Genomic DNA, 56,441 nt, shown 5'->3' on the forward strand with positions numbered 1-56,441 from the left:
CGGCGGGAGACGTTGCCGAGGTAATGCGACAGCAGGCAACGGGATCGAACATCCATTGCGGCACCTCCAGCAAGCCCGCCGTGTCGAACGGCTCTCGCCCACAGCGCAGCACTGACTCGGCGTTCTTCCTCTCTATCGTGGTGAAAATCCATACCGTGTGCCCGTACCACGGGTGCCAGCGGTAGAGAACCTCCTTTGATTCGCCGATATGGGCGTTGTGTTGACGGCTTGTATGCCGCGGTCGGCGTGCATTCGGGTCTTCCGGCACGGTGCGCGCACAATTTACCCTCCGCGCTCGCGGCGATGAAAGGCGGCAAGCACCCCCGAAACGCACGGCGCGTGCAAGGCGATACAGACTTGTCACCGAGACGGCCCATGATCGTCTTTCATGGTGACGCGGATGCCACCGTGCACGTAGCGAATGCCACGCGGCTCGTGCAGAGGTTCGACGCACGGCCGGACGCCGGCAGCGAACGGCGTCGGGTCGACGCGGGCCGACGCGCCTGTACCGTCTCGCGGCTGGTTTCCGACGACGGTATCGACGCCGAGTTGTGGACCATTCATGGCGCAGGGCACGCTTGGGCAGGCGGCAATGCACGAGGCAGTTATACGGACGCTACCGGTCCGGATGCGAGTGCCGAAATGCTGCGCTTCTTTCTTGATCATCCGCAACGACAATAGTGCAGGCCTCTCTTGTGGTTACTATGATTGCGACGGAGTGGCGTCCGCTGTGCATGTAGAGCAAGTCCGCTTGCTCAATTGCATAAAGGCTGCCCGATGAATCACTTCCGGGGCGAATCCTCGGCGGCAGGTCGGCGAAGCCGGATTTGCGCCGCAATCAACGTACGGCAGGTTGCCATTCAATTGGAGACATCCACGCGTGTTCGTCCATCGTCAACAACGGTCGCGTGTCGCCGATCGCGGCCTTGCGAAGTTCGAGCGATGTGTGCCCATTGCATGAGGCAGTCATCGGCCAGAAAGGGACATTCGACGCGACGGGCTGTATCGTCGACAATGCATGCGACCTGAGGAGGGGACTACATGTTTGCAAAAACTAGAAAACCGAGATTGCCTGCGGCGTCAGTGGTTTCAAAATACGCCCGTCTTGTCGTCGTAACTGTAACTGCCATTTTTTTCATGTTACAGGCGCTCGCGGGACACGCGGCCGACTCAGGCGTCCACAAAGGTGACACGCGTCAGATCAACTCGCAAGTCAATCGCCTCATCGCCGTGCTGAAGGACGAGTATGCGGAGGAGGCGCCACACGACAGGCAGGTGCAGTTCATTGACGTATCGAATTTCGGCAAGATCGCGATTGCAGCCTTCATCATCGAAGGGTTCGGTGGCGGGAACAACGTTCACCAATTCATGGCGGTCTTCGGGCCGCCAGACGGCCCCGGCCCAAAATCCTTGTTGCCGTACTATGCACTGTCAGCGCTTACTGAAATTGGCGACGAATGCGCTGTGGACGTTCGTAGTGTTCGCGCTTCCGCCATTCGGCGGGACGGTTCATTGGCATTGACGTTGCCTACATTTTTGACGTCGACCACCGGCTCGTGCGAAGGCAAGACGCGGTCGTATATTCTGCGGACGAACGAAGCCCGCCTACAACGACTCGAACTGCGGTAGTCGGTCTCGCGCGAACGCTTCTACATAGCGCCGTCCCCAATGTCCGCTCTCGACGATTTTGACCGGCGGAAACGGGTCGGGAAGACTCATTCCACATCGGTGAGAGCGACCATTCGCCGACGCCGGCTTGCGAGCGGCGTCTGGCCGAAGCTCCCAGACGCCCCTGGCCCAGCCGCATTAGTACATCGCAAAGCACACCCCGTCAGCCACGCTCCAACCGCCTGCGCACCGTCCCCACCAACCTGTCAAACGGCAACGTACTGGCAGCCAGCGCACTGACCTCCGAAAAATTCTCCCTCACGATATCTGCCGACACCTGCCCCGGCGGCGCCTCGACCAACACCCGCGCGCCCATTTCCTGGATCACGGTGAGCGCATCGAACCAGCGCACGGTGTAACGCATATTGGTCGCAAGATCTTCGCGAATCGCATCGGCCGTATATAACGGGCGTCCACCGCGATTGCCGATATAAACACCGCGCGGTCTTTCAAAATGCAACGCGCGCGAGTACGCCAGCAGTTCGTCGCTCGCATGCGCGAGCAATTCGCAATGCGAGGGCACGCTGACCGCGAGCCGCGTGGCCTTGCGCGCGCCGGCCGCGAGCGCGCGTTCGATGAACGCGTCGAGCGCATCGTCCGCGCCGGCCATCACGATCTGGCGCGGTGCATTGACGTTGCCGATATACACGCGTTGCCGTTGCTCTGCGGCCTGCTGTGCAACCAGCGTTTGCGCCTGCTGCTCGCTCAAGCCGGAGACGGCCGCGAGACCGTAGCCCGCCGGATAAGCGGTTTCCATCAGCTCGGCGCGTCGCCGCACCATCTTCAACGCGTCACGAAACGCCACCGCGCCGCAACTGACCGCTGCCGCATACGTGCCGATCGACAGCCCCGCGCTGATTTGCGCCACCAATCCTTCATCGGCCAGCGCGCGCAGGATCGCGACGCCCGCGATGGTCAAGCCCAGTTGCACCGCGACCGTCGAATCGAAAGCGTCGGATGAGTCGAGCGTCAGCACGTTGATGCCGAGCGTGTCGGAGGCTTCAGCGAGCGTGTGCTGCACCGCGCGATGCTGCGGCAGTCGATGCAGAAAGCCTTCGCTCTGCGCACCCTGGCCGGGGAACAGAAGCGCGAGCATCAGGCGGTGCCATCGTGAACAACAGCAGCCCACGGATCGGCGATCAAGCGGGGGCCGCTCGCATCGCGGGCAAGCACGCGCGCCTTGCCCGCGGCCCATTCCGCGAGCGCCACGCCACCCGCGGGCGTCTCGAGCTGCACATCGATGCGAATGCCGATACGCGCCGCGAGCGTTTGCAGCTGCTCCAGCAAAGCGCTCGCGACATTCAGCGCCAGCGGTTGCGGCACGCGGATCAACAGATCGAGGTCGCTCGTTTCGTTGACAGTCGGCACGTGCGTCGCCAGTTCAAAGCCGGTGCTGCCAATCGGTCCCCAAGCGAATCCACCAAGCGGACCGCCCGAATAACGTTGCAACGAAAGCAGTGCAACGAAAGAGGGCAAAGCGTCACGTCCGGCATCGGCTGGCGTCTGCGCGAGGGATTCCGGCGCCACGGCACTGACGATATCGTCCGCATGAACCCACGTGCCGTAGCGTTGCGCTCGCTGCGCACCGCGTACGCCGATCGCGACGAAACCATCAGCGGCGAGCGCGCGTCGGACGACCGCATACGGCGCGCGTTCGAACGCGTCGCGAACCCACGCCGGTTCGGCATCGAGCGAATCAAGCCGCCGCAAGCGCAGCAGATCATGCGGCCGCCACCGCGCGTCGCACGACGTGGCGTGCGCAGTGGGGAAGGGCGCAACCGCACACGCGCGCATCACACGGCATCCCACTGTTCGGCAAGACGCCGTCGCACCTCGATCGACGCCGCGCGATTCTGCCGCGCCGCCGCCGATTCCAGCCGATGCGCGAGCGTACGATCCCCGTCGCGCGCGCTGCGAATCTGCTCGACCAGCACCGCGCGCACGCGCTCGATCTGCGCCGCGTCGGGCGCATCCGCGTCGATGCCTTCGATCAGCTGGTCGAGCAGCCCCAGCTTCGCAAATGACGCCATCGAATACGACATCGGCACGATCATCTCGCCGAGTTCGTCGAGCGCTTCGACCGTACGGCGCGTGACGCGCGCGGCCGCTTCCTTGCCCATCGCGTGGACCATCGTGCCGGGCGCGTCGAGCGCGACGATGCGATTCGCCTGATAGCCGTGCGCGAGGAACGCCCCCGACATCGCCGGACCGACGATTAGCGCGATCACCGGATGGCCGGCCTCGCGTGCGCTCGCGTATGCGTCGACGGCGGCCGCGCACGCGAGGTGAATGCCGAGCATTTCCTCGCGATAGCCATACGCCTGGCTCTTCACGTCGACGATCGCGACGATCGGGCGGCGCCTGCTAGCGCTGTTATCCGCATCGATCGCTTCGCGCACCGCACGCGCGAGTTGCCAGCCTTGTTCGAGCCCGACCACGTTGGTGGTCGCGCGTGGAAAGCGGTTCGCGGCATCGGGCACGACCGTAATGAAGCGCGCGGTGTCGCCGCCGAGCGGCGCATCGCCGCTCCAGACGGGCGCCGCGCTCGACGGTTCGCCTGCCAGTGCGTTGAACCAGCGCGCGCCGCGCGTGAGTGCCGTGTCGTTCATGTCTGCTCCTGGTTCGATGCATCGCGGCGCTGCGGGTTGTACACATCGCGTAGCGTTTGCGGCGTGACGTTCGCCGGATCGATGCGCGCGAGCCGCTGCAGGAACGTGTCGACCTGCTCGCTGCGATGCATGGCCGGCACGCCCTGCGCGAACGCGGCATGCACGGCGGCACGCACCGCGTCGGCATCGTCGTCGACGAGCATGTCGGCGAGCGCGCTCGCGACGCGCTGCTCGCCGCCGATCAATTGCCACACCCGGCGACGATCGCTCGCATCGAGCTCTTCGATGCCAGCTTCCTGCTCGATCACTTCGGGTCCGTTCATGCCGAGCCGCCCCTGCTTCGTCACGATCAGATACGAGCACAACGCGGCCGCGAGCGACATGCCGCCAAAGCAGCCGACCATGCCCGCGATCACGCCGACCACCGGCACGTGCCGTCGCAGCGCGACGATCGCCGCCTGAATCTCGGCGATGACGGCGAGCCCCAGATTCGCTTCCTGCAGGCGCACACCGCCGGTCTCGAACAGCACGACGGGGCGCACCAGCTTGCCACGCTCGCAGTCGCGCAGCGCCATCTCGAGCGCCGCGGCGATCTTGCTGCCCGACACTTCGCCGATGCTGCCGCCCTGGAATGCCGATTCGATCGCAGCGACCACGGCCGGTTCGCCGTCGATCGTGCCGCGCGCGATCACGCAGCCGTCGTCGGCCTGGCAGACGATGCCCTGCAAGGGCAGCCACGGCGACTCGATGCGATCGAACGGTCCGAGCAGTTCGCGGAAGCTGCCCGCATCGAGCAGCCGGCGGGCGCGCTCGCGCGCGGGCAGTTCGATGAGGCTCTCGCGCAGCAGCGGCGCGCTGTGAACGCTGGCGCTCGTGCTCATACGCTGTCTCCTTCCTCGGCCGCTTCGACCGCTTCGGCGAGCCGCAACGCGACCACGCCCGGCGTCGCGCCGAAGTCGTTGATCTCGATGTGCGCGGCGCCGTCATAGCGCGTGAAGAAACGGTCGAGCACGCTCTTCCAGATGTGGCTATAGCCGTCGACGCTGGTGCGCACGACCACATGCGCGGCGAGCGCTGGGCCGCTTGCATCGGCAGCGGCGGGCGAGAGCAACACTTCCAGGTCGCCCGAGCCGACCACGCCGACGTGCGCGCGGGTCGTGACGGCGCGTTGCGCCGGATAGTCGAAGGTCAGATGTTCCATCAGGCTCAGCTCCGGCTGGCGTCGCGATGCGCCGGCATGTCGAGAAAGAGGGTGGCGGCAAGCAGATCGGCCGCGCCGCCAGGCGATGCGTTCAGCGACAGCAGTTCGCGTTCGAGCGCGTCGAGCGCGACGCGGCCCGCGGGTGTCGAACTGCCGCCGGCGTCGAGCACGCGCCGCGCGCCGCGCTGCCCCGCCTGCAAGCCGGCGAGTCCCGCGCGATGCAGCAGGCAGGTATCGTCGAGCGTGCTCATGATCGCGAGCAGCGCATCGATGCGCGCGGTGTTTTCGTCGAGGCCGCGTGCGCGTGCGCCATGCAACGCGGGCAGACCGACGTCGAGCGCGTGCGGAAAGCCGTCCTGCGCTTCGCGCCGCGCGCCGCCGACCTGATAGCGTTGACGCGCCCGCTCGCCGTGGCTATCGGACGCAGCGGCGAAGCGGTCCGGGAAGCAGGCGATCTGCGCGGCCAACGTGCAGACGCGCGGAGCATCGAGGTGGTTGGGATCGCCAGGTCTGTGCGCACGCATGGACGAACTCGACGATGTTTCGAGCGCCACGCCTGCAACGAGCAAGCCGATGATCCAGATCGCGCCGCGATGCGCATTGCTACCGCCGGTCGCATGCATCATGTCCTGTTCGCCCGCGCGGCCGATCTGCGCGAGTTCGGCGCGCAGCAGCGCCGAGGGTTCGCCGCGGCGGCGCGCCGTGCGCGCGAGTGCCGCGAACGTCGGTTCGAGCGCGTGCGCGGAGCGCCGCATGATCGCGAGATCGAGGTCGCGATGCGCGCCGCTGCCGCGCCGGTCGACGAGCGCGGGCTTCGGCGTGAGCTCTGCCTCGTCGATCAGCGCGGTGGTCGCTTCGCGCGCGAGTTGCGCGTCGGAAAACGGCGCGGCCGGCGACCTGCCACATGCATCGCGCAGGACCGAAGCATGCGGCGCGTCCAACCGTTCAGGAAGAGCAGCAGCGGACGCCATCGTCACCAGCTCCGGAAGCGCGCGGGCGGCGCGTACAGTCCGCCCGACCACGTGACCAGATCGTCGATGCTGCGCGCCGCGAGCAGCGAACGCTTCGCGTCGCCGCGCCGGATGCCGAGATCTTCCGGGTACGCGACGATGCCGCGCCGCCGCAATTCCGAGGTTTTCCCGGGCTTCGCGCGCAGGCCGATCGGCGTGACACCGGCCACCGCCGCGACCGCCGCGCGCCGCTCGTCGATGCCCTCGGCCTTGTGCAGATGCGCGATGCCCTCTTCGGTGACCACATGGCTCACGTCGTCGCCGTAGATCATCACCGGCGCGATCGGCATGCCGCTTTGTGCGCCGACGGCGACCGCGTCGAGTTCATCGACGAAGGTCGGCTCGCCGCCTTTCTTGTACGTTTCCGCGAGTTGCACGACGAGCTTCTGACCGCGCGACACCGCACCGTCGCCCTTCAACAGCTTCAGCCACGCCTCGCTCGAATGACGCCGGCCGCGCGGATCGTGGCCCATGTTCGGCGCGCCGCCAAAACCCGCGAGGCGTCCGCGCGTGACCGTCGACGAATTCGCGTCCGCGTCGATCTGCAGCGTCGAGCCGATGAACAGATCGACGCCGTATTGCCCGGCCAACTGACACAGCACGCGGTTCGAGCGCAGGCTGCCGTCGTTGCCGGTGAAGAACACATCGGGGCGCGCCTCGATATACGCCTCCATGCCGACCTCGCTGCCGAAACAATGGATGCTGTCGACCCAGCCCGATTCGATCGCGGGGATCATCGTCGGATGCGGATTGAGAGTCCAGTTGCGGCAAATTTTGCCTTTGAGGCCGAGCGATTCGCCGTAGGTGGGCAGCAGCAGTTCGATCGCCGCGGTATCGAAGCCAATGCCGTGATTCAGTGACGTGACGCCATACGGCGCGTAGATGCCGCGAATCACCATCATCGCGGTCAGCACCTGCAAGTCGCCGATATGGCGCGGATCGCGCGTGAACAGCGGCTCGACCGCGAACGGCCGGTCCGCCTGCACGACCACGTCGACCCACGAACCCGGAATGTCGACGCGCGGCAGTTCGTCGACGATCTCGTTGACCTGCACGATCACGATGCCGTGACGGAACGCGGCGGCCTCGGCGATCGTCGGCGTGTCCTCGGTATTCGGGCCGGTGTACAGATTGCCGTGCCGGTCGGCCTTATCCGCGCACAGCAGGGCAACGTGCGGCGTCAGGTCGACGAACATCCGCGCATACAGTTCGACATACGTATAGATCGCGCCGATTTCGAGTTGGCCGTCTTCGAGCAGTTGCGCGACGCGCAGACTCTGCGGCCCCGCGAACGAGAAATCGACCTTGTGCGCGATGCCGCGCTCGAACAGCGTCAGATGCTCAGGACGGCTAATGCTCGAAATCAGTAGATGCACGTCGTGCAGCTTGTGAGGATCAACGTTGGCGAGCGAGCGCGACAGGAAGTCGGCCTGTTTCTGGTTGTCGCCTTCGAGCGCGACGCGCTCGCCGGGCTGAATCAAGGTTTGGAGGGCATCGACGATGCGGTGTGCGGGTAGCACGCCGTTTTCGAGCCACGGCGCGATGGCCGCGAGGCGGCGCTTCTTTTCGTCGCGACGGGTCGTCCACGAGCGGGCGGTGGACAGCGAGGCGGCGGCTTCGGCGGGATGGTTCATCGGCTCGGTCATCGGCTGGGTCAGCTCCCGGTGGTGACGCGCGGGCGTCGGCCGCGCGGCTTCGGTTGATGCGCAAGCGCGGCTTCTTCGCGCGCGCGCTCGGTCAGAAAACGGTGCAGCAGCTCGCCGGTGCCGAGCAGATGCGCGACGACCAGCGACTGCGCTGCCGCGATATCGCGGCGCTCGACCGCTTCGAGCAGCGCCGCGTGCTCGCTGTCGGACTCGCCCTTGTACGACGGCAAGCCGAACTTCAGGCGCAGATAGCGTTCGCCGCGCCGGTGCAGCAACCCGATCATGTCCTCGAGCTGCGGCCGGCCGGCGGGCGCATAGAGACACATATGAAACGCGGCATTGCGCGCGACGTAGCGCGATGGGTCCTCTTCGCGCTCGGCGGCGCGGCACAAGTCCGCGGCTTCGCGCAGCGTCGCGGCGGTGTGATGCGGAATCGCAAGGCCGAGCGCGAGACTTTCGAGCGCCGAGCGGATCTCGTAGATCTCGCGCGCTTCGTTGGCGGACAGCGGCGCGACGGTCGCGCCTTTATGGACCGCCGCGCGCGCCCAGCCCTCGCTTTCGAGCTGGCGCAGCGCCTCGCGCACGGGGATCGCACTGACAGAGAAATGCCGGGCGATCGCATCCTGGCGCAACGGGGCGCCAGGCGCGAGCGTGCCGTCGACGATCGCCGCGCGCAGCGCCTCCGCAATCATGTGCGAAGTACTTTCGCGCGGCGCGGCGGCCGGAAGAAACGAACCGGATATCGCGGCGTCCAGGGGAAAACCTTCGGTTGCATCGGTCATAGTATCAAATATTATATATGAAAAGACGCGCATTTCAGCGGGGGCAAACCCGGAAGACTTGAACCAGATTCCCCCGGCAATGTGCCCCCGCCGTCCTCTGATTGAGTTGTACGAGGACATCGCCGATCAAGCAACTTCGGCAAGCCACCCCAAGCGCGCCCGTCCTTTTTTTCGTTACGTTCAACTATCGTAGGCCGGAGGAGCATGATGAATACAGTAACCGACCGACGAGCGGTCGCGCGTCAGCGCACGCCGCTCAATCGTTCGCAGATCGCAGGGTTCTGGGGCGCGTGGGCCGGCTGGACGCTCGACGGCATGGACTCGTTTATCTACGCGCTGGTGCTCACGCCCGCGCTGACCGAGCTGTTGCCGCGGTCGGGCTTCGCGGCGACGCCGTCGAACGTCGGCCTCGCGGGCTCGATCCTGTTCGCGCTGTTTCTGGTCGGTTGGGGGCTGTCGTTCATCTGGGGACCGCTCGCCGATCGCTTCGGCCGCACCAAGGTGCTGGCGGCCACGATCTTCACCTTCGCGATATTCACCGGGCTCGCCGCGACCTCGACCAATGTGTGGCAGCTCGGTATTTATCGCTTCATCGCGGGCGTCGGCATCGGTGGCGAATGGGCGCTGGCGGGTACTTACGTCGCCGAGGCGTGGCCCGAGGATCGTCGTAAGATGGGCGCCGGTTATCTGCAGACCGGCTACTACGCGGGCTTCTTTCTCGCGGCTGCGCTCAATTACACGGTCGGCGTGCATTTCGGCTGGCGCGCGATGTTCCTGACCGGCGCTGTGCCGGTCGTCGTCGCGATTCTGATTCTGCTGCGCGTGAAGGAGCCGGAGAAGTGGCAGAAGGCCGACGCAAAGACGGTGCGCGCGAAGCCGCTGCGCGAGATCCTCGGACCGGCCTACCGGCGTCGCACGTGGGTCGCGTGCATTCTGCTGACGATCGCGATCATCGGACTGTGGGCGGGCGCTGTCTATGAACCGTCCGCGGTGATCCAGCTCGCCACGCGCGCCGGCATGTCGAAGGGCGATTCGATTCGCACCGCGTCGCTCGCAACCGGCCTGCTGTCGATCGGCACGATCCTCGGTTGTCTCGCGCTGCCTCCACTGGCAGAGCGCATCGGCCGCAAGATGACGCTCGCGGTGTACTTCGTGGGGATGGCGGTGTCGATCGCGGCGAGCTTCGGCTGGGCGTTCTATCTGCCGAACGGGCTCGCGCCGTTCATCGCGTGGCTGTTCGTGCTCGGCTTTTTCGGCGGCAACTTCGCGTTGTTCAGCCTGTGGCTGCCCGAGCAGTTCGAAACCCGCGTACGCGCGACCGCGTTTGCGTTCTGCACGTCGTTTGGGCGATTCGTCGGCGCGGGCGTCAACTTTCTGCTCGGCGCGGCGGTGCTGCATATGCAGACGCTGGGCGTGCCGGTCGCGTTGACCGCGCTCGTGTTCGTCCTCGGCCTGTTCGTGATTCCGTTCGCGCCGGAGACGCGCGGCGAGACTTTGCCGCAGTGACAGAGCGCATTAAAAGCCGGTGAGGGCGGCGCGCTTTACTTCGCGTGACTGCGCGCCCGCCCGCCCGGATTCAGCAGCGTGAGCAACGGCCAGCCGAGGTTGACGCCGAGGCTCGCGGCGACGATCAGCGCCATGCCCGCGAGTTGCGACAGCGACAGCGCACGGCCATACACGAGCGCATCCACGACGATGGCGGTCAGCGGATAAACGAACAGCAGCACCGCGATCACGGGCGTGCTGAGCTTGGGCAGCGCGCCGTAAATCAGCACGTACGACAATCCCGTGTGCAGCACGCCCATGCCGATCAGCCAGAACCACTGCATCGGACCAATATGCGTGAGCGTCAAAGGCGCGACCAGCGGCGCGATCAGCGGCAGGCAGATCACGCCGACGGCGCATTGCGTGAGCGTCAGCAGATGCGGGCGCAATTCGCCGAGGCTCTTCGCGATCAGCGTGACGCTCGCATACATCAGCGAGCCGAGCAGCGCTTCGCTCAAGCCGATCAGATAGCTGCTGTGGCCTTGCAGATTGCCGGCCGCGATCACGCCCGACGCGAGCACGAGCCCGGCGAACGCCGTCGCGATCCAGCCGAGCCGGTCCGCGCCGAGCCGCTCGTTGAACAGCGCCGCGCCGATCAGCACGACCCAGAACGGCTGGACATGAAACACGACGGTCGCGACCGCGATGCTGGTGCGATGAATCGCATCGAAAAAGCCGACCCATTGCGTGACCATCAGAACGCCGGAGATCAGCGCGAGCACGACCGTGCGGCGCGTGAAATGCGCGCGCATGAACAAGCCCTTCCACGCGCAATACGCGGCGAGCGACACAAAGCCGAACAGGCAGCGGAAGAACACGAGCGTCAGTGCATCGAGCCGTGCCTCTTCGACGAAAACGCCGATCGTGCCCATCAGCAATCCGCCGCTCGCCAGCGTGATCGCGCCTTGCTGACGTGAGGTGAGGGACATGCGAAACGACTCCGTAAGACGATGCATGCGAGTATTGCGCCGCTTGCAGACTGATCACAAACGAATTAAATTGAGCAATTCCATAAGCCACCTTGATAAGTCGTGAATCCTGAATTCGACGTCGATCTGCTGCGCAGCTTCGTCGCGGTCGCGGAGGCGGGCAGCTTCACGAAGGCGGCGGCGAGCGTGCATCGCTCGCAGGCGGCGGTCAGCATGCAGATCAAGCGCCTCGAAACGATGCTCGGCACGACGCTGTTCGCACGCAACACGCGCAACCTGGCGCTGACGCGGCCCGGCAATACGCTGCTCGAATACGCGCGACGGGCGCTCGCGTTGCAGGAGGAGGCGTGGTCGGCGATCGTGCGGCCCGAGGTGACCGGGCGCGTGGTGCTCGGCGCGCCGGACGACTACGTGTCGTCGTTGCTGTCGCCGGTGTTGCGGCGTTTCGCGACCCTGTATCCGCGCGTCGAGATCGAGATCGTCTGCGCGCAGAGCACGGCGCTCGCGCCGATGCTCGCCGACAACAAGATCGACCTCGCATTCGTCACGCGCGACCGCAGGTTGCGCGGCGAATTCGTGCGCAGCGAACCGATGGTGTGGGTGGGCGCGTCGGTCGACACGCCGGTGCTGAAGGCGTCGCCGTTGCCGGTGGGCTTGTACGAGCCGGGCTGCGTTGCGCGCCAGCACACGCTGGCCGCGTTGGATGGCGCGCGCATCCGTTATCGCGCGGCGTTCAGCAGCGCGAGCCTGATGGGACTGGTCGCGACCGTGGATGCGGGATTGTCGGTGATTGCGCTGACGCGTTGCAGCGTGCCGCCGCGACTCGCGATTCTCGGCGACGCGCAAGGTCTGCCGAAAATCGCGCCGCTCGAAATCGTGGTCGCGCGCAGCGCGAAATCGGATCGGCCCACCTGCGATTATCTGGCGCAGCAGATGATGCAGGATCTGTCGTTGCGGTAGCTGCGAATGGCTGCCTCAGCCTTTTATGCACGCGAATAGGCGGTGACTTCTCCTTCGACCGCGAGCCGCACGCGCTCGCCGGGCCGCGGGCACAGATAACCGGGCACGCGCGCGCGCACCATCGTCCGCGTCGCGGACTGCAATTGCAGCGCGACGCTCGCGTCCTGCCCCTGGAAGATCACATCAGTGACGAGCGCGTCGTGCGCGACGCCTGTGCGCGCGGTTTCATCGGCGCGCAGCACACGAATCTGCTCGGGACGCAGCATCACGTCGACCGCGCCATTGCCGACCGGTGCGGCCAGCGCGAGTTCGCCGAGCTCGCAGCTCGCGCGATCCTGTTGCGCGACGCCCGGCAACAACACCGCCTCGCCGACGAACGACGCAAGCTCGCGCGTCACCGGCCGGCGGTACAGCGCTTCGGGTGTCGCGGTCTGGATCAGCCGGCCGTCCCATAGCACCGCGACTTCATGCCCGAGCGACAACGCCTCGGACTGATCGTGCGTGACCAGCACGGCCGTCGCGCCGGCTGCGGCAAGCGCACTCGCGACCGCCTGGCGTGTCTCGACGCGCAACGCGGCGTCGAGCGACGAGAACGGCTCGTCGAGCATGACCAGCGTCGGCGCAGGCGCGAGCGCGCGGGCGAGCGCGACACGCTGTTGTTGACCGCCCGACAACTGCTGCGGCGCGCGCTCGCCGAAATGCGCGGGCAGGCCGACCAGCTCCAGCAGCTCGGCCACGCGATGCCGAGCGCGGCGCTGCGCGCGCGGCAGGCCGAACACGATGTTGTCCGCGACCGACAGATGCGGAAACAGCGCGCCTTCCTGCGGCACATAGCCGATGCGGCGTTGTTCGGACGGCACGTGCAGATCGTCGCCGACGACCCGCCGGCCGTCGATCTCGACACTGCCGCCGTCCGCGCGCTCGAAGCCGCACAACAGGCGCAGCAGCGTCGTCTTGCCGCTGCCCGAGGGCCCCAGCAGCGCGAGCAGCGTGCCGCGCTCGACAGAAAGGTCGATGCCATGCAGCACCGGGTGACCGTCGAACGATTTCCGCAGTCCGCGGATACGAAGTTCGCTCATGAAAATCCGAAGAAGGTCGAATAAACCAGCGATGAAAAAAGCCGGCGCGTGTTAGCCGCGCTCGCCGAGCAGCGCCGAGCGCCCGAGCAGCACGAACAGCAGCCCCGACGCGAACAGCGAGATGCCGGTCAGCAGTGCCGCATATGGCGCGGCGGCGGCGAACGCCATCGTCGACGTGTCGGCCCACACCTGGGTCGCGAGCGTTTGCGTGTCGAGCGGCGACAGCAGCAGCGTCGCATTCAGCTCGGTGACGACCGAGATGAACACCATCGCTGCGGCCGCGCCGAGCCCGGGGCCCGCGAGCGGCAGGACCACGCGCATGAGCGTCTGCGTCCCGTTCAGGCCGAGCGCGCGCGCGGTTTCCTCGAGGCGCGGCTGCGCCTGCATGAACGCGGCGCGCACGCTGACGAGCGCGACCGGCATGAACAGGATCGCGTAGGCGACGACCAGCAGCGTCGCGCTTTGATAGAGCGGCTGCAGCGCGTGCACCGCGAGCGACACGATCGCGAGCGCGATCACGAGCCCCGGCACGCCCTGCGCGAGAAACACGGTACGCTCGAACAGCGTCGCGAAACGCGTCGGATAACGCACCAGCAGAAACGCGAGCGGAATCACGAGCAACGTGGTCAGCGCGGCGGCGGCGAGGCCGAAACCGAGCGACGACACCGTCGCGTTCCACAGCAGTTCGGGCGACACATCGGCGGGCGTCACCGCGGCCGCGCCCGGCTGCGTGAGCCAGAAGCCGATCATGCCGAGCGGCACGCCGAGCGTCGCGAGCGTCAGCAGCGCAAAAACCGCGACGACGAGCCAGCGCCACGCGCCGAGCTGGTAGCGCAGTACCGCGCGGCGCGTGCCGCGATCGACGCGCTCGTAGCGCGCCGCGCCGCGCACGCGAAACTCGAACGCGAGCACGGCGAGGCAGATCACGATCAGCAGACACGCAAGCAGCGATGCGCCGCCGCCGTCGAAACTGGTGCGGAATTCCGCGTAGATCTGCGTGGTGAACGTGCGAAAGCGCAGCAGCGTGAACGCGCCGAACTCCGATAGCACGCCGAGCGCGACGAGCAGCATGCCGCCGAGCAATGCCGGCCGCAGTTGCGGCAGCACGACGCGCACGAAGCCGGTCCAGCGGTTGCAGCCGAGCGCGCGCGCGCTTTCTTCGAGTGCCGGGTCCATGCCGCGCAATGCGGCGGCGACTGGCAGATAGACCAGCGGAAAATACGCACAGGTCAAGACGAGCAGCGCGCCGTTGAAGTCCTGCAAGTCCTCGCTCAACGACACCCACGCATAGCTCGAAATGAAGGCGGGCATCGCGAGCGGCGCGGCGCACAATACGGCCCACGCGCGGCGTCCCGGCAGATGCGTGCGTTCGACGAACCACGCGGCGGCCGTGCCCAGCACCGCACAGACCAGCGTGGTCGTGACGGTAATCAACACCGTGTTGACGAGCAGCTCGCCGACGAGCGGCCGCCAGATCAGATCCAGCGCGTCGCCGATACCGAAGTTCACCGCGCGCCAGAACGTCAACGCAATCGGCAGCAGCACCAGCAAAGCGCTGAGTGCCGCCGCCGCAAACAGGCCGCGCGGCGCGCGCGTGCGTGCGCGAGCCGGGGCAGGAGGGACAGCCGGCGGACCGGCTGACAGTGCTTCGCTCATTTACAGTAGGCCTGCCTGACGCAGCAGCTTGCCGGCCTGGCTATCGTCGCCGAGCTGCTGGATCGTCAGCGTGGGCGGAGTCAGTTCGGCGAACGGTTTGAGGATCGGGTCCGGTGCGACGCCCGCGTGCAACGGATACTCGAACATCACGTGGCTGTTCGCCATCAACTGCTGTGCGCGTTCACCAACCAGATAGGCGAGAAACTTCTGCGCGCCGTCCGCGTTGTGCGCGGACTTCAGCACGGCCGCGCCCGATACGTTGACGAGCGCGCCGGCGTCGCCGTGGCCGAAGTGATAGATCGCGCTGCGGGTTTTCGCGTCGCCGATTTCCGCGTGCAGACGCGACCAGTAGTAGTTGTTGATCAGACCGGTCGCGACCGCGCCGCGATTGACCGCGGCGATCACGCCTTCGTCATCGTCGAAGATCTGCGAGTTGGCCTTCAGGCCCTTCAGCCATACGAGCGTTTGCTGTTCGCCCTTCAGCGCGAGCACGGCGCTCACGAGCGGCAGAAAATCGGCGTCGCTTGGCGCGATGCCGAGCTTGCCTTTCCATTCCGGCTTCGCGAGGTCGAACAGCGAAGCGGGCAACTGCGACGCCTGCAGCTTCGTCGTGTTGTACGCGAGCACGCTCTCGCGCGCGGTCACCGCGACCCACGCGCCGCTCGGCGAATTGAAGCGCGCCGGTACAGCGCCGAGCGTCGTTTCACCGACCTTCGCGAGCAGACCCTTTTCCTCGAGCAGCATCAGCTCCGGCGAGTTCTCCGTGAAGTACACGTCGGCGGGCGACGCCGCGCCTTCCGCGACGATCTGCGCGGCGAGCGCCGGGCCTTCGCCGTTGCGGACTTTCACCGAGATGCCCGACTGCTTTTCGAAGTCCTTCGCGAGCAGATTGACGACCTGCTCGTGCTGCGCGTTGTACAGCGTGATCGACGCCGCATGGGCCGCCGACGACGGCATCGTCGCGAGCGCGGTGAGCGACAGCGCGGCGACGCTGCCGAGCGCGTGCAGACGGGTGGCAAACCAGGAATAAGCCATGTTGCAGAAGTCCGTTTTGATTGTGTTGAGTGAGCCAGGCGCTGCGCGCCCGGCGTTCTTCATTTGCTGCATCACGTGTCGAACAGCCCGGCGCCGACATACGAACCCGGCTTCGCCCCCGGCGGCACGACGAAGATCGCGCTGCCGACGTGGGTCGTGAACTGGTTCATCATGTCGAACTTCGCGAGCCGGTCGTTGATCGGGATGAAGCCGGTGCGCGGGTCGCTCTGATGCGCGATGAAAATCAGCCCCGCGTCGTACTCGGTTTCCTGGCGCCACGGCGGCCAGCGCTCGATATAGAAGTTCGTGCCTTCGTTGTACGAATACGAGCGGCGCAGAATCTGCGCGCCGTTGTTGCTCGCCTGATTCGACAGACGCACGTGCGAGTTCTCCGGAATCAACGGATTGCCGTCCTTGTCCTCGGCCTTCAGGTCCACGGCGTCGAATTCGTGGTTCCCGCCGATCGGCGCGCCGCTGTACTTGTGGCGTCCGAACACCTGTTCCTGGAAGCCGAGCTCGGTGTTGTCCCAGTGCTCGAGCGTGATGCGGATGCGGCGCACGACCGTGTAGGTGCCGCCTTCCATCCACGGCGCGTCGTCGGTTGCGCGGGCCCACACGAACTGGTTCATCAGCTCCGGCTTCGCGGTCGACGGATTGTTGGTGCCGTCCTTGAAGCCCATCAGGTTGCGCGGCGTCTGACCGCGCGGACCGGACAGAAAACCGGCCTGGCCCCAGCGCATCTCCGCGACGCCGTAGGCGCGGCGCGACAGTTGGCGCACCGCGTGAAACGCGACCTGCGCGTCGTTCGCGCACGCCTGGATGAACAGGTCGCCGCCGGTCTTCTCCTTGATCAGCTGATCGCCGTTGAAGCGCGGCAGATCGACGAGCGCGGCGGGGCGGCGCGACGCGAGCCCGTAGCGGTCCTTACCGTCCTTCTCGAACAGGCCGGGGCCGAAGCCGAACGTGATCGTCAGACCATTCGGGCCGAGGCCGAGCACGTCGCCGGAATCGGGGGCGGCCTGGTTGTCGCCGCCGTCGCCGCCGTCGTCGGTCGACAGCGCGAAGGCCGTGCCGCCTCGCGTCAGGCGCGCGGCCGCTTCGGTCCACGTGCGCAACAGTGTGATTACTTCGTCGCGCTTGTCGGTGGTCAGATCGAGCGCGGCGACGTAGGTGTGGCTCTGCTGCGGCGTGACGATGCCGCCTTGATGCGGGCCGTAGAACGGCTCGACCGCGAGCTGCGGATCGGTGTTCTGCGCGCTATGCGCGGGCGCTTTCGCGAGCGCTGCCTGCGAGCTCGCGAGCCCGGCGCCGAGAGTTGCGCCGAGACCCGCGCCGGCGGCGACCGCGGCGCCGCCCGCTTTCAGGAAGCCGCGTCGGGACGGCCGCGGGGGTTGATCGTTTGTCATGGTCACTTCATGTTCCTGAAGCCTGGGTGCTGCTCACTTCGCGAGCACCAGCGTATTCACGTCGTCCTCGACGTAGTAGAAGCCGTCGCCTTGCGGCGTCATCGCGATACCGAACAGGTCGCCGTTGCCGGGGGGCGACTGCGCCTTGTCGGTGTCGATCCAGCGTGCGTACAACTGCTTGCCGGTCGCCGGATCGATTTCGACGACCTGGCCGTTCAACGCGTTGGTCACGAGCAGGTGGCCGTTGGGCGCGGTGACCATCGCGAGCGGACGATGCAGCAGGCCGTCGGCGGTCAGCTGGCGGCCGACGCCCGCGCTGCTGTCGCGCGTCAGCGGATCGTCGATCCCGGTGATGCGGTTGCCGATCGCGTCGGACACGTACAGCAGCTTCTGATCGGCCGACAGCGCGAGCCCGGTCGGCCCGACGAGGAACACGCCCTTGTCGGCCTGCGCGCCGAAGCCGCTGCCGATCACGGTTTCCTGCTTCACGACGGGCGGCTTGCCTGCCGGCACGTCGAGGTCGAGGCGCAGCACGGTGGCCTGCTTGAACACGGGCGGATTGCCTTGCGCGCCGCCGACGCCGAAGCCCGCGTTGCTGACGAACAGCGTTGCGCTCGTGCCGTTGTCGACGACCGCCATGTTGCCCCACGGATCGTTGATGTTCGGCGTCGAGATCGTCGACGCAATCTTGCCTTGCGGGTCGATCACGATCAGGCAGCCAGCGCCCTTGGTGCCGGTCGTGCCGTCGTTGCTCGGCGTGCTGCCGACGATCACCCAACCCGACTTCAGCATCGTCATCGCGGTCGACAGGCCGATGCCGCCCGGGCATTCCTTCAGATCGCGCGGCACGGTCGCGAACACCGTCATCTGTCTGGTGTCCGGGTGATAGTCGATGATCGTGCTGCCGGTGCCCTGCAGGTTCGTCGAGTTGTTGAAGTTGCCGACCAGCACGTCGCCTTGCTTCACGGTGCCCGCGCTGACCGGCGCGACCACGAGCGCGTACGGATTCTGGTCGCCGTTATCCGGCACGGTGTTGATCAGCGTCGTGTGACGCTTGATCGTTTCAAGGAAGCCTTGCGGCTCGGCCTGCGCGCTGGCGGCCATCGTGAGAGCGGCGGCGCCGGCCATCGCGGCGAGCAGGGCTCGCGCGGCGCGCGCCGCAAGCTTGCGCGTAAGTTGATTCACGATTGGGCCTCCGTGCGGGTGCACAAAGCGGGAGTGGCGGCGACGATAGAAAGCATGAACAGTGCTGGTCCGGTTACGTGGAGTTGCGTGTGCTAGCTGGGTTAAGAGCGCGCGGCGGGCAGTCTCAGAAGTTGATGATGGTCCGTACGCCGACGACGAAGGTATTGCGCAGCGGCTGCGTCGGGTCGGTCGGGTTCTGGCCCGCGCCGGCATTGAACGTGTATTGGGCGTCGGCCTGCAGCTGCCACCACGGATTGACCTGGTACTGGTAGGTCGCTTCGAGCGCGGTTTCGCTGGTGCGCACGCCGTACGGGCTGCCGTTGAATGCCAGGAAGTCCTTGTCGAGTCCGTTCACGTGACTGCCGATCTTGATGTAGGTCAGCGCGAGGCCGGCGCTGTCGTTGTCGCGGCCTTTGAACGGCGCCTTCAGCACCACGCCGAGGTTGGCCGCGACGCTCACGAGGTTGCGATCGCCCGGCGCGCCCATCACGCGCGCGAACACGCCGAGGCTGCGCGGTTCGTCGGGGTCGGGGCGCCACACCATCTGGTCGGCGACCGCGTAGAAGCTGTAGTTGCCGCGGTGATTGGCGGGAATGGCGGTCGAGCCCGGATTCGCGAGCGACAGCCCCATGTTGTCGTAACGCTGATCGGCGAACTTGTTGGTGTTGTACCAGACGCCTAGTTTGTAGGTGCCCGGCAAACCGCCGCCGCCCTTGCCGACCATTTCGCCTTCGGCCGGCTGGTTGATCGAATACTGCAACTCGCCGATCCACAACGCGCCGTTATGCAGGTTGAAGTTCGTGCCGCTCATGTTGTTCGGGTCGTTGCCGAGCGGGTCGCCCGAATACACACCGGCAAGCGCGGTCAACGAAGGCGTGATCTGGCCGCGCACGCGCACGCCGAGACCCGCGAGCGGATAGGCGGGACCGCCCGACGGCATGTCGTACGAGGGCAGTGCGGGCCAGCCGAACATCGTGTTGAGGAACAAGGCCGCATACGTGCTCGTGATGAATTCCTGGTCGAGACTCTGCTGACCGATCTTCACGTCGACGCGCTTGTTCAGGAACGACTGCTGATACCAGAGTTCCCACAGGCGGGTCGCGTCGGCGGCCTCGATGCCGCTCGCCGTGTTCAGCGTGCCGAGCTTGTTCGCGCTCAGGTTCGCGCCGTGAATCTGCAGCGCGCTGACGTTGAAGAGGCCGCCCGGCAGGCCGAACGCCTTTTGCGTATCCATCTGCAAGGTGGCGGTGGTCAGCCCGTCGTAATCGGCGCCGCGTTCGAGACCGCCGCGCAGATTGGCCAGCACTTCGCTGGTTTCGGTCAGCGTGAAGGTCATGCCGTACTTGCCGAGCCACGGACGCAGGCCGCCCATGTCGCCGAGCAATTGCTGGCGGTTCCAGAGGCCCGTCCACTGGTTGGTCTGCGTCGCCTGAATGTTCAGGTCGGCTTCAGCGGCTTCCGGGTTCGCGTCGGGATTGGCTTCGGCCAGCGCCGAGTGGGCGCTCAACGAGGCCCACGCGAAAGCCGTGCACAGTGCAACGTGCCGCATCGAAGGCAAACGCGTACGATGAGTTGCGCCGGTAGCTGCGGAAGAGTCGCAAAAAGGACGCGCTTTGGCGCGCGGTCCATTGAGTTGGGCGAACTTCATCGAAATCCTTTTAGTGTTGTTTCGACCGTTGCGATCAATTTGCGACTGCCTGGCGCGACATCGCGTGTTGTCCGAGGCTGCCAAAGCGGCTGATGGCGTGATCGTACGCAGGCGCGTTACGGGAGTCAACACAAATGAGAACGATTCGCAACAATATCGCTGGCATGTAATTCCCGGATTTACGGACTGCTCTTAAACTTTATGCGGGCGTAAGCAGGTATTAATTAAAACGTAATCGAAACGTTTTGATGTGGTCAGGCCGAACGTGCGAAAGCGCGAGATGTCGAAGCGCACGAGTCACCCCGAAAGTCAAAGTAAGGAGGTAGAAATGAGCAAGCGCAGTCTTCTGGTTTCGTTGCTGGTGAGCGGCGGTCTGTTGCTGGGCGGCGCGGCGCACGCGCAGTTGAATCTGAAACAGTTCGGCATCGGCGGCGGCGGTGATAACCCGGCGGGTGGCGGCGTGTCGTCGGGCGGCATGTCGCAGCTGTTGCAGAGCTACGTGGGCGCGAACCAGCAGGTGCTGAGCGGTCAATCGAGTCTCGCGTCGGCGATGGGCATGACGAGTGCGGCCGGCCAGGCGCAGCAGGCGGCGGGACTCTTGAGCGGCGGCGCGCCGTCGGTCAGTCAGTTGACGCAGGCCGGTAGCACGCAGCAGTCGCTGTCGCAGAAGCTGACCGATGCGTTCGCCAGTCATGCAAGTGGCGGCGCGTCTTCGACGCCGGTCAACAAGGAAGCGTTCACCGAGGGGCTATCGTCGCTCGGCAAGGGCGTGAGCCAGTATTCGAGCTTGCAGTCGGGGCTCGGCAGCCTCGGGCAGATGAGTCCGTCGTCGCTGCTGCAATCGGGCCTCAATCCGCAGACCGCGCAAAGCGCTTCGTATATCGCGCAATCGGCGCCTGGGCAGTTGCAGTCGCTGATGTCGACGCTGAGCTCGGCCGTGCAGTTCGCGTCGAGCCACGGCATTACCGTGCCGTCGATCGCGACATCGGCGTTGAAAGGGCTGTAGGCGCATTTGCGCTTCGCCACGCGCGGTCGCTGCGGAGCCCAAAACCGCTATGATCGCGTCGAACCCGCAACCCAACCGGAATTCCGCCGATGTCCCACTCCGTCAATCTGGAAAACTACTTCGCCCGGATCGGCTATCAGGGCCCGCGCGCCGCCACGCTCGACGTGCTGCGGGCGATTCACCGGCTCCATCCCGCCGCGATCCCGTTCGAGAACCTGAACCCGTTGATGCGCCGACCGGTCAGGATCGATCCCGAAGCCGTCGAACGCAAGCTCGTGACCGACAAGCGCGGTGGCTACTGCTTCGAGCAGAACATTCTGTTCGCGAACGTGCTGATGCAACTCGGCTTCAAGGTCACGCCGATGCTTGCGCGCGTCGTGTGGGGCCGCGCGCCCGGCACGATTGCGCCGCGTACGCATATGGTGTTGCGCGTCGATATCGACGGCGACGAATGGATCGCCGACGTCGGCTTCGGCGCCGTGACGCTGACCGCGCCGCTGCGGCTGACCCCCGGCCTCGCGCAGCCGATTCCGCTCGGCACGTTCCGTCTCGCCGACGCCGGGCACGACACCGTCTATCTGGAGGTGCTGGCGCCGGACGAGAGCTGGACCCGCGTTTATCACGTCGATCTGCGCGCAGTCGAGTGGGTCGATTATGAAATCTCGAACTGGTACACGTCGACGTCGCCGGATTCGAAGTTCGTGCAGAACCTGCTGGCGTGCCGCGTGTTGCCCGAACTGCGCCTCGCGCTATTGAACGATCAGTACAACGAGCGCGACGCACAAGGGCGGATCGTCAACGAACGGCGCCTCGCGAGCGCCGCCGAACTCGCCGACTGTCTGCGGGAACGCTTCGGCTTGAATCTGGAGGACATCGATATCGCCGACGTGTTCGAGCGCGTGCGCACGCGCGACGACAGCGCGTAACCAGACCGCACGAGGCAGCCGCAAATGCTCACGCGTTTGATCCTGCAATCGCTGGCGTGGCTGGCGTTCATGGGCGTGCTGCTGTTCGGCGCGGCCGGCACGCTCGCGTGGCCGGCCGCGTGGTGGTATCTGCTCGAACTGGCGGTATTGAGCCTGTGGCTCGGCTTGTGGCTCGCGCGTCATGATCCCGCGCTGCTCGCGGAGCGGCTCGCGCCGCTCGTGCAGGCGCAGCAGAGCCGCTGGGATCGTGTGTTCATGGCCGCGGTCGGGGCCGCGTGGTGCGGCTGGCTGATCCTGATGGGCTTCGACGCGATGCGCTTTCGCTGGTCCGCGCCGCTGCCGGTGTGGCTCATGGGCTTCGGCGCGCTGTGCGTGTTCGTGTGCATCTTCATGTGCCGTTTCGTGTTTCGCGCGAACAGCTATGCGGCGCCGGTCGTCAAGATCCAGGCGAGCCGCGGGCACAAGGTCGCCGACACTGGCCCCTACGCGTACGTCCGTCATCCGATGTACGCGGCCGCGCTGGTGTTCTTCGTCGGCACCCCGCTGCAGCTCGGCTCGTGGTGGGGGCTCGCGGCGCTGCCCGTAATGGCGTACGGCATGGGCTGGCGCGCGGTGCGCGAGGAGCGGCTGCTCGCCGGGCAACTCGACGGCTACACCGAATACATGGCTCGTGTGCGTTACCGTTTCGTGCCGTTCATCTGGTAGCGCGTCCCAGTGGTCTCGCCGCTGTCGAACCGGGTAAGATTGGGCCCGGCCGACGGAGAACCGGCCACGGTGTACCTCATGTACCACCGGCGAACCACCGATGAGGTCTGGAGTGAAAACAACGACGCAGGCGCACAAAACATCCGCCGCACAGGCCGAGCGGAACCAGGAGTCCGCCATCCGCGATAACGACCGCGACACGCCGGTCAAGGCAATGCCCGCCTACGAGCAGATCAAACGCTACGTGGTTCAGCGCATCAGTGAAGGCGCATGGAAGCCGGGCGGACTGATTCCTTCCGAAACGGAACTGGTCAAGGAGTTCGGCGTCGCGCGCATGACGGTGTCGCGCGCGCTGCGCGAGTTGACGGCCGAGCGTGTGCTGACGCGCGTGCAAGGCTCGGGCACCTTCGTCGCGCCGCGGCGGTATGAATCGACGGTGCTGGAGATCCGCAATATCGCCGATGAAATCGCCGCGCGCGGTCATCGTCATTCGGCGCGCGTGCTGACGCTCGAACCGAGCGACGATGCCGATGCGCTCCAAGCGCTCGGTCTCGCGAGCGGCCCCGCGTTTCATTCGTGCATCGTGCACAGCGAGGAGGGCGAGCCGATCCAGTACGAGGACCGCTTCGTCAATCCGCAGGTGTTCCCTGATTATCTGCGCCAGGACTTCTCGGTCGAAACCCCGAATCACTACATGGTGCGGCTCGCGCCCGTGCAGCGCGCCGAGTTTCGCATCTATGCGCAGAAGCCGGACGCCTATGTGCGCCGTCATCTGATGATGGATATCGGCGAGCCGTGTCTGCTGCTGTGGCGGCGTACGTGGGTCGGCGAGAACGTCGCGACGTCGGTGCGGCTATGGCATCCGGCGTCGCGTTTTCATCTGGCGGGGACCGTGTAGTACGGTGCCTGAAGCGCGCGTTACCCCTGGCGCTGCGACGTATTCGGCGAAAAGCGGCAACCGAGCCTGTAGCGTGAACCCGGATGCACGAAGCGCGCGAACGTCACGGCGACGCTGCCCGTCCACGTGCGGCGCGTCAGCGTCAGGCACGGTTCCTCGGCGTGAATTTCGAGCAGCTCGGCTTCGGCGGGCGTCGGCAGCGCCGCGTCGACCACGTGTTCGAGATCGTGCATCGGCACGACCGTCAGCAGATACTCGGACGGCTTGAGCGCCGAAAAATCGTGCTGCAGAAAATCCGGCGCGACGGCCGGATTCACATAGCGATCTTCGAGCTGCACCGGCAGGCCGTTCTCGCGATGCACGCAGATCACATGAAACACCGAAGCACCCGGCGCCAGCCCCAATGCGTTCGACACCGTGACTGACGCGGTCTCGCGCTGCAACAGCACCATATCGCAACGATACGCGTGGCCGCGCGAGCGGATCTCGTCGCCGATATGGGCGATCATCAATAGCGTGGACTGCGGCTTGTTCGGCGCGACGAAAGTACCGACGCCCGATACGCGCGTGACGAGCCCCGCGTCTGCGAGCTCGCGCAGCGCGCGGTTGACCGTCATGCGCGAGACACCGAGCGTCGCGACGAGGTCGAGTTCAGAAGGCAGACGGTCGCCCGCCTGGCGTTCGCCCGATTCGATGATCTGGTGGATATGCTGCTTGACCTGTTCGTAGCGCGCGGCCGGCGCCTCGTCGCTGCCGCGCGCGATTCTGGCCGTGGCGCTGGCCGCGTTAGCGGAGGATTTGCGGTGAGGCTTGTTGCGAACGGTGGCGCTCATAGCGGCCTGGTGTCGTCGGGGCCGCGCGTCCAGAACGCATTGCGGTCGAGATAGTTTTGCAGAAACTGCCGCAGACGCGGCTGCGCGGCATCGTGAAACACGTCACGCGGTTTGCCCTGCACGGCGATGCGACCTTGATCGATGAACACGACCTTGTCGGCGACCTGCGCGGCAAAGCCCATTTCGTGCGTGACCACGGCCATCGTCATGCCGTCGCGCGCGAGCTGCTTCATCACTTGCAGCACTTCGCCGACCAGCTCTGGATCGAGCGCCGAAGTCGGTTCGTCGAACAGCATGATGTGCGGCTCCATCGCGAGCGCGCGCGCAATCGCGACGCGCTGTTGCTGACCGCCCGACAGTTTCGCTGGATACGCGTCGCCCTTATGCGCGAGGCCGACCGTCTCCAGCATCGCGTTCGCTCGGCGGCGCGCTTCGTCGTGCGACAGGCGCCGCACGCGCAGCAGCGCCTCCATCACGTTGCCGAGCGCGCTCATGTGCGGCCACAGGTTGAACTGCTGGAACACCATGCCGACGTTGCGGCGCACGCGGTTGATGTCGCCCTGCGACGCACGCACGCGTTTGCCGTTGCGTTCGGTATAGCCGAGCAGTTCGCCTTCGATGCGCACGTCGCCGTGATCGTAGGTTTCGAGCGCGGCGAGGCAGCGCAGCAGCGTGCTCTTGCCTGAGCCCGACGGCCCGATGATGCAGACCACTTCGGAACGCGCGATGTCGAGATCGATGCCGCGCAGCACCTCGACATCACCGAAGCGTTTGCGCAGATCGCGCACTTCGATCAGCGGCGCGGCATTCGGCGCGTTCGCCGTTGCGCTGGCGGACGACGCGGCAGATTGCGCGGAGGAAGGCATGTCGGCGATGGCGTTCATAGGTGTCCCGGAATCATGCCATGAAGCGTGCGAGGCGGGCTTCGGCCCACATGCCCGCGCGCGAGGTCAGCTCGACCAGCGCGAGGTAGCACACGCACAGCACCAGCAGGGTTTCGACGAAAGCGAAGGTGGCCGAGCCGATGCCGGTCAGCACGAAGGTCAGTTCGGGCACCGTGACGATCGACAGCACGGCGGTTTCCTTGCTCAGCACGATGATCAGATTGGTCAGCGCGGGCACGATCAGCACCAGCATCTGCGGCGCCTGGATGCGCACGATCGCCTGCCAGCGCGTGAGCCCGAGACAGGACGCCGCTTCCAGATGACCTTTCGGCACCGACTGGAAGCCGGAGCGGAACGCCTCGGCGAAATACGCACTGCCGTAGAGGCCGAGACCGACGATGCCGGCCGTCATCGGTTCGAGTGTGAGGCCGATCGACGGGCCGGCGTAGTACAGCAGAAACAGTTGCACCAGAAACGGCGTGCCGCGCAACAGCTCGATATAGACGCGCAGCGCGGCACGCAGCCAGCGTCCGCAGAACAGTTGCAGCACCGCGATCAGAAAGCCGATCACGAGACCGATCGCGACGCCCGCGGCCCAGCTGCCGAGCGTCGTCGCGAGGCCGGCGGCGATCGGCTGCAGGTTGTGCGTGATGACGGTCGGGTCGAACGTTTGCATGGCGCAGTCAAGGTAGGCGTGGGATCGGTCAGGTGTGCTGCTGCAACCGGTGTTCGGCCGCATGCGCGACCAGCGCGAGCGAACCGCAGATCACGAAGTAGATGAGGCCGGCCGCGACATACGCTTCGAGCGGCCGGTAAGTGCTCGCGGCGATGTTCTGCGCGGTGCGCGTCAACTCGGCGACGCCGACCACCGAGATCAGCGAAGAAGCCTTGATCAGCAGCACCATTTCGTTGACGAGTGACGGCAGCGTCAAGCGGAATGCCTGCGGCACCAGGATGCGGCGCAGCGTATCCAGCGAGGAAAGCCCCAGCATGCGCGCGGCTTCGAGATGTCCGGGCGGAATGCTCAGAAAACCGCCGCGCAGAATTTCGGCGATGTACGAGGCCGAGCACAACGACACCGCGCTGATCGCGGCGACGATCGGCGACACGTTGATGCCGGCGAACGGCAGCAGGTAGTACACGAGCAGCAACTGCACGAGCATCGGCACGCCGCGAAAGAAGAACACGTACGCGCCGCCCGCCAGACGCGCGGCGCGATGCTGCGACAGCCGCGCGGTGCAGACGCCGATGCCGACGAAGAAGCCGATCACGAGCCCCGTCAGCGAAATGCCGACGGTGGCGAGCGCCGCATGCAACAGCAGCGGCAGGCCCTGAACGAAGACAGTCGTGTTGAACATGGATCGCGGCCGGTGGAACGGCGCGGGCGACGCACGCTGCGCGATGACGAAACGATCGCGCAACGCGTGACGCCGACGCAAAACGCGCTCAGTAATTCGGCGTGGGCATCATGGCCGGCATTTCCATCGCGACACCGAACCACTTCTTCTGCAACGCGGCGAGACGGCCATCCTTCTGCATCTTCACGAGCGCGGCGTTGAACGCGTCGGCGAGCGGCTTGCTGTCGGCGTCCTTACGCAACGCGTACGCGAAGTACACCTTCGCACCGAACGGCGGCTGCACGACCGTGAACATCTCTGGACGCTGCTTGGCGACATACGCGATGTTGGTCATCGAGTTCGCCACCGCGGCGATGCGGCCCGCCGCGAGGTCCGCGTAAGCCTGATTGTTGTCGACGTACTCGCGGACTTCAGGCTGCTTCGGCAGCGTGGCCGCATAGCCCTTCAACTGATCGAGCTGCGCGCTGCCTTTGCCCGCGCCGACCGTCTTGCCCGCGATATCCGACGACTGCTTGATCGACGCATCGCTCGCGCGCTTGAGCAGCGCGTCGGTCGCATCGGCGACGGGCAGCGTGTACGTATAGCGTTCCATGCGCGCCTTCGTGACCGTCAGCGGGCCGCCGACCATATCGAACTTGCCCGCTTCGAGACCGGGCAGCACACTCGGCCACGGTAGATCGATGAAGCGCACCTTCACGCCGATGTCCTTGCCGATCTCCGCGAACAGGTCTTTGTTGAAGCCGGCCTGTTGCCCGTTTTCGAGGAAGTCGAAAGGCGCGAACTGCATTTCGGTGCCGACCACCAGTTCGCCGGCCTTCTTCACTTTGGCGAGCTGGTCTTCGGCGTGCGCGGTGACGCTTGCCGCGCACAGCGCCAGCATGACCAAATGACATTTCCAGCCTGCAAGGATACGCATGGGGTTCTCCGGGGGGCGAATAGGTGTCGGGTTGCCGGCGTGTTGAAGTCTTCGTTCTCGACCCGCCGCGCCGCCAGCGCGATATCGGATCTTGCAGGGCAGTATATACCGCGTTTCCAGCGAAAAATAAATGCTCGCGCGAGTAGAGAAAAGCCCTGATATCGAGGCGCGCAAAGCAACTTGCGGCGATGCTTTCGGCGGTATATACAACTGCAATAGCGATCCATCAAGGAGCAGCGCGATGCCCGTCACTCGCATTCCGATCATTGATGTCGCCGGCGTGCGCGCGGGCGATGCGCACGCGCTGCAACGTGTCGCGAAGGACATTCATCAGGCGTGTACGACGATCGGCTTTTTCTACATCGTCAATCACGGCGTACCGCAGGCGACCATCGATGCCGCCGCGCAGGCCGCGCGCACGTTCTTCGCGTTTCCGGTCGACACGAAGCGCCGCGCGGCGGTCAATCATCGGCATCGCGGTTTCAATGCGCTTGGCGACGCGACGATGTACCAGGCGAAGCGCCCCGATTACAAGGAGTTCTTCAGCATCGGCCTCGAACTGCCGGAAGACGATCCCGACGTGCTGGCGGGGCAAGCACTGCGCGGGCCGAACAACTGGCCGGACTTCATGCCCGAGTTGCGGCCGGTGCTGTATGACTATTACGAGGCGGTCGGCGCGTGCGGCGCCGATCTGCTGCGCGCGGTCGCGGTGAGCCTCGGCATCGAAGCCGATTTCTTCGCGCCGCGCTACACCAAGCGCATGCAGCGCACGCAGATGGTCTATTACCCGCCGCAGCCGCCGCAATCGGATGAAGATCAGTTCGGCGTCGCGCCGCATACCGACTACGGCTGCATCACCTTGCTGTGGCAGGATCAGGTCGGCGGCCTGCAGGTGCGCGAAATCGCCAACGACACGTGGGTCGAGGCGCCGCCCGTCGATGGCAGCTTCGTCGTGAACGTCGGCGATCTGCTCGCGCGCTGGACCAACGACCGCTTTCGCTCGACGCTGCATCGCGTGATCAATGCGTCGGGGCGCGAGCGCTATTCGATCGCGACGTTCTACGATCCGACCTATGGCGCGCTCGTCGATCCGCGCGAACTCGGCGCGAGCGACGCGCAAAGCAAATATCAGCCGGTCGCCGCGGGCGACTATATCCTCGGCCGCATCAACGATTCGATGGGCTATCGCAAGAAACTCGCCGCGACGGCACAGCAAGGAACGCCTGCATGACAGAGCAGAGCATCACTGACGACAAGACGACACCGACCCCAAGCGCGACCGCGCCGCTCGCCGCGACACTCGCGGCCTTGCGCGCCGCGCTCGGCGCCGACGCGGTGCGCGTCGGCGAGCAGATCGGCGAACGCGCGATGACCGACTGGACGCGCCACGAGCCGACGCGTCCGGCGGCGCTGCTGTTGCCGCGCACGACCGACGAAGTGTCGCGCGCGCTCGCGATCTGCGACCGCGCGCGTCAGCCGGTGGTGCCGCAAGGCGGTATGACCGGACTCGCGGGCGGCGCGATCGCACGTGCCACCGATATCGCGTTGTCGCTCGACCGCCTGGCCGGCGTCGAAGAACTCGACACCGCGTCGGCCACGCTGACCGTTCGTGCCGGCACGACGTTGCAAACCGCTCAGGAAGCTGCCGAAGCAGCCGGCTTCGAACTCGCGCTCGATCTCGGCGCGCGCGGCTCGTGCCAGATCGGCGGCAATCTCGCGACCAACGCGGGCGGCAATCGCGTGATCCAGTCGGGCACCGCGCGCGACCAGGTGCTCGGGCTCGAAGTGGTGCTCGCCAATGGCGACGTGCTCAGTTCGCTCGGCAAGATGGTCAAGAACAACACCGGCTACGACTTGAAGCACTGGTTCATCGGTTCGGAGGGCACGCTCGGCGTGATCACGCGCGCGGTGCTGCGGCTGCATCCGCGCCGCGCCGCACGCCACACAGCACTCGTCGCGCTCGACGATTACGATGCCACGGTGAGCCTGTTGCGTCGTCTCGCGACGCGATTCGGCAACGACATCGGCGCGTTCGAGATCATGTGGCCGGACTTCTACGACTTCGGCATGAAGCTGACGGGCGCGCGCTCGCCGTTCGACGCCGCGCATCCGCTCTATGCATTGATCGAGCACGCGGGCTTCGATGCGGACGACGCTGGCGAACGCTTCGCCCAGGCGCTGACCGATGCGCTGCAAGCGGGCACGCTGCGCGGCGCGGTGATCGCGCAGTCGGTCGCCGATGCGCGCGCGCTATGGGCGATCCGCGAATGCACGGCGGAGTTTCCGCTCAAGCTCGATCCGATCAACTTCGATGTGAGTCTGCCGATCGGCGAGATCGGCGCGTTCGTCGACCGTTGCCGCGCGGCGCTCGATCAGCGCTGGCCCGGCAACCAATCGTATTTTTTCGGGCATATCGGCGATTCGAATCTGCATTTGACCGTGGATGGTCATTCGATTCCCGGCGTCGATCATCACGCGGTTTATGCGTTCGTCTACGAGATGCTCGGACCGTTGCGCGGGTCGGTGTCGGCGGAACATGGCATCGGTTCGCTGAAGCGCGAGTTCCTGCCGATTTCGCGCTCACCGGCCGAGCTTGCGGCGATGGTCGCGATCAAGCGTGCGCTCGATCCGAACGGCATTTTGAATCCGGGCAAGCTGTTCTGAGCCGTCAATGCGCGTTCAGATAGCCGACGATCAACGGATAAACATCGACCGCCGCGTTCTTGCCGAAGATGCAGTCGATATGCCCATAGCCCGGAATCAGATGCCGCTCGTACGGTTCGTCGGGGAAGCGCTCGCGCAACAGGTCGTAAGTGCGCGCGGTGCTGACCGGCAAATAGGTTTCGTTCTTCTCGCCATGGATGAAGCCGATCGGCAGACGCATGCCCTCCAGTCCTCTCATGCCGTTCGCGCCGGTCAGATACACATCGTCGCCGCGCGCATCGACGAGCTTGCCCGCGCGCACCATCGTGGCCAGATGCTGGAACACGGCCATGTCGTGAATGCCGAACAGTTCCTGCAGGTTCGCATGCAGCGTCTCGTTCAGCTTGTCGTGCTCGTAGAGCAGGCCATACAGGAACGTCGCGCGATGACAGATCGGATTGCCGCAGCCCTCGCCGTGATCGAGCGGATAGAGACGCAGCGCTTCGTCGAACAGGTTTGCGGGCCACGAATCTTCCTGCGTATAGGCAGTGAGATCGCGCACGCGCAGATGCTGCATCAGGTCGGGAATATGCAAGCCGGCCTTGATCCGTTGCAACGTGCCCGGCACCGGATGCGCGGACACCTGCGAAATCACCGCCGAGCGCACGCCGTCGAGCCCATACAGCAGGGACATGCTGAGCGCGAGGCCGCCCAGGCAGTGGCCGAGTACCTGAATGTTCGGCGCGCCGGTCAGTTCGCGAATCTTCGCGACGGCGGCGGGAATGTCCTCGCGCGCGACTTTGTCGACGTTGGTCGGCACGAGCACGCTCGGCAGTTCGATGCTGACGCGCAGATCGACGAGCCACACGTCGTAGCCCGACGCGTACAGATATTCGACGAGGTTGGTCGGTATCAGATCGGTCGAGAAGATGCGGCTCGATACGCCCGAGCCGTGGATCAGCAGGATTGGCTTCGCGGCTTTGCCCGCGGCGGGATCGAAGTAGCGCGTGAGCTTGAGTCTCGTGCGGTCGGGCGTGTCGAAGTACGTGATCTGCGGCGCCGGTGCGCGCAGCGTGCGTTTCGCGCGCGGTGGCGTGTACGGATCGTAGAACTGCAGCGGCGCGGCCACGCCGCCATATTCGGTGAACAGCACGCCCGCGAAAAACTTGCCGAACTTCAGCGTCCATTCGAGGCGCGTCTTCAGGTCGGGCGCGTGCTTGACTTCGAGCGTGCGCTGCTGCTTCAGGAAGTTTTCCGGCGTGATGATCAGCGTCGCGGTGCCGACGATGGGCGCATCGTCCCGCGCCGACGCGCGGATTTCCGCATACAGCGTGTTGGTCTGCTCCCACAGGTTGATCGGCGACGTGCGCGTGATGATCTTCTTGCCGGTCAGATACCAGCTGTTGCCTTCGACCGCGTCGAGCGTCATCCGGTAGTTCATGTTGCGCTCGTCGACGTCGGACTGGTCGACGACGAACAGGTTGAAGGTGCCGTCGCTGATCGTCAGCGGTTGCGCGGAGAGGGCGGGGCAGGTCAGCGTGCCGGCGGTGCGTGCGAGATGATCCGGGTTGCCTAGCATATCGGCGAGATCGTCGGAGTCGACCGTCAGCGTGAATTCGATCGGGCTCGTTGCGGCTTGTCCCGCCACGTTGGGCGTATAGGTGCCGACCATCGTCTCCGTGAAGCGCAGGCCGATCTTCTGCGCGGGCGGCGCGGCGGCGGCGCCCTGCGACGTGTAATCGATCGACCAGTCGTGCGCTTTGGCAAGCAGCTTGCAATTGCGTTCGGCGAGCGCGGAAATGGTCAGCAGCGGATTGACGCCGAGCGACATCGGCATCACCGCGCCGTCCATCACATAGAGGCCGTCGTGCACCGCGGCGCCGGCCGTGCCGCTGAATACGCGGCCCAGATGATCGACCACGCCGTGCCCGGCGTCCTCGCCCATGCCGCAGCCGCCGAGCGGATGCACGGTCACCGTGCGCCGGCCGGCGATCTTCGTCGAAATCGGGTTGCGCAGATATTTGCCGCCGAGCGGCTCGCTCGCCTTGATCAGCACGTCCTCGATGCGCTGAAAGATCGGTTGGCGCCCCGCGTTTTTCCATTCGATGCGCGCGCGGCCTTGGTCGCCGACCGTGATGCGGCCGCTTTCGTCGTCGTGCGCCATCACGAGGTAGCTTTGGGTGTGATTGAGCGCGCCGTGGTACGGGCCGCGGAGCAGGCTCTCGATCGCGCGCGCGTCATAGGCCATGCGATCGAGCAGCGACGGTGGCCCGGCCGCATCCACGCCTTCGAGCGGCGCGACCGCGCCGAGCATGCCGACGAGCGCTTCGCCGACCGGGCCGGCCAGCGAGCCTTCCTCGATCACATAGCCATCCTTGACGTCGTTCTGCCCGGCGCGATTGTCGATCAGGCCGGTGATGGTCGGCCCGACCGGCGCAATCTGCCCTTGCTGGTGCTCGCCCCAGCCGACGCCGTTGATCATGTCGCTGGTGTTGTACGCGAAGGCGAGCACGTCGCCGTTGCCGGTGAAATGCTGGCCGAGCGTCTCCGACGTGCTCAAGCCCGCGTTGCGCGAGCGCAGCAGCAGCGCCGTCGAGCCGATCGTGCCCGCCGCGACGATGACGATATCGGCCAGCACGAACAGATCGGGCGCGTCGTAGCTTTCGCGGCCGAGCTTCACGAGCTGGAAGTTGACCTTCCATTGCTGTGTGTCGGGATCGCGCAGCACCGAATGCACGGCCGTGCCGGTGAAAATCTGCGCGCCGTGGGCGACCGCGTCGGGCAGATAGTTCATGTGCGTCGAGTTCTTCGCGTCGTAGTTGCAACCCGAGTTGCAATCGCCGCACCCGACACAGCGCTGCTGCTCGACGCCCGCCGCGTTCGGGCCGCCCTTGAACGTGACCGTGATCGGCGGACGGCTGAAGCGCTCGGCCATGCCGAGCGCCCGCGCCGATTTTTCGAGCGCCTGCAGCTTCGGCAGCGGCGGGAAATCGTCGGGCACCGGCGACGGTGACAGCATTTTCCAGGCGAGCGCATAGCCGTCGTCGCGCCCGGCCTGGTCGGCGCGCAGCGCGGCCGGCCAGCGCGGGTCGTCCCACAGGCGCGGATCGGCTTCGAGCGCGACGTTCGCATTGATCAGCGAGGTGCCGCCGAGTCCGCAGCCCACCACCGCGTTGACGTCCTCGTTCACGTGCACTTCGAGCAGCGCGAGCGGCGAACCGATCTGCGCCTCGGCCGTGTTGTACTGGATCTGCTCGGCGCCCTGCACGGGCGTGCGCGGATACTCGCCGGCCATGAATTCGCGTCCGCGCTCGAGCACGCATACGCGACGTCCGGCGCGCGCCATACGGCTCGCGGCGATCGCTCCGCCGTAGCCCGACCCGATCACGACCACTTCGTAATGGCGTTGCAGCGCCGTCGGCGCGCTCGATAAGCGGTTCATCAGGACCACCTCGTCTGGAATCGGATGCGGGGAACGGAAGCTCGACTTCGCAACAAAGACGGCGTGCGATGGCAGCTTTTTTATCGTAGGCGGAATATGCGGGAAAAAAAGCGCGCCGTGGAGGGCGCGCCGAAGTCGTAGCGTGCGACGCTCAGGGCGGCATGACTGGCCGGCCGTTGCCGGTGGTGCCCGGCCGGGTGGTCATGCGCTGTTGCCGCGCTTCTTATGTGGCCTGTTGGTTCTCCGAACTATTACGCGGCCACTTCATTGAATTCGCTATCGCTCGATTCCGCCGCGAGCAGATTCAGCGTGACCAGAATCGCCGCGCGATTCTCGACGTCGATCGCGATGCCGAGCACATCGGTGAGCCAGCGGCCGATCTTCGTGTTGGAAAATTCGTCGGCGCCGGCCGTCTTTTTCATGGTGACGCCGAGTTTGACCGCGCGATAGTGATAAGAGGGCACCCGATGCTGCGCCGCGACCGCCGAGAGCCCGCCTTTGCCTTCCGAGCACCAGCCGAGGCTGCCGGCCAGCACGATCCGCTCCGGTTCGTCGAGCGCTTCGATGAACTCGCGCGCCGCGCGCCGCAAGTGCTGTTCGTCGAGGCCGTATTGCAGCAGCACGCTTGCCACCGGGTCTTCGAGCGCGTGCGCGTGCAGATCGATCTCCTGCGCGATGCCCTCGGTTTCCATCGACACGTTGCGCTGATGGCACGCGCTGCGCAGGCAGTCGATCAGATAGCGGCGGAAATACGCGCACACCGCGTAGCTGTTGGACGGCGCGCTGTCTGCGCACGCGTTCGTTTCGGTGTGGCCGGGCGCGAGGCGCAGCACCTTCGCGTAGATGAACTGGGCGACCAGTTCTTCCTTGTCCTCGCCGAGCGCCTGCAATTCGAGCGGGTGGTAGGTCCGCAACGCGCGCTTGACCAGTTCGACCATCGACACCATTTCGTCCGCGGAGAGCCGGGTGCGTCTGCGCCACAGGTCGGGCAGGATCGCGTCGTCGAGTTGGCGGGCGAACTCGTAGCTCGGGACTGCGCCCATGGAAACCTCCATCACGGTTGGCGGGGAGCGCGGCGGGCCGCGGCGCGTAGGCCACGAGGCGAGGGAAGACGACTGACATGCCGCGTTGAAACGTGAATGCAGTATGGTTCGCCGCAAGGCCTTCGCCTATATGGATTAAGTGTTAGCTGATGGGTAAACTGCCGGGTAAACCTTCTGACGGATTGCTGACTATTCGTCAGAAGGATGGGCTTTCGCACCGCCGCATCGTCAGTGCCTGGCCTTTGCTCCCGTTCCGATCGACACAGGAGAACGCCCCATGCGGGCCGACCCGATCCAGCGTGCCATCGACGAAGACCTCGTGCGCGTGCTCTACGCGCAGGACCCAATCGCGTTCTTTTCGCACTGGTTTTCGATCGCCGTGCTGGTGGCGATCTACTGGCCGCATGTGCCGTCGCCGCCGCTGTTTATCGCATGCTTCGTTTTTTATGCGCTCGCCAATTGCGCGGGCCTCGCGCTGTGGATCTGCAATCGCCGCTATCCGCAACTGGTGTCGCCGCGCGACTGGATCTATCTGCACGCGCTGCGCGGCGTGCTTCTTTACAGCGGGCCGGGCTTCGCGGTGTGGTTCGCATTCCAGAGTCCGCAGACCGATCTGCCGCTATTGCATACCGTGATGCTGGTGACGCTCGCGGCGGGCGTGTTCATGTCGAATGGCTTCGATCTCCTCAATTTTTCGACGTCGATTCCGTTCCTGCTGCTGCCGTCGATCGTGCTGCATTTCGGCTCGCACACATTCGATCGCACCATACTGGCGATCGTGCTGGCGTTCTTCTTCTGCGCGATCAATGTCTATGCGATGAGCTATCGCAAGCTGTTTCGCCAGGTCGTGCAGGCGCGTGTCGATCAGCAATACCTCGCGCAATCCCTTGCCGCGCAAAAGTGCGTCGCCGAAGAAGCGAGCCTCGCGAAAACGCGCTTTTTCGCGGCGGCAAGCCACGATCTGCGTCAGCCGCTGCATGCGATCGGCCTGCTCGCGGCGTCGCTGAACGACCCGGCGGCGACGCCCGCGCAGCACGCGAAGACCGCCGGGCACATCGTCTATAACGTCGAGGCGCTCAATCAGCTGTTCAACCAGGTGCTCGATCTTGCGCGGCTCGAAAGCGGCGTGACCCAGGTGATCCGGTTGCACTTCCGGCTCTCCGAGCTGTTCGAGCGGGTGGGCAGCCAGTATCGCCCCCAGGCCGCGGCGAAGGGGCTCGCGCTGCGCATCGCGCCGACTTCGATGGTCGTCTACGACGATCCGGTGCTGCTCGAACGCGTGCTGAGCAATCTGCTGTCGAACGCGGTGCGTTACACCGAGCAAGGCGCTATCTGGCTCGGCTTGCGGCGCGCGGGGCGACAGAAGGGCGGCTATATCGAGGTGCGCGATTCGGGCGTCGGCATTGCGCCGCAAGAGCACGAGCGCATCTTCGAGGAGTTTTATCAGGTCGAGAATCCGCAGCGCGACGCGCGCCAAGGGCACGGGCTCGGGCTGCCGACCGTCAGGCGGCTCGTCGGTCTGCTCGGCGGCGAGTTGCAGCTGCGCTCGGCGCCGGGGCGCGGCTCGGTGTTCCGCTTTGCGGTGCAGGCGGGCGACGCGAGCGGCATCGTCGCAAGTCTGAACGATTCGGTCGTGGGCGGCCCGACCGCGCAAGGGCGGCGCGTGCTGTGCATCGACGACGATCCGTCGATACTCGAGGGCCTCGCGAGTCTACTCGAGCGCTGGGGCTGCAACGTGCGCGGTGCGCGTGACGAAGCCGCGGCGCTCGCCGCGCTCGCGGATGGCTTCGTGCCCGACGCGGTGCTGTGCGACTATCAGCTCGCGAATCACCGCACCGGCGCGCAGGCGCTCAGCGCATTGCGCGGCGTGCTGGCGCACGCGGGGCATGGCAATGTGGTGACGCTGCTGATTACTGGCGATATGGCGTCGGCGGAACTGGCGGCGCTCGCGCTGCAGGGAATTCCAGTGCTGCACAAGCCGGTGACGCCGGCACGATTGCGGCGCACGCTGGACATGCTGTGGCAGGAGGCGGTGGACCAGGGACGGCTGGCGAGCGCGGTGGTGTTGGGGCAACGGGCGGCGGAGGCCGACCCAGCGCCGTCGCCCGCGGCGCCAGGCGCTACAACGTCTTCCCCGCCTCCAGCCATCCATTGATCACCGCGATCGCCGTCGACCGGTTGTGCACGCCGAGCGCCCGGAAGATCACCGACAGATGCACCTTCACCGTACCTTCGGCGACGCCGAGCTCGCGCGCGATCATCTTGTTGGTCCAGCCGCGATGCACGAGCCGCATGATGTCCTGCTGACGGGGTGACAGGTTCTCCAGCAGATGCTGCTGGTGCGGTTGCAGCGACGGCGCCTGCCTGAGCGGTTCGCTCTGCGGAGCGGCGCTCGGAACCGGCACGACAGCCGGTCCATTCGCATCGGCCCCCGCGCATCCGGCCGCCTGCGTCTCGCGCGAACCGAGCAGACTGAGCGCCTCGATTGGCACATAGGCACCGCCGGACAGCACCAGCTCGATCGCCTTCAGCATCACGCTGGCGGGCTGGCGTTTCGGCACGAAGCCGAGCGCGCCGGCCGCGAGCACCGCGCGCATCTCGTCGGGCGATTCTTCCGCGGACAGCACCACGACCGGCAGCGCCGGGTTCGCCTTCAGCAGCGTTTCGAGCGACATCGCGCCGCTCATGCCCGGCATGTGCAGATCGACGATCGCCAGATCGTGATTCGCGTCGGGTCGCGCGGCGCTCGCGAGGGTTTCCCAGCTGTCGGCTTCGTCGAACTGGGCGTCCGGATCGAAGCCGCGCAGCATGCCCTTGACGCCTTGGCGGATCAGTTCATGGTCGTCGGCTACAAGAAACTTCATGATGTCTCCGCGAGTCGAGCCTGTCCGTTGAGGGCTGCCGCCGTTGCAGCATGCGCCGTTGCAGCATGATTAACTTCGCCACGCGCGTGGCCGGCTGCCGGCATCGTTCGATGCGCTTCGTGATGTTAAGGCAGGTCTCCCGCGCATAGGTTCCGGCTTGCTACGTAGACGAGCCGCGCGTACCTTTTTTGAAGCGCTTCTGCGCGCTCGAGCAGGTTATGCTCGCCAGATCGAAACGGGTTCGCGTGCCGCTATCTGACCGCAAACAACGTTGCATTCATCAGAAGCCTGAAGGCGAAACCGAGCGACATCGCCGCCGCAACGCCGAGGCACCATAGCGCGATGAACCACAGCCAGCCCGGCAGTTTGCGGCTGGGCGTCGCGGCAGTGGCAGCGGGCGCCGATGTGCGGGCACGCTGCGTTTCAATGATAGTGATGTTGGTCGCCATGACGCACCTTGCCTCGAAAGACCCAGTAACCCATCGTCGTGTACGCGACGATGATCGGCAGGATCACCGCCGCGCCGGCCAGCGTGAACGTCTGGCTCGTGCGTGGCGCGGCGGCTTCCCATAGCGTGATGCTCGACGGAATCGCATACGGCCACAGGCTCACGAGCAGACCGAGATAGCCGAGCAGCACTAGCGCCAGCGCGAGCGCGAACGGCGTGTTGTGATGGCGCGCGCGCACCGCGCGATGCATGAAGAATGCGCAGAGCGCGACGAGGAACGGCACCGGTAGCAGACGGTAGAAGATCCCGTCATGGAACCAGCGTTGTGCGATGCCCGCATCCATCAGCGGCGTCCATAGGCTCACGAGCGCGATGAAGCCGAGCAGCACCACGGTCAACGGCCAGACGACGCGATGCAGCCGCCGCTGCAGATCGCCGTCGGTCTTCGCGACCAGCCAGCAGCAGCCGAGCAGCGCGTAGGTCGCGACGAGCCCGAGGCCCGTCAGCAGACTGAACGGCGTGAGCCAGCCGAACCCGTCGCCGGCATTGGCGCCATCGGCGACCGGAATGCCCTGCAGAAACGCGCCGAGCACGATGCCCTGGAAGAACGCCGCGCCCGCCGAGCCGCCGATGAACGCGAGGTCCCACAGATGCCTCGTGCGACGCGACTTCGCGCGGATCTCGAACGACACGCCACGAAAGATCAGGCACACGAGCATGAACACGAGCGGCAGATAGAGCGCCGACAGCACGGTCGAGTAGACGACCGGAAACACCGCGAACAGCGCGGCGCCGCCGAGTACGAGCCAGGTTTCGTTGCCGTCCCACACCGGCGCCACCGTGTTCATCATCAGGTCGCGTTCCTTTTCGTCGGGGAAGAACGGAAAGACGATGCCGATGCCGAGGTCGAAGCCGTCCAGCACGACATACATGAAAAGGCCCAGCGCGATGATCGCGGCCCATACGACAGTTACGTCCATGTTCTTTCTCTTCAAGCGTGGGTTAGACGGCGTCGATCATCTGATCGGCGGCGGACAGCGGGCGGCGCGCGGTCTGCGCGGGCGTCGGCTGCGGCAGGGCTGGCGGCCTGTCGTGCGACATGCCGCCAGGCAGCGCGGGACCGGAGCGCATCAGCTTCAGCATGTAGTAGATGCCGGTGCCGAACACGAGGAAGTAGACGGCCACGAACGTCATCAGCGACAGACCGACCTGCTGCGTGGTCAGCGGCGACACCGCCTGCGACGTGCGCATCACGCCGTACACGACCCACGGTTGACGGCCCGCTTCGGTGGTGACCCAGCCGGCCAGCAGCGTGATGAAGCCGCTCGGCCCCATCGCGACGCACAGCCGCTGGAACCACTTCGCTTCGAACAGGCGCCCGCGCCGGCGCAGCACCCAGGCCGCGATCGACATCGCGATCATCAGCACGCCGAGGCCGGCCATAATGCGGAAGCTCCAGAACACGACGGTCGAATCCGGCCGGTCCTGCGGCGGAAATTCCTTCAGGCCGCGGATTTCGCCGTCCCAGCTATGCGTGAGGATCAGGCTGCCGAGGTGCGGCACCGACACCGCGTAGCGCGTGGTTTCCGCCTTCATGTCGGGGATGCCGAACAGGTTCAGCGCGGTGCCGCCTTTTTCGGTATCCCACAAGCCTTCGATCGCCGCGATTTTCGCCGGCTGATACTTGCGCGTATTGAGGCCGTGCTGATCGCCCACGAATGCCTGGATCGGCGTCAGAATCAACAGCAGCCACAGCGCCATCGAGAACATCTTCTTGACGGCGGGATCGCGCCGGCCGCGCAGCAGATGCCATGCGCCGACCGCCGCGACCACGAGCGCGGCGACGATGAACGCCGCGAGCGCCATATGCGCGAGCCGGTACGGGAACGACGGATTGAAGATGATCTTGAACCAGTCGAGCGGCACGACATGGCCGTCGACGACTTCGAAGCCCTGCGGCGTCTGCATCCAGCTGTTGGACGCGAGAATCCAGAAGGTCGAGATCAGCGTACCGATCGCGACCATCAGCGTCGCGCCGAAGTGCGCGCGCGGACTCACGCGCTGCCAGCCGAACAGCATGATGCCGAGGAAACCCGCTTCGAGAAAGAATGCGGTCATCACCTCGTACATCAGCAGCGGACCGGTGATGGGCCCAGCGAAACGGGAAAAGCCCGACCAGTTGGTGCCGAACTGATAGCTCATCACGACGCCGGAGACGACGCCCATGCCGAAGGCCACTGCGAAGATCTTCGACCAGAACAGACAAAGATCTTTGTAGTAGGCCTTGCCGGTCTTCAGCCAGCGCCATTCGAGAACCGCGATGAAACTGGCGAGACCGATGCTGAGCGCGGGGAAAACAATGTGAAAAGAAACGGTGAACGCGAATTGGATGCGAGCGAGATCGAATGCCGATAGTGCGGAGTTCATGATCCTGTTGTGCGTGATAGCCGCATGTGCGGACTTACGCGCGTCGACCGATGTCGGGCGCACTGCGCTGGGCAGATGGCGCAAGAGTAGGGGATCGAAACAAAATTTGCTGCGATGCGAGGTGCGTCAATGAACCGCGTTGTTTTATGCGAAATGCGCTTGTTAATGAGGCAAGCCATTGATGATTATCAAGTTTCTTTTAGCGGCTGATGCATCGCCGTATGTGCGTCGTGGCGTGCGCTGCGTCAATCGACCGCGCTGCAGCAATGCGTTTCGCGCAGCGGCAAGCTCGCGGGCCGCATCCGTCGCCAGCCGACAATCGATCCATCCAAACCGACTTCGTCGGTTGGCGTGCTAGCCGGGCCATTTTTTTACTTCTACGATGCACGCTGCCGCCTGGCCGTCTCAGCGATTTCTCTTCAGTATTCGTTGCGCATTATCCGTTCGCCATTCATTTGGTGTTGATGTTATTTCGCGGCGGAATTTCTCAATAGGTCATTACTCATTGCCGTATCCGCATGGCGTTCTGTCATGCGTCGCGCGCATGCTTCGCGAGCAGCTTCGCTTCATCCACCTGCCGGCGACGGCAGACTTCATCGACAAGGAGTCAGCAGATGAGCACGATCAGGACGAAAGACGGTACCTCGATTTTCTACAAGGACTGGGGCAAGGGTCGCCCGGTGGTTTTTTCGCATGGCTGGCCGCTGACCGCCGATGCGTGGGATGCACAGATGCTGTTTCTCGGCAGCAAGGGCTTTCGCGTGATCGCGCACGACCGGCGCGGTCATGGCCGCTCGGAGCAGCCGTGGGACGGCAACGAGATGGACACCTACGCCGACGATCTCGCCGCGCTGATCGAACACCTCGACCTGCAGGACGCGACACTGGTCGGCCATTCGACGGGCGGTGGCGAAGTCGCGCATTACATCGGCCGGCATGGTACGGGGCGCGTCGCGAAGGCCGTGCTGATCGGCGCGGTGCCGCCGCTGATGCTGAAGACCGCCGACAATCCGCTCGGCTTGCCGATCGACGTGTTCGACGGCATTCGCAAGAGCGTCGTCGACGATCGCTCGCAGTTCTTCAAGGACTTGGCCGTGGCGTTTTATGGTTACAACCGCGAGGGCGCCAAGGTGTCGCAGGGCGTCATCGATTCGTTCTGGCGCCAGGGCATGGCCGGCTCGATCAAGGGGCTGTACGACTGCATCAAGCAGTTCTCCGAAGTCGACTACACCGAAGATCTGAAAAAGATCGACGTGCCGACGCTTGTGCTGCACGGTGACGATGACCAGATCGTGCCGATCGACGCAGCCGGCCGGCAGACCGCGAAGATCGTCGAGAACGCGACGCTAAAGGTGTATCCGGGTGGCCAGCACGGCATGTGCACGGTGGAGGCCGACAAGGTCAATGCCGACCTGCTTGAATTCATCGGCTCCTGAGCGATCGGTAACGCAATGATGTGATCGGTTGAAAGTGCGGGCGGCGTTCAGACGCGCCGCTCGCGCCGAACGCCCGGCCCCCGCGAGGGTAGGCGGGTTATACGATGTCACACGAACACGATGTTCGCATCTCTTTGTTTTTAAATGGGATGCGGAACCTGGCCCTTGCGATTTAAGGGTAAATGCCAAGTTGAAATCCGCTTGGTCATCGCAGATAGTACGTTATCGTACAACTAGCGCGCGGCGCAGTGAAAGGAACCTCTATGAAGAAGATTGCCCTGAGTGGCGCCGGCGGCCAGCTCGGCTCCGCGGTACGTGCTGAATTCGTCGCGCGCGGCGTGCCGTTGCGCTCGGCCGCGGGCTCGAAAGTGCTGACGCCGCTCGTCGACGGCGAAGACGTGATGAACGGCGACTTGCGCGATCCGGCGGTCGTCGACCGCCTGCTGAACGGCGTGGAGGTGCTGATCCATTTCGCCGGCACGAGCGTCGAGCGTCCGCTGCCCGAGATCATCGAGAACAACCTGCGCGGCCTCGTCGAAGTCTACGAAGGCGCGCGCCGCAACGGCGTGAAGCGCATCGTGTTCGCGAGCTCGAATCACGCGATCGGCATGTATCCGGTCACCGAGCATCTGAGCCTCGACTGCGAACTGCGCCCGGACGGCTTCTATGGCCTGTCGAAGGTATGGGGCGAAGCGCTCGCGCGCATGTACTGGGACAAGCACGGCATCGAAAGCGTGTGCGTGCGTATCGGCAGCTGCCTCGAGCGTCCGACCGAGCAGCGCCATCTGAGCACCTGGTTCGGCCACAAGGACCTGATGCATTTCCTCGAGCGCTGCATCGAAGCGGACGACGTCGGCTTCCTGACCATCTGGGGCGTGTCGGCCAACACGCGCAGCTGGTGGGACAACAGCGGCGCGGCGCGTCTCGGCTACGAGCCGAAGCAGAACGCCGAGGACTACGCGCAAGACATCCTGTCGCGCCCGAATCCGCTCGATGAACTGTGCCAGAGCTTCCAAGGCGGCAGCTTCGTCGGCATCGACTATTCGCGCAAGGCTTAAGTCCCGTTCGATTTGACGGGCATTGCATCACGAGGAGTAGCAGCAATGAAGATCAAGGGTATTCGCTGGTGGATGGTCGCGCTGGTCGCGGCCGGCCTGATCATCAATTACCTCGCGCGTAACACGTTGTCGGTCGCGGCTCCGACGATGATGAAGGAACTCAACATCACGACCGAGCAGTATTCGCACGTGGTCGTGGCGTGGCAGCTCTGCTATGCGTTCATGCAGCCGGTCGCCGGTTTCGTGCTCGACACGATCGGCACCAAGCTCGGCTTCGCGGTATTCGCGCTGGCGTGGTCGGTGGCTTGCGCGGCGGCTGCGTGGGCGACGGGCTGGCGCAGCCTCGCGGTGTTCCGCGGTATCCTGGGTCTCGCCGAATCGGCTGGGATTCCGGCTGGCGTGAAGGCGACCAGCGAGTGGTTCCCGGCGAAAGAGCGGTCGGTTGCGATCGGCTGGTTCAATATCGGCTCGTCGATCGGCGCGCTGCTTGCGCCGCCGCTCGTCGTGTGGGCGCTGTTTCACGGCCGGTGGGAACTGGCGTTCGTGATCGTCGGCGTCGCGGGCATCGTGTGGAGCATGCTGTGGATGCTCGCCTACAAGCATCCGCGCAACCAGAAGCTGCTGGGCGCCGCCGAGCGTGACTACATTCTGAGTGGCCAGGAAGCGAAGCATCACGATGACGTCAGCACGCCGAAACGCAACTGGCGCGCGATGCTGGTGAGCCGTGATTTCTGGGCGATCGGTATTCCGCGGATTCTGTCCGAGCCGGCCTGGCAAACCTTCAACGCGTGGATTCCGCTGTACATGATGACCGAGCGTCACATGAACCTGAAGGAAGTCGCGATGTTCGCGTGGATGCCGTTCCTCGCCGCCGATATCGGCTGCGTGCTCGGCGGTTATCTGAGCCCGCTGTTCCACAAGTATGCAAAGGTGTCGCTGTTCACGTCGCGCAAGATGGTGTTCGTGGTCGGCGCGCTGTTCATGATCGGGCCGGCGTGCGTGGGTCTCGTCGCGAGCCCGTACGTGGCGGTGGCGCTGCTGTGCGTCGGCGGCTTCGCGCACCAGACGCTGTCGGGCGCGCTGTACGCGATCACGTCGGACATGTTCGGTAAACACGAAGTCGCGACCGCGACGGGCATGGGCGGCATGGCCGGCTATCTGGGCGCCGCTGCGTTCACCGCGCTGTTCGGCGTGCTCGTTACGCAGATCGGCTATAGCCCGCTGTTCGTCGTGCTGGCGGTATTCGACCTGATTGCCGCGGCCGTGGTCTGCCTGATGGCCAGGAGTTCGGACAAGATGCCGGAGCCGAAGTGGACGTTGCCGGATGCGGTGACGGCGAAGTAATGTGATCTGCGGTCGGCTCCGGTGGGCCGATCGGGTGAAAGAAGCGGCGCCCCATGAGTGGGCACCGTTTTTTGTCGGTTTTGCGGCCGTTTGCGGGATGCGGTGTTGCGCCGCGAGCGTTGCAGCCGGCAAGCAGATTAGTCGTCCAGCAGGCGTTTTAATTCGTCAAAAAAGGATGCGGTCGTGTATCCCCACAACTTCGGATAAAAATTAAATCCATAATCTTCGTAAAACTTCTGGTCAAGATTCTCGCCTGCTTCTTTTCTATATTTTTCTATTTCGCACAGCGTCTCTGCAATTTCTTCTGTAGAACTGTCTCCCTTGAAGCACGATACAACCTCCGCCAGGCTATCGCCTAACAGATCACTATCCTGGTTGAGATATCCGCCAAACAAGACATAGAACTGAGGATATGACTCTTTGTTCATCATTTCAGTAGCTAAGACGTAAAAATATAATATGGCATCCCATTGAATTCTTGAAATTTAACGACGATATGAACGGTGCTCATGTCCTTGAATTCTCCGGTTTCCCGAATAACTCCATAGCCTATCTTTTTTCCGACGTCCTGAGATAAAGTCAGAAATCGCCTCGGATTTGATTGAGCCCAATTCCTGATCTCAGACGCGTTGGACTCCATCACTCTAGAGATCGACCATTCGGCCGCCGCTAAATCCCTAAACGACGATACCACGTCTCTTTTCGGTTCCAGGCGCAGCTTTTCCCGCAACTGCGCTTCGGTCCGTCCGACGTGCTTCAGCAGCGTATGTCCGCCAATCCGGCTCCCCGCCTTCGCCTCGTGCATGTCCAGACTGATCCGGCCCATCACGATCCGCGAAGTCCGTATAGCCTTGACCGAACTAGCGAAGCCAAACGGCACGACCATATCGAGCCACAGACCGATATTGTTCGCCATATCGGGACTGGCCTTCATCGCTTCGGCGAGTTTCGTCGTGCCCTGCTGGGTCAGCGTCGCCGTATCTCGCGCCGTCCAGATCTGACGCAAGCCAGCGGCCGCTGTGTCCGAGCCGCGTACGCCGAACACAACGCATCCGGCCTTGCTTGCCATGGTCGGTTCCGGCATCACACACAGCGCTCCGGCTCCGACCATTTCCAGAAGGCCGCCGACGAGTTGCAGCCCGCCCCATAGCCGGTTGGAAAGCATTTCGCTGAAGCTGATCGACTGGCGGGTCAGCACCGCCGCCAGTTGTGGCGCGCTGAGCACGACACGCACGCCGTCCGGATTTGGGTCATTGAACACTTTGGATTTCTCTGTCGTTGTTGGGGCGATCAAGCTAACAACCGGGTACAGAGAGAGGGAATGGGCGAAGGATGATTCTTGCGTCCCCGATGGTTCGCTCGAACGGACGTTGGTCGGATTGGATGGCGCAAGGGCATGGAGGCGAATGCCATGGCAGCGCGGCCATACCCACGTCGTGTGCTGTGAACAGGCGCAAGCTGGGCGAGTAGCTCACAATGGAATTGCGAAAGCAACTGCCGTTACTGAGGGGAGACTAAAGGTCGCGAGCCATGCTCACGCGTTGATGGTCCTACGCTGGTTGGAAGCGCTGGATCAGGCGGCAATTCAGAGCGATGCCGCGGAAAGAGCGTCGCTCTTGATCAGGCGACGAATTGCGATCGAGCCGGCCATCAGTCACATGAAGACCGACGGACAACCCGATCGCAACTATTTCGAACCCAGGTCAAATCACGCGGTCTTCTGACCGATCTCGTGATTCGCGAGCACTTCGAGCGCGCGCACCATCGCCGAGTGGTCCCATGCCTTGCCGCCGTGCGCGACGCACGCGTTGAACAGCGCCTGGCAGGTGGCGGTGTTCGGCAGCGACACGCCGAGCGCCTGCGCGGTCGACAGCGCGAGGTTCAGGTCCTTCTGGTGCAGTTCGATGCGGAAGCCCGGATCGAACGTGCGCCTGGTCATGCGCTCGCCGTGCACTTCGAGAATGCGCGACGATGCGAAGCCGCCCATCAGCGCCTCACGCACGCGCGCCGCATCGACGCCGGCCTTCGACGCGAGCAGCAGCGCTTCGCCGACCGCCTCAATGGTCGCTGCGACGATTACCTGGTTGGCGACCTTGCACACCTGGCCCGCGCCGACCGCGCCGATCAGCGTGACGTTCTTGCCCATCATGTCGAACAGGGGCTTCACGCTGTCGAACGTGGCCTGTTCGCCGCCGACCATGATGGTCAGCGAGCCGGCCTTCGCGCCGACTTCACCGCCCGACACCGGCGCGTCGAGATAGTCGGCGCCGGTTTCGCGCACGCGCGCCGCGAAGTCGCGAGTCGCCATCGGCGAGATCGAGCTCATGTCGACGACGGTTTGGCCGGCGCGCAGCGCGCTCGCGAGGCCGTTCTCGCCGAACAGCACGCGTTCGACGTCCGGCGTGTCCGGCACCATGATGAAGATCACATCCGCGTGCGCGGCGAGCGCGGCGGGGTTCTCGCATGCGACCGCGCCAGCCTGCGTGAGCTCGGCGGGCACGCCGCTACGCGTGAACGCGGCGAGCGGCACGCCGTTTTTCAGAAGGTTGGCGGCCATGGGCTTGCCCATGATGCCGAGTCCGATAAAGCCTGCTTTTTTCATGGAATGCTCCGAAAGATGTCGTGGCGGCTGCGTCAAGCCTCTCCCGCCTGTTTCTGCATGAAGTGTTTCTGCGCCGCCTGCGCGGCGCCCTTGAGCAGCCCGAGATCCGCGCAGACGGCGACGACGCGCGCGCCCATCGACAGATAACGTTCCGCGTCGGCCTGCACCGGCGCGAGAATGCCACTCGACTTGCCGGCCGCCTGCGCGCGCTCGAACACATGCGCGATCGCCTGCTGCACGTCCGGATGGCTCGCGTTGCCGAGGTGGCCATACGAGGCTGCGAGATCGGACGGACCGATGAAGACCGCATCGATGCCGTCCACCGCGAGGATGCTGTCGATATTCTCGACCGCCTTGCGGCTTTCGATCTGCGAAATCACGCAGACGTTGTCGTTGGCGATCGCGAAGTAGTCGGGCACGGTGCCATAGCGGTTGCCGCGATGGCCGACCGACACGCCGCGGATGCCCTGCGGCGGGTAGCGCGTCGAGGCCACCGCGCGGGCGGCGTCGTCGGCGCTGTCGACGAAGGGCACGAGGAAGTTCGAGAAGCCGCTGTCGAGAAAGCGTTTGATCACGACGCTGTCGTTAGCCGGTGGTCGGACGACCGGAGCGCTGCCGCTATCCTTGAGCGCCATCAACTGCGGGATCAGCGTGAGCACGTCGTTGGGCGCGTGTTCGGCGTCCAGCAGCATCCAGTCGAAGCCGACCGTGCCGAGCAGTTCAGTGGCGATCGGGCTGGCGAGCGACGCCCAGCAGCCGATCTGGGTTTTTCCCTCGCGCACCGCGCGCCGGAAGCGGTTGGGCAAGGATTCGTATGGCGTGACGGCGAGCATGCGGTGTCTCCTCGAACTGCGATGGATCGGGAAAAGCTGCGACAATGCCAAAACCGCGCGAAATGCGAGGTTATAAGTCGTCGTATGACCAGCGCAGATTAGCACCGCGCGCCTCGGTTGTAACGGGCGCGTATACCCGTATGTCCCTGTCCGACAAGCGTTCCGGGTTGCACGGAGCCCCCGCAATGTTGTAGGATGACCTATATCTTTAGCCTTCATTAAGGAAAGCCAAAAAATGCCTATTACCGGCGAAATGCTGATCGGTCGCAAAGCCGTGCGCGGCGAAGAAAAACCGCTGCGCGCGTTCAATCCTGCCACGGGTTCCGAGATTGCCGAGCCGGTGTTCGGCAGCGGTACCGTCGAGAACGTCGAGCAGGCGTGCGCGCTCGCGCAGCAGGCGTTCGACGCCTATCGTCAACTGCCGCTCTCAGTGCGCGCCGAGTTTCTGGATCGTATCGCGGACGGCATCACCGCGCTCGGCGACGAGCTGATCGAACGCGCGCAGGCTGAATCGGGCCTGCCGAAGGCGCGTCTGGAAGGCGAGCGCGGCCGCACCACCGGCCAGCTGAAGCTGTTCGCGCAGACCGTGCGCGCGGGCCAGTGGCTCAACGCGACGCTCGATTCGCCGCTGCCGGAGCGCAAGCCGCTGCCGCGCTCCGATCTGCGTATGCAAAAGATCGCGCTCGGCCCGGTCGCCGTGTTCGGCGCGAGCAACTTCCCGCTGGCGTTCTCGGTGGCGGGCGGCGACACGGCCGCGGCGCTGGCCGCGGGCTGCCCGGTCGTCGTGAAGGCGCACCGCGCGCACCTGGGCACGTCGGAGCTGGTCGGTCGTGTGATCCAGCGCGTCGCGCAGGAAATGGATTTGCCCGACGGCGTGTTCTCGATGATCGTCGGCGCGGGCAATTCGGTCGGCGAGGCGCTGGTGGCGCACCCGGCCATCAAGGCGGTCGGCTTCACCGGTTCGCGCGCGGGCGGCACGTCGCTGATGCGTGTCGCGGCGGCACGTCCGGAGCCGATCCCGGTTTACGCGGAAATGAGCAGCATCAACCCGGTGTTCCTGCTGCCGAACGCTCTGACGGCACGCGGCGACAGCATCGCGCGCGGTTTCGTCGACTCGCTCGTGCTCGGCGCGGGCCAGTTCTGCACGAACCCGGGCCTCGCCATCGCGATCGACAGCGACGCGCTGAAGGGCTTCGTCGCGGCGGCATCGGAAGCGCTCGCCGCGAAGCCGGCGCAGACCATGCTGACCTCGGGCATCCACGCCGCGTATGAAGACGGCGAAGGCAAGCTGGCCGCGACCAGGGGCGTCGAGGTCGTGGCACGCGGCGTCGCCGCGACCGGCCCGACCCAGGCTTGCGCGGCGCTGTTCGTGACCGACGCGCAGACGTTCCTCGCGAACCCGGCGCTCGAAGACGAAGTGTTCGGCCCGGTGTCGACGATCATCCGCTGCAAGGACGAGCAGGAAATGCTGAAGGTCGCCGGGCACTTCGCCGGCCAGCTGACTGCGACGCTGCTGATGGATAGCGCCGATGTCGCGGCTGCGAAAAAGCTGGTGCCGATTCTCGAGCGCAAGGCCGGCCGGATTCTGGTCAATGGCTTCCCGACCGGCGTCGAAGTGTGCCACGCGATGGTCCACGGCGGCCCGTTCCCGGCAACGTCGGACAGCCGCGCGACCTCGGTCGGCACGACGTCGATCGACCGCTTCCTGCGCCCGGTGTGCTACCAGGACTTCCCGGCCGAGCTGCTGCCGCAAACGCTGGCCGACGGTAATCCGCTGGAATTGTGGCGTCGTCGCGACGGCGAACTCACGCGCGGTTGATCGCGTGACGCCGTCCTGAACGGATGCGCCCGGGCCGATCGGCCGGGCGCGCATCGAAGGGAAGGGCGGCGGCAATCGCAAGATAAAAAAAATGGCCGGGAGTTTTCCCGGCCATTTTTTTGCCCGCCAGCTTCGCGAGAATCAGCTGTTCGCTTCGCTCACTTCGTTCGCGCGACGCAGCCGCTCACGGCTATTCGACAGATGCATGCGCATCGCCGCGCGCGCGCCTTCGGCGTCGTGCCGGCTGATCGCCTCGAGGATGCTTTCATGCTCGAGGTTCACGAGCGACAGATACGCGTCGGGATCGGCGCGCGCGATGCCAGCCGAGTCGAGCCGGTTGCGCGGAATCAGCGCGCTGCCCATCTGCGACAGGATGTCGACGAAATAGCGGTTGCCCGTTGCACGCGCGACCGAAATATGGAACTGCAGATCGGCGTCGACGCTGTCGAGCCCGTTGTGACGCGTGGCCTCGATCGCGTCGAGCGCGGTCCGCATGCGCGCGAGGTCGTCCGGTTTTGCGCGTTGCGCGGCGAGACCCGCGCATTCGGTTTCGAGGCTGATGCGCAGTTCCAGAATGGACAGCACGTCGCGCAGCGTGGTGGCGGGCACCATGTCGATGCCGAGTTTTTCGCGCTGCGGCTCGAGCACGAAGCTGCCGATGCCGTGCCGCGTCTCGATGACCTTGCCCGCCTGCAGGCGCGAGATCGCCTCGCGAATCACCGTGCGGCTCACGCTGAGTGTGCTCATCAGCTGCGATTCGGTCGGCAGTTTGTCGCCCGGCTTCAGCGCGTTGGCCGCGATCTGCTCGGTGACGTAGCCGACGACGAACTCGGCAAGATTGCGAGCGCGTCGTGGCGGTGCCGCGGATGCTAGTGGTGTAGCCATCGAAAACGCTCCTTGTTTGAAGACCGCTGGGAATACTGCATTCTTATTATATCGTCGTCTGACGACTGAATATATAAGCGCCGGATCGTTTCCGGCACAAATGTCACCTATATCAGCGGAGGCCCGAAGTTTGGCGCCTCGGCGCGAATAGATCGCGCGAGGCGCCGGCTCCGTAGGCCGGAAGTACGATAACCGCGACGATAACCCAGCCTATAACCGGCTCACGCCGGGCGCAACTCGACCCGCCGGATGTCCTTGACGATCACCAGATAGCTGATCACGGTCATCAGCGCGTTCGCGCCGACGAACACCAGCGCGCCATTGAACGAGCCCGTGCGCGCGACGAGATAACCGATCACGATCGGCGTCACGATGCCGGCGATGTTGCCGAACATGTTGAAGATCCCGCCGGACAGGCCGAGCGCTTCCTTCGGCGACGTATCGGCGACCACGGCCCAGCCGAGCGCGCCGATGCCCTTGCCGAAGAACGCGAGCGACATCAGCGCGACGACGATCCAGTCGGTCGACACGTAGTTGCAGCCGATGATGCAGGTCGACAGCAGCATGCCGCCGACGATTGGCACCTTGCGCGCGACGGTCAGCGAACAGCCGCGGCGGATCATTCCGTCCGACAGCACGCCGCCGAGCACCCCGCCGAGAAAGCCGCAGATCGCCGGCAGCGAGGCCACGAGGCCCGCGTGCAGGATCGTCATGCCGCGCGCCTGCACGAGGTAGATCGGAAACCACGTCAGGAAGAAGTAGGTCAGCACGTTGATGCAGTACTGCGCGAGATAGACGCCGAGCAGCATGCGGTTGCTGAGCAACTGACGCACGAGCGTCCAGCCGCCGGCCTTCGAAACATCGTCCGGGCCCGTCTTGCGCGCACCGCTGACGAGGCCGCCGCCTTGCTCGATGTACTCGAGCTCGGCGCGCGACACGCGCGGGTGGTCGGCGGGATTCTTCATGACCTTCAGCCACGTTAGAGCGAGCAGCAGCCCGGCCACGCCCATCACGACGTAGACCATTTCCCACCCGAACGCGTGCGTGAGCCACGCCATCAGCGGCGTGAACACGACCGCGGCGAAGTATTGCGCGGCGTTGAAGATCGCCGACGCGGTGCCGCGCTCATTGGTCGGGAACCAGCTCGCGACGACCTTCGCGTTTGCCGGGAACGCCGGCGACTCGGCCGCGCCCATCACGAAGCGCAGCACGAACAGGCCGGTGATCGCCGCGCCGGCGCTGCCGAGCAGGCCGACCGAGCTCTGCAGCAGCGTGAATATCGACCACGAGAAGATGCTCGCCGCGTACACGCGGCGCGCGCCGAAACGGTCGAGCAGCCAGCCGGCCGGCAGTTGCGACAGCACGTAAGCCCAGCTGAATGCGGAAAAGATATAGCCCATGCGGATCGCGTCGAGGCTGAACGCGGTGCGCATTGCGGAACCGGTGACGGACAGTGTCGCGCGGTCGGCGTAGTTGAGGGTGGTGATCACAAAGATCAGCAGCAGGATCCCGTAGCGGACCTTGGTGCGTGCCGCGCTAGAAGCGGCGTCGGTGGAACTGGCCGAGCGGCTCAAGTCCATGGGTCATCTCCTGTATTTTCGGGTGAGGTGTACTCTGCACGCCGGGCGGCCCGCAGACCACCTGCCGGTCGGGCAAACACACGAACGCCCGGCGAGGTTGTCGTGCCGGGCGTTCGCCACGCGGCCGTCTATGCGGCCCTCATCGATGAGGGCCGCGAGCTTGTTCGCTCGAAGCCCCAGCGCCGGTGCCTTACTGCGCTCCGAGCTTTTTGATCAGCACGTCGAGCTGTTCCATTTCTTCCGGCATCAGATCGGTCAGCGGTGCGCGCACCGGACCTGCGTCGTGGCCGACCAGCTTCGCGCCAGCCTTGACGATGCTGACCGCGTAGCCTGCGCGGCGGTTGCGGATCTTCAGGTACGGCAGGAAGAATTCGTCGATCAGCTTGCCGACCGTCGCGTGGTCGTCAGCGGCGATCGCGCGGTAGAAGTCCATCGCGGTCTTCGGGATGAAGTTGAACACCGCCGACGAGTACACCGGCACGCCCAGCGCCTTGTAGGCGGCGGCATAGACTTCCGCGGTCGGCAGGCCGCCGAGGTACGAGAAGCGCTCGCCAAGGCGGCGGCGGATCGTCACCATGTTTTCGATCTCGCCCACGCCGTCCTTGAAGCCGATCAGGTTCGGGCAACGGTCGGCCAGACGCTCGAGCATGTCAGCGTTGAGCTTGGAGTTCGCGCGGTTGTAGATGATCACGCCCATGTTCGGCACCGACTTGCAGACCTCTTCGGCGTGCGCGGCGATACCGTCCTGGCTTGCTTCGGTCAGGTAGTGCGGCATCAGCAGGATGCCGTGCGCGCCGAGGCGCTGGGCTTCCTTCGCGTAGGCGACCGCCACGCGGGTCGGGCCGCCGGCGCCGGCGAGGATCGGTACCTTGCCCTTGCAAACTTCGACCGCGGTGCGCACGACTTGCGTGTAATCGTCTTGCGTCAGCGAAAAGAATTCGCCCGTGCCGCCGGCGACGAACAGCGCCGAAGCGCCGTACGGAGCGAGCCATTCGAGGCGCTCTGCGTAAGTGTCGGCGCGGAAGTCGCCGTTAGCGTCGAAGTCGGTGATGGGGAAGGACAGGAGGCCTTCCGAAACGATCTGCTTGAGTTCCTGCGGTGTCGTCATGATCAAATATCCAGGCGTCGGATTGAGTCGTTAGAGTGAGTCGTTAGTTGGATCCAACCAGTACGACGGACGTCGTACTAGTAGAAAATCTTTTGAAAATCAGATTTCTTATACGTCATCGTACAACAATGAATCCGGTAACTCAACGATGTTTTCACGGCATAATGACCGCTATAGGGTAAATACGGAACATCCGGGCAAACTTCGTTGTTGTAGGATGACGTATGATTGCAGGCGAAGCAGGCTTATCACGCCTTTAGGATCGATCAATGGAACAAACTCCGCTCTACATCCGCGTTCATCCCAATGACAATGTTGCGATCGTCGTCAACGACGGCGGTCTGGGGGAAGGCGCGGTATTTGCCGATGGCCTCAGGCTGCGCGAGCGTGTGCCGCAGGGCCACAAGGTCGCGCTGGCCGATCTCGCCGAGGGCGACGAGGTCATCCGCTATAACGTCGTGATCGGCTACGCGCTGAAGTCGCTGCCGAAGGGCAGCTGGATCAACGAGCACGTGATCCGCATGCCGAGCCCGCCGGGACTCGAAGACCTGCCGATCGCCACCATCAAAGCGCCGGAGATGCCGCCGCTCGAAGGCTACACGTTCGAGGGTTACCGTAACTCGGACGGCTCGGTAGGCACGCGCAACATCCTCGCGATCACGACCACCGTGCAGTGCGTGGCCGACGTCGTGCAACACGCGGTCACGCGCATCAAGTCCGAACTGCTGCCGAAATATCCGAATGTCGACGACGTCGTCAGCCTCGGCCACACCTACGGTTGCGGCGTCGCGATCGACGCGCCCGACGCGATGGTGCCGATCCGCACCGTGCGCAACATCGCGCTGAACCCGAACTTCGGCGGCGAAGTGATGATGGTGAGCCTCGGCTGCGAGAAGCTGCAGCCCGAGCGTCTGATGCCGCCGGGCACGATTCCGATCGCGGCGGCCGCGGTCGTCGACGACGTCGCCGACATCGGCGATGTCGCGCTGGACCTGAACGGTGATGTCGTGGTGCTGCAGGACGAATCGCACGTCGGCTTCCAGTCGATGATCACGTCGATCATGAAGATGGCCGAGGGCCACCTGAAGCGCCTGAACAACCGCCGTCGCGAGACCTGTCCGGCGTCGGATCTGGTAATCGGCGTGCAGTGCGGCGGCAGCGACGCGTTCTCGGGCCTGACCGCGAACCCGGCCGTCGGTTTCGCGACCGACCTGCTGGTGCGAGCCGGCGCGACCGTGATGTTCTCGGAAGTCACCGAAGTGCGCGACGGCGTCGATCAGCTGACCGCGCGCGCGGCCAACGCGGATGTCGCGCAGGCGATCATCCGCGAGATGCAGTGGTACGACGATTACCTGAAGCGCGGCGGCGCCGACCGCAGCGCGAACACGACGCCCGGCAACAAGAAGGGCGGCCTGTCGAACATCGTCGAAAAGGCGATGGGCTCGATCATCAAGTCGGGCAACTCGGCGATCTCCGGCGTGCTGTCGCCGGGCGAGAAGGTGAGCGAGAAAGGCCTCATCTATGCGGCGACGCCGGCTAGCGACTTCATCTGCGGCACGCTGCAGGTCGCCTCGGGCATCACGCTGCACGTGTTCACGACCGGCCGCGGTACGCCGTACAGCCTCGCCGAAGTGCCGGTCATCAAGGTCGCGACGCGTTCGGACCTCGCGCGCCGCTGGCACGATCTGATGGACATCAACGCCGGCACGATCGCGACCGGCCAGTCCAGCATCGAGGAGGTGGGCTGGGAACTGTTCCGCCTGATGCTCGAAGTCGCGAGCGGCCGCCAGCAAACCTGCGCGGAGAAGCTCGGGCTGCACAATGCGTTGACGCTGTTCAACCCGGCGCCGGTGACCTGATCAGGCACCTTGTCCCGTCCAACCTCAGGCGAGCGCCGGTCCAACCAGCGCTCGCCTTTCTGTTCAGATGACCCGATCGCCATTCCAAAAGCAAAGAGACATGACCGATTTGAACGTTGACCGCTCCGCGGCAAAGAAACCATTCCGCCGTCTGCTGCTCACCGGCGCCGCGGGCAACCTCGGCAAGCAACTGCGTCCCGCGCTCGCGCAATGGGCCGACATCGTGCGCGTGTCCGATATCGCGCCGCTCGGCGAAGTCGCCGCGCACGAGGAAGCGGCCGTCGTCAATCTCGCCGACGAAGCGGCCGTGCACGCGCTGCTCGAAGGCGTGGACGCGGCGGTGCATCTCGGCGGAATTTCCGCCGAAGCGCCATTCGAAGACCTGCTCGAAGCGAACATCCGCGGCCTGTACAACCTGTACTCGGCCGCTCAGAAGCACGGCGTGAAGCGCATCATCTACGCGAGCTCGAATCACGCGGTGGGTTTCCATCCGGTGACGTCGGTTCTCGATACCGAAGCGCCGCTGCGTCCGGACGGCCTGTACGGCGTGACGAAGTGCTTCGGCGAATCGCTGTCGCGCTATTACTTCGACCGCTTCGGCCTCGAAACCGTATGTCTGCGGATCGGCTCGTCGTTCGAGCAGCCGAAGACCGCGCGCATGCTGGTCACGTATCTGAGCTACCGCGACTTCATCGAACTCGTGCGCTGCTCGCTGTTCACGAACCGCGTCGGCCACGCGATCGTCTATGGCGTATCGGACAATCGCATCTCGTGGGTCGACAACACGAACGCGGCGTTCCTCGGCTACCGTCCGCAAGACAGCTCGGCGCAATTCGAGCACCTGTTCCCGCCGAGCGCCCCCGACACGCGCTTCGACGACCCGACTCAGTTGTACCAGGGTGGCCCGTTCGTGCTCGCCGGGCCGATGGAGCCGAAGCGGGAGCCCAAATAATGAGCGCGAATCCGCAAGTGGAGCGGCTCGAAGCGGCCGGTCCGTTGCCCGCTGCCACGGGCGAAAGCCCGGTCTGGCGCGCGGCCGGGCAGGCGCTGTACTGGGTCGACATTCCGGCGAAAAAAATCGTGCGCGGCTCGCTCGCGACCGGCCAGCGCACCGAATGGCTGCTCCCGGAACAGGTCGCCTGTATCGCATTCGATCGCGCCGGCA

Annotated in this window: 51 protein-coding genes and 1 pseudogene (1 of these 52 running past the window's edge); 19 read left to right on the forward strand and 33 right to left on the reverse strand. The window is 65.1% G+C overall.

Features of this window, described 5'->3' with window-relative positions; genetic code table 11:
• From F6X42_RS43465 to F6X42_RS25405, 3 genes and pseudogenes are all read left to right on the forward strand, one after another.
• Positions 1-185: hypothetical protein (locus F6X42_RS43465; RefSeq protein WP_222945718.1), on the forward strand; the 185-nt coding region annotated here is incomplete at its 5' end.
• 43 nt (positions 186-228) lie between these two features.
• Positions 229-681, forward strand: a pseudogene (locus F6X42_RS25400) (CE1 family esterase); the annotation flags it as partial.
• Between the two features lie 360 nt (positions 682-1,041).
• Positions 1,042-1,629, forward strand: a complete 588-nt coding sequence (locus tag F6X42_RS25405; protein ID WP_187636825.1) for a hypothetical protein — start codon at positions 1,042-1,044, stop codon at positions 1,627-1,629.
• Positions 1,630-1,831: 202 nt separating this feature from the next.
• On the opposite strand, the gene mdcH is transcribed toward F6X42_RS25405, so the two are convergent.
• The 8 genes from mdcH to F6X42_RS25445 are packed head-to-tail and all read right to left on the reverse strand — an operon-like array spanning position 1,832 to position 8,916.
• The gene (mdcH, locus tag F6X42_RS25410; protein WP_187636826.1) at positions 1,832-2,764 is read right to left on the reverse strand and encodes a malonate decarboxylase subunit epsilon; all 933 of its coding nucleotides are present in this window, start codon (positions 2,762-2,764) and stop codon (positions 1,832-1,834) included.
• Positions 2,764-3,462 carry a malonate decarboxylase holo-ACP synthase gene (locus tag F6X42_RS25415; RefSeq protein ID WP_187636827.1) on the reverse strand — a complete coding sequence of 233 codons (699 nt, stop codon included), beginning with the start codon at positions 3,460-3,462 and terminating at the stop codon, positions 2,764-2,766. The genes mdcH and F6X42_RS25415 overlap by 1 nt, the downstream gene beginning before the upstream one ends.
• The gene (gene mdcE, locus F6X42_RS25420; protein ID WP_187636828.1) at positions 3,462-4,277 is read right to left on the reverse strand and encodes a biotin-independent malonate decarboxylase subunit gamma; all 816 of its coding nucleotides are present in this window, start codon (positions 4,275-4,277) and stop codon (positions 3,462-3,464) included. Before mdcE ends, F6X42_RS25415 begins: the two co-directional genes overlap by 1 nt.
• On the reverse strand, positions 4,274-5,158 hold the full coding sequence (locus F6X42_RS25425) for a biotin-independent malonate decarboxylase subunit beta (RefSeq protein ID WP_187636829.1): 885 nt from the start codon (positions 5,156-5,158) through the stop codon (positions 4,274-4,276). Before F6X42_RS25425 ends, mdcE begins: the two co-directional genes overlap by 4 nt.
• Positions 5,155-5,478, reverse strand: a complete 324-nt coding sequence (locus tag F6X42_RS25430; protein ID WP_187636830.1) for a malonate decarboxylase subunit delta — start codon at positions 5,476-5,478, stop codon at positions 5,155-5,157. Before F6X42_RS25430 ends, F6X42_RS25425 begins: the two co-directional genes overlap by 4 nt.
• Before the next feature lie 5 nt (positions 5,479-5,483).
• Positions 5,484-6,449 carry a triphosphoribosyl-dephospho-CoA synthase gene (locus tag F6X42_RS25435; RefSeq protein WP_187636831.1) on the reverse strand — a complete coding sequence of 322 codons (966 nt, stop codon included), beginning with the start codon at positions 6,447-6,449 and terminating at the stop codon, positions 5,484-5,486.
• Between the two features lie 2 nt (positions 6,450-6,451).
• Entirely contained in the window at positions 6,452-8,122 is a 1,671-nt protein-coding gene (gene mdcA, locus F6X42_RS25440) for a malonate decarboxylase subunit alpha (protein WP_187636901.1), read from the reverse strand.
• Between the two features lie 20 nt (positions 8,123-8,142).
• Complete coding sequence (locus tag F6X42_RS25445) at positions 8,143-8,916, reverse strand: GntR family transcriptional regulator (protein ID WP_187636832.1); 774 nt, start codon at positions 8,914-8,916, stop codon at positions 8,143-8,145.
• 207 nt (positions 8,917-9,123) lie between these two features.
• On the opposite strand from F6X42_RS25445, the gene F6X42_RS25450 reads away from it, so the two are divergent.
• On the forward strand, positions 9,124-10,422 hold the full coding sequence (locus F6X42_RS25450; RefSeq protein WP_187636833.1) for an MFS transporter: 1,299 nt from the start codon (positions 9,124-9,126) through the stop codon (positions 10,420-10,422).
• A gap of 35 nt (positions 10,423-10,457) precedes the next feature.
• On the opposite strand, the gene F6X42_RS25455 is transcribed toward F6X42_RS25450, so the two are convergent.
• Entirely contained in the window at positions 10,458-11,390 is a 933-nt protein-coding gene (locus F6X42_RS25455) for a DMT family transporter (RefSeq protein WP_187636834.1), read from the reverse strand.
• A gap of 102 nt (positions 11,391-11,492) precedes the next feature.
• Between F6X42_RS25455 and F6X42_RS25460 the strand changes: the two genes are divergently transcribed.
• Positions 11,493-12,350, forward strand: coding sequence for a LysR family transcriptional regulator (locus tag F6X42_RS25460; RefSeq protein WP_187636835.1), 858 nt, complete (start codon positions 11,493-11,495; stop codon positions 12,348-12,350).
• Between the two features lie 23 nt (positions 12,351-12,373).
• Here F6X42_RS25460 and F6X42_RS25465 read toward each other — a convergent pair whose 3' ends face one another.
• The 6 genes from F6X42_RS25465 to F6X42_RS25490 form a co-directional block, all read right to left on the reverse strand.
• Positions 12,374-13,429 (reverse strand): ABC transporter ATP-binding protein, encoded by a 1,056-nt coding sequence (locus tag F6X42_RS25465; RefSeq protein WP_187636836.1) that lies wholly within the window; start codon positions 13,427-13,429, stop codon positions 12,374-12,376.
• A 51-nt stretch (positions 13,430-13,480) separates the two neighbouring features.
• Positions 13,481-15,085 carry an ABC transporter permease gene (locus F6X42_RS25470; RefSeq protein ID WP_187636837.1) on the reverse strand — a complete coding sequence of 535 codons (1,605 nt, stop codon included), beginning with the start codon at positions 15,083-15,085 and terminating at the stop codon, positions 13,481-13,483.
• A complete protein-coding gene (locus F6X42_RS25475) occupies positions 15,086-16,120 on the reverse strand; it encodes an iron ABC transporter substrate-binding protein (protein WP_187636838.1) in 1,035 nt (344 codons plus the stop codon). It abuts the gene before it with no gap.
• Positions 16,121-16,191: 71 nt separating this feature from the next.
• Complete coding sequence (gene efeB, locus F6X42_RS25480; protein ID WP_187636839.1) at positions 16,192-17,526, reverse strand: iron uptake transporter deferrochelatase/peroxidase subunit; 1,335 nt, start codon at positions 17,524-17,526, stop codon at positions 16,192-16,194.
• A 33-nt stretch (positions 17,527-17,559) separates the two neighbouring features.
• Positions 17,560-18,654, reverse strand: coding sequence for an NHL repeat-containing protein (locus F6X42_RS25485; RefSeq protein WP_222945721.1), 1,095 nt, complete (start codon positions 18,652-18,654; stop codon positions 17,560-17,562).
• Between the two features lie 181 nt (positions 18,655-18,835).
• Positions 18,836-20,359 (reverse strand): carbohydrate porin, encoded by a 1,524-nt coding sequence (locus F6X42_RS25490; protein WP_187636841.1) that lies wholly within the window; start codon positions 20,357-20,359, stop codon positions 18,836-18,838.
• Positions 20,360-20,687: 328 nt separating this feature from the next.
• Here F6X42_RS25490 and F6X42_RS25495 point away from each other — a divergent pair, with 328 nt between their 5' ends.
• From F6X42_RS25495 to hutC (F6X42_RS25510), 4 genes are all read left to right on the forward strand, one after another.
• Positions 20,688-21,365: a hypothetical protein gene (locus F6X42_RS25495; protein ID WP_187636842.1), complete on the forward strand. Its 678-nt coding sequence runs from the start codon at positions 20,688-20,690 to the stop codon at positions 21,363-21,365.
• A gap of 89 nt (positions 21,366-21,454) precedes the next feature.
• Positions 21,455-22,291: an arylamine N-acetyltransferase family protein gene (locus F6X42_RS25500; protein WP_187636843.1), complete on the forward strand. Its 837-nt coding sequence runs from the start codon at positions 21,455-21,457 to the stop codon at positions 22,289-22,291.
• Positions 22,292-22,315: 24 nt separating this feature from the next.
• Positions 22,316-22,996, forward strand: a complete 681-nt coding sequence (locus tag F6X42_RS25505; RefSeq protein WP_187636844.1) for a methyltransferase family protein — start codon at positions 22,316-22,318, stop codon at positions 22,994-22,996.
• A 112-nt stretch (positions 22,997-23,108) separates the two neighbouring features.
• Positions 23,109-23,894, forward strand: coding sequence for a histidine utilization transcriptional repressor HutC (gene hutC, locus F6X42_RS25510; protein ID WP_187636845.1), 786 nt, complete (start codon positions 23,109-23,111; stop codon positions 23,892-23,894).
• Between the two features lie 20 nt (positions 23,895-23,914).
• On the opposite strand, the gene hutC (F6X42_RS25515) is transcribed toward hutC (F6X42_RS25510), so the two are convergent.
• From hutC (F6X42_RS25515) to F6X42_RS25535, 5 genes are all read right to left on the reverse strand, one after another.
• A complete protein-coding gene (gene hutC / locus F6X42_RS25515) occupies positions 23,915-24,727 on the reverse strand; it encodes a histidine utilization transcriptional repressor HutC (RefSeq protein ID WP_187636846.1) in 813 nt (270 codons plus the stop codon).
• Positions 24,724-25,611 (reverse strand): amino acid ABC transporter ATP-binding protein, encoded by an 888-nt coding sequence (locus F6X42_RS25520; RefSeq protein WP_281394038.1) that lies wholly within the window; start codon positions 25,609-25,611, stop codon positions 24,724-24,726. The genes hutC (F6X42_RS25515) and F6X42_RS25520 overlap by 4 nt, the downstream gene beginning before the upstream one ends.
• 13 nt (positions 25,612-25,624) lie before the next feature.
• Positions 25,625-26,287 (reverse strand): amino acid ABC transporter permease, encoded by a 663-nt coding sequence (locus F6X42_RS25525; protein WP_187636847.1) that lies wholly within the window; start codon positions 26,285-26,287, stop codon positions 25,625-25,627.
• 28 nt (positions 26,288-26,315) lie between these two features.
• Entirely contained in the window at positions 26,316-26,969 is a 654-nt protein-coding gene (locus tag F6X42_RS25530) for an amino acid ABC transporter permease (RefSeq protein ID WP_187636848.1), read from the reverse strand.
• An 88-nt stretch (positions 26,970-27,057) separates the two neighbouring features.
• Positions 27,058-27,885, reverse strand: coding sequence for a transporter substrate-binding domain-containing protein (locus tag F6X42_RS25535; protein WP_187636849.1), 828 nt, complete (start codon positions 27,883-27,885; stop codon positions 27,058-27,060).
• 241 nt (positions 27,886-28,126) lie between these two features.
• Here F6X42_RS25535 and F6X42_RS25540 point away from each other — a divergent pair, with 241 nt between their 5' ends.
• Positions 28,127-29,116: an isopenicillin N synthase family dioxygenase gene (locus F6X42_RS25540; protein WP_187636850.1), complete on the forward strand. Its 990-nt coding sequence runs from the start codon at positions 28,127-28,129 to the stop codon at positions 29,114-29,116.
• Positions 29,113-30,549 carry an FAD-binding oxidoreductase gene (locus tag F6X42_RS25545; RefSeq protein ID WP_187636851.1) on the forward strand — a complete coding sequence of 479 codons (1,437 nt, stop codon included), beginning with the start codon at positions 29,113-29,115 and terminating at the stop codon, positions 30,547-30,549. Before F6X42_RS25540 ends, F6X42_RS25545 begins: the two co-directional genes overlap by 4 nt.
• 4 nt (positions 30,550-30,553) lie before the next feature.
• Here the strand turns inward: F6X42_RS25545 and F6X42_RS25550 are convergent, their stop codons facing one another.
• Complete coding sequence (locus F6X42_RS25550; RefSeq protein ID WP_187636852.1) at positions 30,554-33,970, reverse strand: alpha/beta fold hydrolase; 3,417 nt, start codon at positions 33,968-33,970, stop codon at positions 30,554-30,556.
• A gap of 251 nt (positions 33,971-34,221) precedes the next feature.
• Positions 34,222-35,013, reverse strand: coding sequence for a hypothetical protein (locus F6X42_RS25555; protein ID WP_187636853.1), 792 nt, complete (start codon positions 35,011-35,013; stop codon positions 34,222-34,224).
• Positions 35,014-35,290: 277 nt separating this feature from the next.
• Here F6X42_RS25555 and F6X42_RS25560 point away from each other — a divergent pair, with 277 nt between their 5' ends.
• Positions 35,291-37,168 (forward strand): ATP-binding response regulator, encoded by a 1,878-nt coding sequence (locus tag F6X42_RS25560; protein ID WP_187636854.1) that lies wholly within the window; start codon positions 35,291-35,293, stop codon positions 37,166-37,168.
• Here the strand turns inward: F6X42_RS25560 and F6X42_RS25565 are convergent.
• The 4 genes from F6X42_RS25565 to F6X42_RS25580 form a co-directional block, all read right to left on the reverse strand.
• Positions 37,134-37,877 (reverse strand): response regulator transcription factor, encoded by a 744-nt coding sequence (locus F6X42_RS25565; RefSeq protein ID WP_187636855.1) that lies wholly within the window; start codon positions 37,875-37,877, stop codon positions 37,134-37,136. The two genes, F6X42_RS25560 and F6X42_RS25565, sit on opposite strands and share 35 nt — an antisense overlap.
• 251 nt (positions 37,878-38,128) lie before the next feature.
• On the reverse strand, positions 38,129-38,326 hold the full coding sequence (locus tag F6X42_RS25570; RefSeq protein ID WP_187636905.1) for a hypothetical protein: 198 nt from the start codon (positions 38,324-38,326) through the stop codon (positions 38,129-38,131).
• A complete protein-coding gene (gene cydB / locus F6X42_RS25575) occupies positions 38,301-39,305 on the reverse strand; it encodes a cytochrome d ubiquinol oxidase subunit II (protein ID WP_187636856.1) in 1,005 nt (334 codons plus the stop codon). The genes F6X42_RS25570 and cydB overlap by 26 nt, the downstream gene beginning before the upstream one ends.
• A 22-nt stretch (positions 39,306-39,327) precedes the next feature.
• On the reverse strand, positions 39,328-40,752 hold the full coding sequence (locus F6X42_RS25580; RefSeq protein WP_187636857.1) for a cytochrome ubiquinol oxidase subunit I: 1,425 nt from the start codon (positions 40,750-40,752) through the stop codon (positions 39,328-39,330).
• Positions 40,753-41,366: 614 nt separating this feature from the next.
• Here F6X42_RS25580 and F6X42_RS25585 point away from each other — a divergent pair.
• The 3 genes from F6X42_RS25585 (at position 41,367) to F6X42_RS25595 (ending at position 44,590) form a co-directional block, all read left to right on the forward strand.
• Positions 41,367-42,188 carry an alpha/beta fold hydrolase gene (locus F6X42_RS25585; protein ID WP_187636858.1) on the forward strand — a complete coding sequence of 274 codons (822 nt, stop codon included), beginning with the start codon at positions 41,367-41,369 and terminating at the stop codon, positions 42,186-42,188.
• Between the two features lie 263 nt (positions 42,189-42,451).
• Positions 42,452-43,246, forward strand: coding sequence for an NAD-dependent epimerase/dehydratase family protein (locus F6X42_RS25590; protein ID WP_187636859.1), 795 nt, complete (start codon positions 42,452-42,454; stop codon positions 43,244-43,246).
• Between the two features lie 45 nt (positions 43,247-43,291).
• Complete coding sequence (locus tag F6X42_RS25595) at positions 43,292-44,590, forward strand: MFS transporter (RefSeq protein WP_187636860.1); 1,299 nt, start codon at positions 43,292-43,294, stop codon at positions 44,588-44,590.
• A 137-nt stretch (positions 44,591-44,727) separates the two neighbouring features.
• Here F6X42_RS25595 and F6X42_RS25600 read toward each other — a convergent pair whose 3' ends face one another.
• The 4 genes from F6X42_RS25600 to garL all read right to left on the reverse strand — a co-directional run bounded on the left by F6X42_RS25600 (position 44,728) and on the right by garL (position 48,025).
• The gene (locus F6X42_RS25600; protein ID WP_187636861.1) at positions 44,728-45,021 is read right to left on the reverse strand and encodes a contact-dependent growth inhibition system immunity protein; all 294 of its coding nucleotides are present in this window, start codon (positions 45,019-45,021) and stop codon (positions 44,728-44,730) included.
• Positions 45,022-45,029: 8 nt separating this feature from the next.
• Positions 45,030-45,884, reverse strand: a complete 855-nt coding sequence (locus F6X42_RS25605) for an RNase A-like domain-containing protein (RefSeq protein WP_312892910.1) — start codon at positions 45,882-45,884, stop codon at positions 45,030-45,032.
• A gap of 414 nt (positions 45,885-46,298) precedes the next feature.
• Positions 46,299-47,228, reverse strand: coding sequence for a 2-hydroxy-3-oxopropionate reductase (locus tag F6X42_RS25610; protein ID WP_281394039.1), 930 nt, complete (start codon positions 47,226-47,228; stop codon positions 46,299-46,301).
• Positions 47,225-48,025 carry a 2-dehydro-3-deoxyglucarate aldolase gene (gene garL / locus F6X42_RS25615; protein ID WP_187636863.1) on the reverse strand — a complete coding sequence of 267 codons (801 nt, stop codon included), beginning with the start codon at positions 48,023-48,025 and terminating at the stop codon, positions 47,225-47,227. The genes F6X42_RS25610 and garL overlap by 4 nt, the downstream gene beginning before the upstream one ends.
• A gap of 235 nt (positions 48,026-48,260) precedes the next feature.
• On the opposite strand from garL, the gene F6X42_RS25620 reads away from it, so the two are divergent.
• Entirely contained in the window at positions 48,261-49,844 is a 1,584-nt protein-coding gene (locus F6X42_RS25620) for an aldehyde dehydrogenase (NADP(+)) (protein WP_187636864.1), read from the forward strand.
• A 141-nt stretch (positions 49,845-49,985) separates the two neighbouring features.
• On the opposite strand, the gene F6X42_RS25625 is transcribed toward F6X42_RS25620, so the two are convergent.
• From F6X42_RS25625 to kdgD, 3 genes are all read right to left on the reverse strand, one after another.
• Positions 49,986-50,729 carry a FadR/GntR family transcriptional regulator gene (locus tag F6X42_RS25625; protein ID WP_187636865.1) on the reverse strand — a complete coding sequence of 248 codons (744 nt, stop codon included), beginning with the start codon at positions 50,727-50,729 and terminating at the stop codon, positions 49,986-49,988.
• A 221-nt stretch (positions 50,730-50,950) separates the two neighbouring features.
• Entirely contained in the window at positions 50,951-52,309 is a 1,359-nt protein-coding gene (locus tag F6X42_RS25630) for an MFS transporter (protein WP_187636866.1), read from the reverse strand.
• A gap of 190 nt (positions 52,310-52,499) precedes the next feature.
• Positions 52,500-53,417: a 5-dehydro-4-deoxyglucarate dehydratase gene (gene kdgD, locus F6X42_RS25635; RefSeq protein ID WP_187636867.1), complete on the reverse strand. Its 918-nt coding sequence runs from the start codon at positions 53,415-53,417 to the stop codon at positions 52,500-52,502.
• Positions 53,418-53,686: 269 nt separating this feature from the next.
• Here kdgD and garD point away from each other — a divergent pair, with 269 nt between their 5' ends.
• From garD to F6X42_RS25650, 3 genes are all read left to right on the forward strand, one after another.
• Positions 53,687-55,276: a galactarate dehydratase gene (gene garD, locus F6X42_RS25640; protein WP_187636868.1), complete on the forward strand. Its 1,590-nt coding sequence runs from the start codon at positions 53,687-53,689 to the stop codon at positions 55,274-55,276.
• 100 nt (positions 55,277-55,376) lie between these two features.
• Positions 55,377-56,228: an NAD-dependent epimerase/dehydratase family protein gene (locus F6X42_RS25645; protein ID WP_187636869.1), complete on the forward strand. Its 852-nt coding sequence runs from the start codon at positions 55,377-55,379 to the stop codon at positions 56,226-56,228.
• A protein-coding gene (locus tag F6X42_RS25650; RefSeq protein ID WP_187636870.1) for an SMP-30/gluconolactonase/LRE family protein crosses the window boundary here: on the forward strand, positions 56,228-56,441 show its 5' end (the start). Its footprint extends 716 nt past the window's final position; only the first 214 of its 930 coding nucleotides appear in the window; it begins with the start codon at positions 56,228-56,230; its stop codon lies off the right edge, out of view. Before F6X42_RS25645 ends, F6X42_RS25650 begins: the two co-directional genes overlap by 1 nt.

The sequence above is a fragment of the Paraburkholderia podalyriae genome (assembly GCF_014397785.1).
Taxonomy (GTDB): domain Bacteria; phylum Pseudomonadota; class Gammaproteobacteria; order Burkholderiales; family Burkholderiaceae; genus Paraburkholderia; species Paraburkholderia podalyriae.

Bases quoted from the DNA above. Each gene is read 5' to 3' on its own strand.
- F6X42_RS25500 (WP_187636843.1), top strand. From the start codon at position 21,455: ATGTCCCACTCCGTCAATCTGGAAAACTACTTCGCCCGGATCGGCTAT.
- F6X42_RS25425 (WP_187636829.1), bottom strand. From the start codon at position 5,158: ATGAGCACGAGCGCCAGCGTTCACAGCGCGCCGCTGCTGCGCGAGAGC.
- mdcA (WP_187636901.1), bottom strand. From the start codon at position 8,122: ATGAACCATCCCGCCGAAGCCGCCGCCTCGCTGTCCACCGCCCGCTCG.
- F6X42_RS25435 (WP_187636831.1), bottom strand. From the start codon at position 6,449: ATGGCGTCCGCTGCTGCTCTTCCTGAACGGTTGGACGCGCCGCATGCT.
- F6X42_RS25445 (WP_187636832.1), bottom strand. From the start codon at position 8,916: ATGACCGATGCAACCGAAGGTTTTCCCCTGGACGCCGCGATATCCGGT.
- kdgD (WP_187636867.1), bottom strand. From the start codon at position 53,417: ATGACGACACCGCAGGAACTCAAGCAGATCGTTTCGGAAGGCCTCCTG.
- efeB (WP_187636839.1), bottom strand. From the start codon at position 17,526: ATGACAAACGATCAACCCCCGCGGCCGTCCCGACGCGGCTTCCTGAAA.
- F6X42_RS25620 (WP_187636864.1), top strand. From the start codon at position 48,261: ATGCCTATTACCGGCGAAATGCTGATCGGTCGCAAAGCCGTGCGCGGC.
- F6X42_RS25600 (WP_187636861.1), bottom strand. From the start codon at position 45,021: ATGATGAACAAAGAGTCATATCCTCAGTTCTATGTCTTGTTTGGCGGA.
- F6X42_RS25570 (WP_187636905.1), bottom strand. From the start codon at position 38,326: ATGGCGACCAACATCACTATCATTGAAACGCAGCGTGCCCGCACATCG.
- F6X42_RS25505 (WP_187636844.1), top strand. From the start codon at position 22,316: ATGCTCACGCGTTTGATCCTGCAATCGCTGGCGTGGCTGGCGTTCATG.
- mdcE (WP_187636828.1), bottom strand. From the start codon at position 4,277: ATGAACGACACGGCACTCACGCGCGGCGCGCGCTGGTTCAACGCACTG.
- garD (WP_187636868.1), top strand. From the start codon at position 53,687: ATGGAACAAACTCCGCTCTACATCCGCGTTCATCCCAATGACAATGTT.
- hutC (WP_187636846.1), bottom strand. From the start codon at position 24,727: ATGAGCGCCACCGTTCGCAACAAGCCTCACCGCAAATCCTCCGCTAAC.
- F6X42_RS25625 (WP_187636865.1), bottom strand. From the start codon at position 50,729: ATGGCTACACCACTAGCATCCGCGGCACCGCCACGACGCGCTCGCAAT.
- F6X42_RS25455 (WP_187636834.1), bottom strand. From the start codon at position 11,390: ATGTCCCTCACCTCACGTCAGCAAGGCGCGATCACGCTGGCGAGCGGC.
- F6X42_RS25580 (WP_187636857.1), bottom strand. From the start codon at position 40,752: ATGAACTCCGCACTATCGGCATTCGATCTCGCTCGCATCCAATTCGCG.
- F6X42_RS25560 (WP_187636854.1), top strand. From the start codon at position 35,291: ATGCGGGCCGACCCGATCCAGCGTGCCATCGACGAAGACCTCGTGCGC.
- F6X42_RS25555 (WP_187636853.1), bottom strand. From the start codon at position 35,013: ATGGGCGCAGTCCCGAGCTACGAGTTCGCCCGCCAACTCGACGACGCG.
- F6X42_RS25465 (WP_187636836.1), bottom strand. From the start codon at position 13,429: ATGAGCGAACTTCGTATCCGCGGACTGCGGAAATCGTTCGACGGTCAC.
- cydB (WP_187636856.1), bottom strand. From the start codon at position 39,305: ATGGACGTAACTGTCGTATGGGCCGCGATCATCGCGCTGGGCCTTTTC.
- F6X42_RS25405 (WP_187636825.1), top strand. From the start codon at position 1,042: ATGTTTGCAAAAACTAGAAAACCGAGATTGCCTGCGGCGTCAGTGGTT.
- F6X42_RS25565 (WP_187636855.1), bottom strand. From the start codon at position 37,877: ATGAAGTTTCTTGTAGCCGACGACCATGAACTGATCCGCCAAGGCGTC.
- F6X42_RS25430 (WP_187636830.1), bottom strand. From the start codon at position 5,478: ATGGAACATCTGACCTTCGACTATCCGGCGCAACGCGCCGTCACGACC.
- F6X42_RS25450 (WP_187636833.1), top strand. From the start codon at position 9,124: ATGAATACAGTAACCGACCGACGAGCGGTCGCGCGTCAGCGCACGCCG.
- F6X42_RS25540 (WP_187636850.1), top strand. From the start codon at position 28,127: ATGCCCGTCACTCGCATTCCGATCATTGATGTCGCCGGCGTGCGCGCG.
- F6X42_RS25490 (WP_187636841.1), bottom strand. From the start codon at position 20,359: ATGAAGTTCGCCCAACTCAATGGACCGCGCGCCAAAGCGCGTCCTTTT.
- F6X42_RS25470 (WP_187636837.1), bottom strand. From the start codon at position 15,085: ATGAGCGAAGCACTGTCAGCCGGTCCGCCGGCTGTCCCTCCTGCCCCG.
- F6X42_RS25545 (WP_187636851.1), top strand. From the start codon at position 29,113: ATGACAGAGCAGAGCATCACTGACGACAAGACGACACCGACCCCAAGC.
- F6X42_RS25630 (WP_187636866.1), bottom strand. From the start codon at position 52,309: ATGGACTTGAGCCGCTCGGCCAGTTCCACCGACGCCGCTTCTAGCGCG.
- F6X42_RS25530 (WP_187636848.1), bottom strand. From the start codon at position 26,969: ATGTTCAACACGACTGTCTTCGTTCAGGGCCTGCCGCTGCTGTTGCAT.
- F6X42_RS25475 (WP_187636838.1), bottom strand. From the start codon at position 16,120: ATGGCTTATTCCTGGTTTGCCACCCGTCTGCACGCGCTCGGCAGCGTC.
- garL (WP_187636863.1), bottom strand. From the start codon at position 48,025: ATGCTCGCCGTCACGCCATACGAATCCTTGCCCAACCGCTTCCGGCGC.
- F6X42_RS25645 (WP_187636869.1), top strand. From the start codon at position 55,377: ATGACCGATTTGAACGTTGACCGCTCCGCGGCAAAGAAACCATTCCGC.
- mdcH (WP_187636826.1), bottom strand. From the start codon at position 2,764: ATGCTCGCGCTTCTGTTCCCCGGCCAGGGTGCGCAGAGCGAAGGCTTT.
- F6X42_RS25415 (WP_187636827.1), bottom strand. From the start codon at position 3,462: ATGCGCGCGTGTGCGGTTGCGCCCTTCCCCACTGCGCACGCCACGTCG.
- F6X42_RS25535 (WP_187636849.1), bottom strand. From the start codon at position 27,885: ATGCGTATCCTTGCAGGCTGGAAATGTCATTTGGTCATGCTGGCGCTG.
- F6X42_RS25520 (WP_281394038.1), bottom strand. From the start codon at position 25,611: ATGAACGCCATCGCCGACATGCCTTCCTCCGCGCAATCTGCCGCGTCG.
- F6X42_RS25525 (WP_187636847.1), bottom strand. From the start codon at position 26,287: ATGCAAACGTTCGACCCGACCGTCATCACGCACAACCTGCAGCCGATC.
- F6X42_RS25595 (WP_187636860.1), top strand. From the start codon at position 43,292: ATGAAGATCAAGGGTATTCGCTGGTGGATGGTCGCGCTGGTCGCGGCC.
- F6X42_RS25485 (WP_222945721.1), bottom strand. From the start codon at position 18,654: ATGGCCGGCGCCGCCGCTCTCACGATGGCCGCCAGCGCGCAGGCCGAG.
- F6X42_RS25585 (WP_187636858.1), top strand. From the start codon at position 41,367: ATGAGCACGATCAGGACGAAAGACGGTACCTCGATTTTCTACAAGGAC.
- F6X42_RS25590 (WP_187636859.1), top strand. From the start codon at position 42,452: ATGAAGAAGATTGCCCTGAGTGGCGCCGGCGGCCAGCTCGGCTCCGCG.
- F6X42_RS25495 (WP_187636842.1), top strand. From the start codon at position 20,688: ATGAGCAAGCGCAGTCTTCTGGTTTCGTTGCTGGTGAGCGGCGGTCTG.
- F6X42_RS25550 (WP_187636852.1), bottom strand. From the start codon at position 33,970: ATGAACCGCTTATCGAGCGCGCCGACGGCGCTGCAACGCCATTACGAA.